Source organism: Flavobacterium xylosi, assembly GCF_042787345.1.
Lineage (GTDB): Bacteria > Bacteroidota > Bacteroidia > Flavobacteriales > Flavobacteriaceae > Flavobacterium > Flavobacterium xylosi.
Map to the genome: position 1 here is coordinate 1 of NZ_JBHZPZ010000005.1, position 57,671 is coordinate 57,671.

56 protein-coding genes and 3 tRNA genes (1 of these 59 running past the window's edge) are annotated in these 57,671 nt (G+C 33.9%); 21 read left to right on the forward strand and 38 right to left on the reverse strand.

Annotated elements, in window-relative coordinates:
- Positions 1 to 329: 329 nt before the first annotated feature.
- The 3 genes from ACFX5E_RS05220 (at position 330) to ACFX5E_RS05230 (ending at position 3,648) form a co-directional block, all read left to right on the forward strand.
- Complete coding sequence (locus ACFX5E_RS05220; protein ID WP_379854126.1) at positions 330 to 1,238, forward strand: pseudouridine synthase; 909 nt, start codon at positions 330 to 332, stop codon at positions 1,236 to 1,238.
- 85 nt (positions 1,239 to 1,323) lie between these two features.
- Positions 1,324 to 1,686, forward strand: a complete 363-nt coding sequence (locus ACFX5E_RS05225; protein ID WP_379854127.1) for a nuclear transport factor 2 family protein — start codon at positions 1,324 to 1,326, stop codon at positions 1,684 to 1,686.
- A gap of 198 nt (positions 1,687 to 1,884) precedes the next feature.
- Positions 1,885 to 3,648, forward strand: coding sequence for a DUF885 domain-containing protein (locus ACFX5E_RS05230; protein ID WP_379854128.1), 1,764 nt, complete (start codon positions 1,885 to 1,887; stop codon positions 3,646 to 3,648).
- A gap of 269 nt (positions 3,649 to 3,917) precedes the next feature.
- Here ACFX5E_RS05230 and ACFX5E_RS05235 read toward each other — a convergent pair whose 3' ends face one another.
- Positions 3,918 to 5,366: an amino acid permease gene (locus tag ACFX5E_RS05235; RefSeq protein ID WP_379854129.1), complete on the reverse strand. Its 1,449-nt coding sequence runs from the start codon at positions 5,364 to 5,366 to the stop codon at positions 3,918 to 3,920.
- A gap of 428 nt (positions 5,367 to 5,794) precedes the next feature.
- On the opposite strand from ACFX5E_RS05235, the gene ACFX5E_RS05240 reads away from it, so the two are divergent.
- Positions 5,795 to 6,313, forward strand: a complete 519-nt coding sequence (locus ACFX5E_RS05240) for a hypothetical protein (RefSeq protein ID WP_379854130.1) — start codon at positions 5,795 to 5,797, stop codon at positions 6,311 to 6,313.
- A gap of 59 nt (positions 6,314 to 6,372) precedes the next feature.
- Complete coding sequence (locus ACFX5E_RS05245; protein WP_379854131.1) at positions 6,373 to 6,801, forward strand: DUF1810 domain-containing protein; 429 nt, start codon at positions 6,373 to 6,375, stop codon at positions 6,799 to 6,801.
- Between the two features lie 315 nt (positions 6,802 to 7,116).
- Here the strand turns inward: ACFX5E_RS05245 and ACFX5E_RS05250 are convergent.
- Positions 7,117 to 7,198 (reverse strand) — tRNA-Leu (locus ACFX5E_RS05250).
- A 105-nt stretch (positions 7,199 to 7,303) separates the two neighbouring features.
- Between ACFX5E_RS05250 and ACFX5E_RS05255 the strand changes: the two genes are divergently transcribed.
- Together ACFX5E_RS05255 and ACFX5E_RS05260 are read left to right on the forward strand one after the other, a co-directional pair.
- The gene (locus tag ACFX5E_RS05255; RefSeq protein WP_379854132.1) at positions 7,304 to 8,692 is read left to right on the forward strand and encodes a dipeptidase; all 1,389 of its coding nucleotides are present in this window, start codon (positions 7,304 to 7,306) and stop codon (positions 8,690 to 8,692) included.
- A gap of 349 nt (positions 8,693 to 9,041) precedes the next feature.
- Entirely contained in the window at positions 9,042 to 9,470 is a 429-nt protein-coding gene (locus tag ACFX5E_RS05260; protein ID WP_379854133.1) for a hypothetical protein, read from the forward strand.
- Positions 9,471 to 9,718: 248 nt separating this feature from the next.
- Here ACFX5E_RS05260 and ACFX5E_RS05265 read toward each other — a convergent pair whose 3' ends face one another.
- From ACFX5E_RS05265 to ACFX5E_RS05305, 9 genes are all read right to left on the reverse strand, one after another.
- Positions 9,719 to 11,239 (reverse strand): amidohydrolase family protein, encoded by a 1,521-nt coding sequence (locus ACFX5E_RS05265; RefSeq protein WP_379854134.1) that lies wholly within the window; start codon positions 11,237 to 11,239, stop codon positions 9,719 to 9,721.
- A 104-nt stretch (positions 11,240 to 11,343) separates the two neighbouring features.
- On the reverse strand, positions 11,344 to 12,084 hold the full coding sequence (locus ACFX5E_RS05270) for a LytTR family transcriptional regulator DNA-binding domain-containing protein (protein WP_379854135.1): 741 nt from the start codon (positions 12,082 to 12,084) through the stop codon (positions 11,344 to 11,346).
- A 204-nt stretch (positions 12,085 to 12,288) separates the two neighbouring features.
- Positions 12,289 to 12,573: a hypothetical protein gene (locus ACFX5E_RS05275; protein WP_379854136.1), complete on the reverse strand. Its 285-nt coding sequence runs from the start codon at positions 12,571 to 12,573 to the stop codon at positions 12,289 to 12,291.
- 443 nt (positions 12,574 to 13,016) lie between these two features.
- Positions 13,017 to 13,901, reverse strand: coding sequence for a clan AA aspartic protease (locus ACFX5E_RS05280; RefSeq protein ID WP_379854137.1), 885 nt, complete (start codon positions 13,899 to 13,901; stop codon positions 13,017 to 13,019).
- A 37-nt stretch (positions 13,902 to 13,938) separates the two neighbouring features.
- Positions 13,939 to 14,793, reverse strand: coding sequence for a carboxypeptidase-like regulatory domain-containing protein (locus tag ACFX5E_RS05285; RefSeq protein WP_379854138.1), 855 nt, complete (start codon positions 14,791 to 14,793; stop codon positions 13,939 to 13,941).
- A 258-nt stretch (positions 14,794 to 15,051) separates the two neighbouring features.
- A complete protein-coding gene (locus ACFX5E_RS05290) occupies positions 15,052 to 15,774 on the reverse strand; it encodes a hypothetical protein (RefSeq protein WP_379854139.1) in 723 nt (240 codons plus the stop codon).
- Positions 15,775 to 15,982: 208 nt separating this feature from the next.
- On the reverse strand, positions 15,983 to 16,543 hold the full coding sequence (locus ACFX5E_RS05295) for a hypothetical protein (RefSeq protein WP_379854140.1): 561 nt from the start codon (positions 16,541 to 16,543) through the stop codon (positions 15,983 to 15,985).
- A 6-nt stretch (positions 16,544 to 16,549) separates the two neighbouring features.
- The gene (locus tag ACFX5E_RS05300) at positions 16,550 to 17,002 is read right to left on the reverse strand and encodes a hypothetical protein (RefSeq protein ID WP_379854141.1); all 453 of its coding nucleotides are present in this window, start codon (positions 17,000 to 17,002) and stop codon (positions 16,550 to 16,552) included.
- Between the two features lie 407 nt (positions 17,003 to 17,409).
- A complete protein-coding gene (locus ACFX5E_RS05305) occupies positions 17,410 to 18,777 on the reverse strand; it encodes a saccharopine dehydrogenase family protein (RefSeq protein WP_379854142.1) in 1,368 nt (455 codons plus the stop codon).
- A 205-nt stretch (positions 18,778 to 18,982) separates the two neighbouring features.
- On the opposite strand from ACFX5E_RS05305, the gene ACFX5E_RS05310 reads away from it, so the two are divergent.
- The 3 genes from ACFX5E_RS05310 to ACFX5E_RS05320 all read left to right on the forward strand — a co-directional run bounded on the left by ACFX5E_RS05310 (position 18,983) and on the right by ACFX5E_RS05320 (position 22,388).
- Entirely contained in the window at positions 18,983 to 19,384 is a 402-nt protein-coding gene (locus tag ACFX5E_RS05310) for a DUF423 domain-containing protein (RefSeq protein WP_379854143.1), read from the forward strand.
- Between the two features lie 65 nt (positions 19,385 to 19,449).
- Positions 19,450 to 21,051 (forward strand): phosphoenolpyruvate carboxykinase (ATP), encoded by a 1,602-nt coding sequence (gene pckA, locus ACFX5E_RS05315; protein ID WP_379854144.1) that lies wholly within the window; start codon positions 19,450 to 19,452, stop codon positions 21,049 to 21,051.
- A gap of 236 nt (positions 21,052 to 21,287) precedes the next feature.
- A complete protein-coding gene (locus tag ACFX5E_RS05320) occupies positions 21,288 to 22,388 on the forward strand; it encodes a DUF4407 domain-containing protein (RefSeq protein ID WP_379854145.1) in 1,101 nt (366 codons plus the stop codon).
- 111 nt (positions 22,389 to 22,499) lie between these two features.
- On the opposite strand, the gene ACFX5E_RS05325 is transcribed toward ACFX5E_RS05320, so the two are convergent.
- From ACFX5E_RS05325 to ruvC, 7 genes are all read right to left on the reverse strand, one after another.
- Positions 22,500 to 23,210 (reverse strand): PH domain-containing protein, encoded by a 711-nt coding sequence (locus ACFX5E_RS05325; RefSeq protein ID WP_379854146.1) that lies wholly within the window; start codon positions 23,208 to 23,210, stop codon positions 22,500 to 22,502.
- 68 nt (positions 23,211 to 23,278) lie between these two features.
- Positions 23,279 to 23,650, reverse strand: coding sequence for an MmcQ/YjbR family DNA-binding protein (locus ACFX5E_RS05330; RefSeq protein WP_379854147.1), 372 nt, complete (start codon positions 23,648 to 23,650; stop codon positions 23,279 to 23,281).
- 4 nt (positions 23,651 to 23,654) lie between these two features.
- Positions 23,655 to 24,008: a DUF4260 domain-containing protein gene (locus tag ACFX5E_RS05335; protein ID WP_379854148.1), complete on the reverse strand. Its 354-nt coding sequence runs from the start codon at positions 24,006 to 24,008 to the stop codon at positions 23,655 to 23,657.
- On the reverse strand, positions 24,005 to 24,436 hold the full coding sequence (locus ACFX5E_RS05340) for a GNAT family N-acetyltransferase (RefSeq protein WP_379854150.1): 432 nt from the start codon (positions 24,434 to 24,436) through the stop codon (positions 24,005 to 24,007). The genes ACFX5E_RS05335 and ACFX5E_RS05340 overlap by 4 nt, the downstream gene beginning before the upstream one ends.
- Positions 24,433 to 25,197: a cyclase family protein gene (locus tag ACFX5E_RS05345; RefSeq protein WP_379854152.1), complete on the reverse strand. Its 765-nt coding sequence runs from the start codon at positions 25,195 to 25,197 to the stop codon at positions 24,433 to 24,435. Before ACFX5E_RS05345 ends, ACFX5E_RS05340 begins: the two co-directional genes overlap by 4 nt.
- Positions 25,198 to 25,295: 98 nt before the next feature.
- Positions 25,296 to 26,429 carry a radical SAM family heme chaperone HemW gene (gene hemW / locus ACFX5E_RS05350; protein WP_379854153.1) on the reverse strand — a complete coding sequence of 378 codons (1,134 nt, stop codon included), beginning with the start codon at positions 26,427 to 26,429 and terminating at the stop codon, positions 25,296 to 25,298.
- Between the two features lie 50 nt (positions 26,430 to 26,479).
- On the reverse strand, positions 26,480 to 27,034 hold the full coding sequence (gene ruvC, locus ACFX5E_RS05355; RefSeq protein WP_379854154.1) for a crossover junction endodeoxyribonuclease RuvC: 555 nt from the start codon (positions 27,032 to 27,034) through the stop codon (positions 26,480 to 26,482).
- 23 nt (positions 27,035 to 27,057) lie between these two features.
- On the opposite strand from ruvC, the gene ACFX5E_RS05360 reads away from it, so the two are divergent.
- A complete protein-coding gene (locus tag ACFX5E_RS05360) occupies positions 27,058 to 28,029 on the forward strand; it encodes a hypothetical protein (RefSeq protein ID WP_379854156.1) in 972 nt (323 codons plus the stop codon).
- A 13-nt stretch (positions 28,030 to 28,042) separates the two neighbouring features.
- Complete coding sequence (locus ACFX5E_RS05365; RefSeq protein ID WP_379854349.1) at positions 28,043 to 29,140, forward strand: glycosyltransferase family 2 protein; 1,098 nt, start codon at positions 28,043 to 28,045, stop codon at positions 29,138 to 29,140.
- Positions 29,141 to 29,300: 160 nt separating this feature from the next.
- On the opposite strand, the gene ACFX5E_RS05370 is transcribed toward ACFX5E_RS05365, so the two are convergent.
- Entirely contained in the window at positions 29,301 to 29,777 is a 477-nt protein-coding gene (locus tag ACFX5E_RS05370; protein ID WP_379854157.1) for a hypothetical protein, read from the reverse strand.
- Positions 29,778 to 29,819: 42 nt separating this feature from the next.
- On the reverse strand, positions 29,820 to 30,203 hold the full coding sequence (locus ACFX5E_RS05375) for a hypothetical protein (protein WP_379854158.1): 384 nt from the start codon (positions 30,201 to 30,203) through the stop codon (positions 29,820 to 29,822).
- Positions 30,204 to 30,261: 58 nt separating this feature from the next.
- Here ACFX5E_RS05375 and ACFX5E_RS05380 point away from each other — a divergent pair, with 58 nt between their 5' ends.
- A complete protein-coding gene (locus ACFX5E_RS05380; RefSeq protein WP_379854159.1) occupies positions 30,262 to 30,762 on the forward strand; it encodes a DUF456 domain-containing protein in 501 nt (166 codons plus the stop codon).
- Positions 30,763 to 30,911: 149 nt separating this feature from the next.
- On the opposite strand, the gene ACFX5E_RS05385 is transcribed toward ACFX5E_RS05380, so the two are convergent.
- The 11 genes from ACFX5E_RS05385 to dnaE form a co-directional block, all read right to left on the reverse strand.
- Positions 30,912 to 31,154, reverse strand: a complete 243-nt coding sequence (locus ACFX5E_RS05385; protein ID WP_379854160.1) for a GIY-YIG nuclease family protein — start codon at positions 31,152 to 31,154, stop codon at positions 30,912 to 30,914.
- Between the two features lie 153 nt (positions 31,155 to 31,307).
- Positions 31,308 to 31,550, reverse strand: coding sequence for a GIY-YIG nuclease family protein (locus tag ACFX5E_RS05390; protein ID WP_379854162.1), 243 nt, complete (start codon positions 31,548 to 31,550; stop codon positions 31,308 to 31,310).
- Between the two features lie 153 nt (positions 31,551 to 31,703).
- Entirely contained in the window at positions 31,704 to 31,946 is a 243-nt protein-coding gene (locus ACFX5E_RS05395; RefSeq protein ID WP_379854163.1) for a GIY-YIG nuclease family protein, read from the reverse strand.
- A gap of 153 nt (positions 31,947 to 32,099) precedes the next feature.
- Positions 32,100 to 32,342 carry a GIY-YIG nuclease family protein gene (locus tag ACFX5E_RS05400; RefSeq protein ID WP_379854164.1) on the reverse strand — a complete coding sequence of 81 codons (243 nt, stop codon included), beginning with the start codon at positions 32,340 to 32,342 and terminating at the stop codon, positions 32,100 to 32,102.
- 153 nt (positions 32,343 to 32,495) lie between these two features.
- On the reverse strand, positions 32,496 to 32,738 hold the full coding sequence (locus ACFX5E_RS05405; protein ID WP_379854165.1) for a GIY-YIG nuclease family protein: 243 nt from the start codon (positions 32,736 to 32,738) through the stop codon (positions 32,496 to 32,498).
- Positions 32,739 to 32,797: 59 nt separating this feature from the next.
- Positions 32,798 to 32,871, reverse strand: a tRNA-Asp gene (locus ACFX5E_RS05410).
- 315 nt (positions 32,872 to 33,186) lie between these two features.
- Positions 33,187 to 33,260 (reverse strand) — tRNA-Asp (locus ACFX5E_RS05415).
- 87 nt (positions 33,261 to 33,347) lie between these two features.
- Positions 33,348 to 34,298: a DUF58 domain-containing protein gene (locus ACFX5E_RS05420; protein WP_379854166.1), complete on the reverse strand. Its 951-nt coding sequence runs from the start codon at positions 34,296 to 34,298 to the stop codon at positions 33,348 to 33,350.
- 421 nt (positions 34,299 to 34,719) lie between these two features.
- Complete coding sequence (gene trxA / locus ACFX5E_RS05425) at positions 34,720 to 35,037, reverse strand: thioredoxin (protein WP_072945763.1); 318 nt, start codon at positions 35,035 to 35,037, stop codon at positions 34,720 to 34,722.
- Between the two features lie 335 nt (positions 35,038 to 35,372).
- The gene (locus ACFX5E_RS05430; protein ID WP_379854167.1) at positions 35,373 to 36,329 is read right to left on the reverse strand and encodes an outer membrane beta-barrel protein; all 957 of its coding nucleotides are present in this window, start codon (positions 36,327 to 36,329) and stop codon (positions 35,373 to 35,375) included.
- Positions 36,330 to 36,509: 180 nt separating this feature from the next.
- The gene (dnaE, locus tag ACFX5E_RS05435; protein ID WP_379854168.1) at positions 36,510 to 41,054 is read right to left on the reverse strand and encodes a DNA polymerase III subunit alpha; all 4,545 of its coding nucleotides are present in this window, start codon (positions 41,052 to 41,054) and stop codon (positions 36,510 to 36,512) included.
- A 677-nt stretch (positions 41,055 to 41,731) separates the two neighbouring features.
- Here dnaE and leuC point away from each other — a divergent pair.
- From leuC to leuB, 4 genes are all read left to right on the forward strand, one after another.
- The gene (gene leuC, locus ACFX5E_RS05440) at positions 41,732 to 43,126 is read left to right on the forward strand and encodes a 3-isopropylmalate dehydratase large subunit (protein WP_379854169.1); all 1,395 of its coding nucleotides are present in this window, start codon (positions 41,732 to 41,734) and stop codon (positions 43,124 to 43,126) included.
- Between the two features lie 115 nt (positions 43,127 to 43,241).
- The gene (leuD, locus tag ACFX5E_RS05445; protein ID WP_379854170.1) at positions 43,242 to 43,838 is read left to right on the forward strand and encodes a 3-isopropylmalate dehydratase small subunit; all 597 of its coding nucleotides are present in this window, start codon (positions 43,242 to 43,244) and stop codon (positions 43,836 to 43,838) included.
- A gap of 88 nt (positions 43,839 to 43,926) precedes the next feature.
- Entirely contained in the window at positions 43,927 to 45,507 is a 1,581-nt protein-coding gene (locus ACFX5E_RS05450; RefSeq protein ID WP_379854171.1) for an alpha-isopropylmalate synthase regulatory domain-containing protein, read from the forward strand.
- A gap of 94 nt (positions 45,508 to 45,601) precedes the next feature.
- Positions 45,602 to 46,663, forward strand: a complete 1,062-nt coding sequence (gene leuB / locus ACFX5E_RS05455; protein WP_379854173.1) for a 3-isopropylmalate dehydrogenase — start codon at positions 45,602 to 45,604, stop codon at positions 46,661 to 46,663.
- 101 nt (positions 46,664 to 46,764) lie between these two features.
- Here the strand turns inward: leuB and ACFX5E_RS05460 are convergent, their stop codons facing one another.
- A complete protein-coding gene (locus ACFX5E_RS05460; protein WP_066079550.1) occupies positions 46,765 to 47,127 on the reverse strand; it encodes an RNA recognition motif domain-containing protein in 363 nt (120 codons plus the stop codon).
- A gap of 164 nt (positions 47,128 to 47,291) precedes the next feature.
- Entirely contained in the window at positions 47,292 to 47,789 is a 498-nt protein-coding gene (locus tag ACFX5E_RS05465) for a DUF6252 domain-containing protein (RefSeq protein WP_379854174.1), read from the reverse strand.
- Positions 47,790 to 47,988: 199 nt separating this feature from the next.
- Between ACFX5E_RS05465 and ACFX5E_RS05470 the strand changes: the two genes are divergently transcribed.
- The 3 genes from ACFX5E_RS05470 (at position 47,989) to ACFX5E_RS05480 (ending at position 49,948) form a co-directional block, all read left to right on the forward strand.
- The gene (locus tag ACFX5E_RS05470) at positions 47,989 to 48,549 is read left to right on the forward strand and encodes a 30S ribosomal protein S16 (RefSeq protein WP_379854175.1); all 561 of its coding nucleotides are present in this window, start codon (positions 47,989 to 47,991) and stop codon (positions 48,547 to 48,549) included.
- A gap of 14 nt (positions 48,550 to 48,563) precedes the next feature.
- Entirely contained in the window at positions 48,564 to 49,088 is a 525-nt protein-coding gene (gene rimM, locus ACFX5E_RS05475) for a ribosome maturation factor RimM (RefSeq protein ID WP_379854176.1), read from the forward strand.
- A gap of 146 nt (positions 49,089 to 49,234) precedes the next feature.
- Complete coding sequence (locus ACFX5E_RS05480) at positions 49,235 to 49,948, forward strand: tRNA1(Val) (adenine(37)-N6)-methyltransferase (protein ID WP_379854177.1); 714 nt, start codon at positions 49,235 to 49,237, stop codon at positions 49,946 to 49,948.
- On the opposite strand, the gene ACFX5E_RS05485 is transcribed toward ACFX5E_RS05480, so the two are convergent.
- From ACFX5E_RS05485 to ACFX5E_RS05500, 4 genes are all read right to left on the reverse strand, one after another.
- On the reverse strand, positions 49,945 to 51,240 hold the full coding sequence (locus ACFX5E_RS05485; RefSeq protein WP_379854178.1) for an HlyD family secretion protein: 1,296 nt from the start codon (positions 51,238 to 51,240) through the stop codon (positions 49,945 to 49,947). The genes ACFX5E_RS05480 and ACFX5E_RS05485 overlap by 4 nt on opposite strands.
- A gap of 4 nt (positions 51,241 to 51,244) precedes the next feature.
- On the reverse strand, positions 51,245 to 53,437 hold the full coding sequence (locus ACFX5E_RS05490; RefSeq protein WP_379854179.1) for a peptidase domain-containing ABC transporter: 2,193 nt from the start codon (positions 53,435 to 53,437) through the stop codon (positions 51,245 to 51,247).
- Positions 53,438 to 53,765: 328 nt separating this feature from the next.
- Positions 53,766 to 53,969 (reverse strand): hypothetical protein, encoded by a 204-nt coding sequence (locus ACFX5E_RS05495; RefSeq protein ID WP_379854180.1) that lies wholly within the window; start codon positions 53,967 to 53,969, stop codon positions 53,766 to 53,768.
- Between the two features lie 91 nt (positions 53,970 to 54,060).
- A complete protein-coding gene (locus ACFX5E_RS05500) occupies positions 54,061 to 55,629 on the reverse strand; it encodes a vitamin K epoxide reductase family protein (protein ID WP_379854181.1) in 1,569 nt (522 codons plus the stop codon).
- A 284-nt stretch (positions 55,630 to 55,913) separates the two neighbouring features.
- On the opposite strand from ACFX5E_RS05500, the gene ACFX5E_RS05505 reads away from it, so the two are divergent.
- Entirely contained in the window at positions 55,914 to 56,099 is a 186-nt protein-coding gene (locus ACFX5E_RS05505; RefSeq protein WP_379854182.1) for an rSAM-modified peptide, read from the forward strand.
- Between the two features lie 10 nt (positions 56,100 to 56,109).
- Here ACFX5E_RS05505 and ACFX5E_RS05510 read toward each other — a convergent pair whose 3' ends face one another.
- Positions 56,110 to 57,671, reverse strand: partial view of a helix-turn-helix domain-containing protein gene (locus tag ACFX5E_RS05510; protein ID WP_379854183.1) — the 3' portion only. 112 nt of this gene lie beyond the right edge of the window; 1,562 of the gene's 1,674 nt are visible here — the last part of the coding sequence; the start codon falls outside the window, past its right edge; its stop codon occupies positions 56,110 to 56,112.

A 57,671-nucleotide genomic window follows, 5' to 3' on the forward strand; every position in this document is an offset into this window, starting at 1 on the left:
CTAAGGATGTATTTCGCCCCGATAGAATTTGGCCATTTCGTTTTGTTTATTAATTGTTATATTTCAAAGATACATTTTCATATTATTTTAACCTATGTCAAAGATATGAGCCCCGATTAAAACGGCATCCTTTCTAGTCCTGAACTTGTTTCAGGATCCTGAAACAAGTTCAGGACTAGAAAGATACAGTGGAAAGCGGGAAATAGCTACAAAAAACCAAAACAACACTGCTTAATCAGCTTATTAATTAGATAGTTAGCGTTTTCTAATTGTCAAAAATCGTTTGTCAATTATATAAATACTATCTTTGCGCAAATTATTGGAATATTATGAATAACAAGGAGGGCAATAATAAGAAAAGTGGCGCTAGAGCAAATAGCTCAAGACCCAGTTCGAATAAGCCAAAACCTGCCATGCAGAAGCGAGCTCAAGGGCCAAAAAAAGTTAAAGTAACTACTAAAGTTGCCGAAGTTGCTACTGATAAAGTAGAGAAAAAACCAAATCAGGCACCAAAGAGACCAAAAGTAAAAGACGAAATTCGTTTGAACAAATATATTGCTAATTCTGGTGCGTGCTCGCGTCGTGATGCCGATATTTACATTCAGTCCGGTACTGTAAAAGTAAACGGTATTCCTGTTACCGAAATGGGATATATGGTAAAACCGGGAGATGTTGTTAATTTTGACGGTTCGACTTTGACACCGGAGAAAAAAGTTTACATCTTACTAAACAAACCAAAAAACTTTACGACCGCCATGGACGAAGGCCAGGAGTATCGTAATGTATTGGAATTAGTGAAAGGTTCTACTACTGCAAAAATTGGCGCAGTTGGGAGAATGGACAAGAATACAACTGGTTTGTTATTGTTCACAAACGATACGGATATGATTCGTAAGTTTACTTTACCAAGTCAAAAATCATCTAAAATTTATCAAGTTTCATTGGACAAAAACCTGAAATTTGAGGATTTAGAAAAAATAAATAAAGGGTTGACTCTTGACGGACACCGTGTTTTTGTGGAAGATGTGAGTTACATTGATGGAGAGGCAAAAAGCGAAATTGGGTTGCAATTAAGATCGTCTAATGTAAAAGTGGTGCGTAATATTTTTGAACACTTTAGTTATGACGTATTGCGTATTGACAGAGTTTCTTTTGCTGGCTTGACCAAGAAAAATTTGCCAAGAGGAAACTGGAGATTGCTTACAGATCAAGAAATCATCAATTTGAAGAACGTTTAATATTTCTTTGAAATTATATCATTAAATCCCCTTTCGCATAAAGTGAAATGGGATTTTTGTAATTAAAAACAGAAACCTAACTACCATGACACCAGAAAAATTACAGTCTATCGCTTTTAAATGGTTCGAAACTTTTAACAACAAAGAATTGGAAAAACTATTGTCATTGTATGATGATGAGGCCGTGCATTTTAGTCCGAAACTAAAAATCCATAAACCAGAAACCAATGGTTTCGTAACTGGAAAACAAGGCTTACGGGAATGGTGGCAAGATGCTTTTGAACGTTTGCCTAGTTTGAACTATAAAGTAAAATCGCTTACCGCAAATGGTGATCGCGTTTTTATGGAATATCTTAGAACAGTTGACGGAGAAGATGAAATGCTTGTTGCAGAAGTGCTCGACATTAAAGAAGATAAAATAATTGCTTCCCGCGTATATCATGGATAATCACTCTATTTCAATTCTGTTTTTACTATAAAATAGAACATCAAAATCCCATTCGCTTTAAGCTGAATGGGATTTTTTTTGCAGACAAGGATTGAAAACGGAAAAAGTTCTAATTAGAGCAATATAAGATCGGAATATATTAACCAATAATTCATTTTTTTTGGTAAATTAGCTACAATTATTTAACAATCAATCATTATGAGAAAAATAACCCTTGTTTTTATTACATCAATTATTTCATTAGTTCTGGTCAACTGTAAATCCAAAGACAAAAAAGAAGATTTTAGTGCCTTGACAAAAAATTATTTTGACGATAAAAATGTGTTGGATCCTTTGAGTGCAACACAAAATGGTCAAAACGAATACAATGATCAGTTGCAATTTGACATGACTGATGATTACAGAAAATCGCAAGCAGCATTTTTTGATAAATATGAAAAAGTGCTTCAAACTGTTGATGAAACTAAACTTTCTGAAGAAGAAAAAAACAGTTATGAAATCATTAAATGGGAAGTAGAGATAGGCAAAAATTTGCTGAAGCAACCTACTAATTTAATGCCAATTCATCAATTTTGGGGAACACACTTGACCATGGGACAATTTGCCGGCGGAACAAGTGCACAGCCGTTTAAAACAGAGAAAGACTACACCAATTTCTTGAAGAGAATGGACAAATATTCTGTTTGGATTGATTCGGCTATGGTTTATATGAAAAAAGGAATCAAACAGGGCATCGTTATACCAAAAGCGTTAACCGTAAAGTTAATTCCCCAATTTGCAGAAATGGCAACCCCAAAAATCGAAGATAATTTATTTTATTCGGCTATAAAATTAATGCCCGCTACTTTCTCTGATGCCGTAAAAAAAGAATTGACGACAAAATATACTGCGATAATCAATGACAAATTGATTCCGCAGCACAAAAAAATGGCTGAATTCTTAAAAAACGAATACCTCCCTTCGTCCAGAACAACAAGTGGAATAGGCAGTTTCCCTTTTGGAAAAGAATTATATTCAACCTATGTAAAACAATGGACCACTACCGAAATGACTCCATCAGCAATTCATGAATTGGGATTAAAAGAAGTAGCGCGAATACATGCCGAAATGGAAAAAGTAAAAACCCAAGTTGGGTTTAATGGCACTTTACTAGCGTTTTTTGAGGAAGTTCGAAACAAAAAGGAATTAAAACCTTTCAAAAAACCAGAAGAAGTGATTGTCAACTTCCAAAGCATTTATACCCGAATAAAACCGAATGTGGATAAATTATTTTCGTTGCAACCCAAAACAAAATTTGAAATCAGAAGAACGGAAGCTTTTAGAGAAAAAACCGCCAGTGCAGAATATATGCAAGGTACTGCCGATGGTTCGCGTCCCGGTATTTTTTATGTACCAATACCAGATGTAGTTAATTATAATCTTTATGGAGATGAAGATTTGTTTTTGCATGAAGCCATTCCTGGGCATCACTTTCAAATTTCCTTGCAACAAGAAAACAATAGTCTTCCAGATTTCAGGAAATTCAATTGGTTTGGTGCTTACGGCGAAGGCTGGGCTTTGTACACGGAAAGTTTAGGGAAAGAACTTGGATTATATCAAGATCCGTATCAATATTTTGGAATGTTAGGCAACGAAATGCATAGAGCGGTGCGATTAGTTGTTGACACCGGATTACACTCTAAAGGCTGGACCAGAGAACAAGCGATTAAGTATTCGTTAGAAAACGAAGCTGAAAGTGAAGCCAGCATTATTCCTGAAATAGAGCGTTATATGGCAATTCCTGGACAAGCTTTATCTTATAAAATTGGACAATTGAAAATCATGGAATTGCGTAAAAAAGCCCAAGATAAAATGGGAACCAAATTCGACATCAAAAAGTTCCACGAAAAAGTATTAGAATCTGGAGTAATGCCATTGGCTTTATTAGAAAAGAAAATTAATGCTTGGATAGAAGAGAAATAATTTTCAATTATACGTATAAAAAAAGCTTCTCGATTGAGAAGCTTTTTTTATGCGGATAATAACTGTATATCCAGTTTTCATTTATAAATTTATTCCTCATTTACAAACGATTACGCACTATGTAAAAACGCTTCCGCAGGAATATTAAAATAGTTTTTGAGTTTTTGAGTCCTTTTTAAAGATTAAACTCCATTTTAGAAAATTAATTATAATTAGACTTATGTAATTTTGCAAGAGACAGTAACAAGACATTCCAAAATAGCTTCAAATTACTTTTCTTCTTGTTCTCGCCTGAGCTTACTATTCTTTTTACCGTAAAAAAAGTAGATTACAAACCCTATAGCCAACCAAACAATCAATCGCAACCAAGTATCAAAAGGAAGAGAAACCATCATTAACACGCAAGTTAATATTCCCAAAATTGGAATTAAAGGAACAAATGGGGTTTTGAATGGTCGTTCAATATCCGGTTGTTGCTTGCGCAAAATAATAATTCCAAGGCAGACCATAACAAATGCTAGAAGCGTTCCTATACTGGTCATCTCTCCTACTATACTAATGGGAACTAAACCTGCAAAAAGACAAATAAAGATACATAAAACAATATTTGATTTGAAAGGTGTGTTGAATTTTGGATGCAAATCAGAGAATATTTTAGGCAACAATCCATCCTTACTCATAGAAAAAAACACACGAGATTGCCCTAATAAATCAACTAATATCACAGATGTATATCCAATTAAAATAGCCATAATAACGGCTACTGCTAACCATTTGTAAGGAGTATGCGCAATAGCAACTGCAACTGGCGCAGCACTATTTTTAAATTCAGTATAATTAGCCAGACCTGTCATAACATATCCAAATAATATAAACAAAACAGTACAAACTATTAACGAACCCAGAATTCCAATGGGCATATTTCGTTGCGGATTTTTAGTTTCTTGCGCCATTGTAGCAACAATGTCGAAACCAATAAAAACAAAGAAAACTACTCCGGCACCGCGCAACACTCCTGACCAACCAAACTCTCCAAAAACACCGGTATTCTCAGGAATAAACGGATGGTAATTAGCCACATCAATATATTGCCAGCCCAAACTTATAAAAACCAATACGACACCCACTTTTAAAGTAACAACGATCACGTTAAATATCGCTGACCCTTTAGTCCCGCGAATAATTATTGCCGTTATTAAAGCAATAATTAGAATCGAAGGCAAATTAAACCATCCGTTTACTATTGTGCCGTCTGCTAATGTGGCTTTTTCAAAAGGAGACATCACCAACTGAGGCGGCAGGAAAATATCAAATTTCTCGAGAAACTTAACTAAATATTGTGACCAACTAATCCCTACAGTAGCGGCCCCGACAGAGTATTCAAGTATCAAATCCCAACCAATAATCCAAGCAAAAAGCTCACCTAAAGTGGCGTAAGCATAGGTATAGGCACTTCCTGAAACGGGTACCATAGAAGCGAACTCGGCATAGCATAAAGCACTAAATGCACAGCCTACAGCGGCAATAATAAAGGACAAAATCACGGCAGGTCCCGAATTATTTGCAGCTGCGATTCCTGTTAAAGAAAATAAACCGGCGCCTATAATAACTCCAACACCAATTGCTACTAAATTAATGGCTCCTAAACTTCTTTTTAGAGTTCCTTTGCCGCTTTCGGCAGCTTCTAATTTTAAACGGTCAATAGATTTTTTAAGCATAATTTTTGTGTTTTAAATATAAAAAAAGCCTTTCAGTAAAAGAAAGGCTTCGTTGCTATTATGTTTAGATAGCATCAGAATTAAACCATTTCTGCAATAAATAATGCTCCGCAAAGCAGTATTGTATAGAGGTAATTCAGCATGCTATAACTTCGTTTTTTATTCATGGTGCAAATGTATTGCGTATTGCATTTGATTCCCAAATTATTTCAACATTTTTCCATTATTTGACATTCCTTTTTGCCATTTAAAATACGCAAAAGATTACTATGTCTTCAGCTAGGAGTTTTTAGTTTAAAATACAGCTACAATTAAGTCTGTCTTGCATTTTTTACAGGGGCTTTTATAACTATTTGGCCTCATTTAACACTAAAAGCTCTTAGACTTATGTAATTTTGTAGAACAAAATAAAAAGACATACTAAAGTCATGAATGAAGAATCAAAAATCATTAGTACTCACAATTTGGACTGCTCCAGTCTTGAAAATTTAGCAAAAGATGTCGCTAACCGTTTGGATTGTAACGTTGAATATGGTTATCACCAAATCCATAATGGTCAACATGAATTTGTACAATTTGGAACCGTTGAAATAAATTCAAATGGCAACATAACAACCATCTATGACATGACAAATGATGAAACTTCCGAGTGCAATTATATAGTAGAACAAGGTGAAGAAGCTAAACTAATCTACTACGACATCATTCAGGTACTTCCTCCGATGGAGACAGAATTTAACAAAGCATTCCGTAATTTCAACACAAATGGATTCAAAGAAGCGCCTTATTATCTTAACGTATTTAAGGAACTTAAAAAACTCGGAGCTGATAAAATATATTTCATCAAAGAAACTTTTGAACCTGAATTGGATATAGTAGAAAATACAACTTCAGCAGCGTATTTGCAGACAATCAAAGAAAAAGCAACTTATTTTGAAGTGGTCTGAATGCCACAATAAAAGAAATTATCGTAATCAAATTATAATTAATTTCTTAATTCTAAATCATGGAAACCGTCTATAACTTAAATCGTTTTTTAGAAGCCCAAGAAACAAAATTTAATGATGCCTTATCCGAAATAAAAAACGGAAAAAAGCGAACTCATTGGATGTGGTTTATTTTCCCTCAAATAGCAGGACTGGGATTCACTGACTTCAATATATATTATGCCATCCAAAATAAAGAGGAAGCCACACAATACCTAAACCACCCGATTCTAGGAAAAAGACTGATAGAAATTACAAAAGCAGTAGCTGAAATAAATGGCAAAACAGCTTTAGAAATATTTGGTAAACCGGATGAAAGAAAACTGAAGTCCTGCATGACCTTATTTAGCATTTTAACTAATCCAAATCCAATATTCCAACAAGTGCTAGATAAATATTACAAAGGATTGGAAGACGAAAATACACTGCAGCTTATTAAAACAAAATAGCATTCTTAATTTTTGTAACGATTGATCAATAGTCTTAGAGACTGCCCACGGCCCAAATATTTAAATTAAAATGTGCTTCCATACACCACAAACCAAATTTGCTTTAGAAAAGAATCCGGAGAAATAAAAAACACCTAAACCATACTTACTAAAGAAGCCAATCCGCTTTTGGCGGAAATCCACAATCATAGAAAAAGAATAACGGAAGTTTTAAAACGACTTTGATTTACGAATCACTTGAGGTGAAATACGGGGGAATTAGAAAATAAAAAACCCTTTAACCGTTGATTTATAACGATTAAAGGGCTCTTAAAGTGCGGATAATAGGACTCGAACCTACACGCCTTGCGGCACCAGATCCTAAGTCTGGCATGTCTACCAATTTCACCATATCCGCGCAATTGTGGGTGCAAATATAAACATATCTTCTAACTTTCAAAGCAATTTATCAAAAAAATATTAATTCTCTTTTTTGTACTTTTGAAATTATAAAAAAAAAGTAATGGATAATATAAAATCGTACGTTCAACAACATAAAGATCGTTTTATAAACGAATTAATTGAATTATTGAAAATCCCATCGGTAAGCGCTGACACCGCTTATTGCCAAGATGTTATCGATACCGCTGCTGCCGTAAAAATAAGTTTGGAAAAAGCAGGTTGCGACACTGTCGAAATTTGTGAGACGGCGGGATACCCAATCGTTTACGGTGAAAAAATAATTGATCCAAGTTTGCCAACGGTTCTTGTGTACGGTCATTATGACGTTCAACCGCCGGATCCTATCGAACTTTGGACTTCGCCTCCATTCGAACCAATAATCAAGAAAACTGAAATTCATCCCGACGGAGCAATTTTTGCCCGTGGCGCTTGCGATGATAAAGGCCAAATGTATATGCATGTCAAAGCTTTTGAATATATGATTCAAAGCAATACTTTGCCGTGTAATGTAAAGTTCATGATTGAAGGCGAAGAAGAAGTAGGAAGTGTGAACCTGAAAATTTTCGTTGAAAACAATGTGGAAAAGCTTAAAAATGATGTGATTTTAATTTCAGATACTGGAATGATCTCAAATCAGCAACCGTCCATCACAACAGGTCTTCGTGGATTGAGTTATGTGGAAGTAGAAGTTACTGGGCCAAACCGCGATTTACACTCGGGTTTGTATGGTGGAGCAGTTGCGAATCCAATCAATATTCTAGCCAAAATGATTGCCTCACTGCATGACGAAAACAATCAAATCACTATTCCAGGATTCTATGATAATGTCGAAGAATTATCGCTGGAAGAACGAGCTGAAATGGCAAAAGCGCCTTTCAATTTAAACAATTATAAAAAAGCATTGGACTTAAATGATGTTTATGGCGAAAGCGGCTATGTGACTAATGAGCGAAACTCAATTCGTCCTACGCTTGATGTAAACGGAATTTGGGGTGGCTATACTGGCGAAGGCGCAAAAACCGTCATTGCTAGCAAAGCTTTTGCAAAAATATCGATGCGTTTAGTGCCTAATCAAGAATGGGAACACATCACTGAATTGTTCACTAACCATTTTACAAGCATTGCTCCTGCTGGCGTTACCGTAAAAGTAAAACCGCATCATGGCGGACAAGGATACGTTACCCCAATTGACAGCATTGGCTACAAAGCGGCGAATATGGCTTATACAGAAACTTTTGGAGTACCCGCAATTCCTGTACGCTCTGGAGGAAGCATTCCTATCGTGGCGCTATTCGAAAAAGAACTAAAAAGCAAAACAATTTTAATGGGATTTGGCTTAGACAGTGACGCCATTCACTCGCCAAATGAGCATTTTGGAATATTCAATTACCTAAAGGGAATCGAAACCATTCCGTTGTTTTATAAATATTTTGTGGAATTGAGTAAATAAAAATTCTCAAACTCGCTTTAAAAGTCCGCTTGTTCTTCTTAGAATAAACGGACTTTTTTATTTGGGCGTTTCCTTGTTGCAGCAATTCTCATAAAAATTCATGATGCTGCAAGCAACAAGGTCAGGTTTTCCGCTGCAATCTTTTTATCCGCCAAACGGGCGCATAAAAAGGATTTCCGCTGCAACCCTTAACGCGGGCACTTTTTTATAAAGATCTTTTACAATTCTAAAGGAAGTTCAACCTTCTGGCGTTTGGGAGACAATTATTTTGAAATAAGTTTGGCTATTTGTAAAAAAACTTTTAATTAGTAGGATAATATCTTATTTTGCAGAATAAAATTGTCAAAAAATGAGAAAATTAGCGTTGCTTTTAAGTTTTATAATTTTGAGTTTATCCTCATGTAAAACGAGCTTAATAAATCAAAAAATAGATAAAAGAAAAGAGGGACTTTGGATAGAAAAATATTCGCAAGATAGCACACAATATAAATCCATTGGGAAATATAAAAATGATGATCCCATTAAAAAGTGGAGATATAACCAAAATTCTATACTAATTAAGAGGGAAAAGTACAAGCAAAAACACTGTTTTACCCGCATTTACCATCTAAATGGAAAAATTCAATCTAAAGGAAAAACAGCATTAGACAACAGCACACAATATGCCCACTGGTATTATAGCGGCAACTGGAACTTTTATAACGAGAAAGGAAAACTAGTACTAAAGCGTTTTTATGAAAAAGGCAATCTCGTTACGGAAACGATCGTAAAAAATTAAAAAATATCGCAACTCGCTAATTTACAACAACAAATAATGGATAGCAGTTCAAATAATTTTCAGTGAGACAAAAAAATCCGCTTCGAAAGAAGCGGATTTATAAAATTAGCATTTTATCGATTTAGGTGGTTTGTGATTAAATTTAGGCCTAATTTCGGATTCGACACATTTACATAATACAAACCAATTCTCAAATTAAGCCAATTGCCCAAATCACTAGTAGCAAGTATTGGCAGATAGTACATTTTTTACTTAATATATTCGTCAATTTTTATATTTCTATTTTCATTATTCGCTTCCTCTATTGCTTTCAGAATAGTTGAGATTTGAATCTTATCAATCATTGTTTTATCAAAAAACACATATTCTATAGTCTTTGTGTTTTTAATATCATCTAGTGGATTTTTTGCAAGTAGCACTAAATCTGAATTATATCCTATTTTAATTTTCCCTGTATTGCTTTTCATCCAGCTACTTGGTGCAACGGTTGCCGAATAAAGTGCTTGTGAGTTTGTCATTCCAGATTGTGATAATGATTGTAATTCATCATGAAGTGAAAATCCTGGAACAACAGTTGCTACATTAGCATCTGTTCCTGCCATAATTGTAACTTTATTATCAACCAATGCCTTTGTCATAATATGAATCGCTTCTGCATAAGTTTTCCAAAAAGTTAACGATATTTTTTTTGCTTCAGATTCTTCTTCTCCGTCATATTCATATCCGTTTTTACCAGGCAACCAGCCCAATTTGTAAAGTGGAGTTCCTTCAATAATTTTAGGATTGGCATATTTTAATTCTATTTCTTTAAGTTTAGATTTTAAGGCAAATCTTTGTTTTGGTAAACTTTCAATTAACGAAATAGTAGAAGTTACACAAATATTGTTCTCTTTTAGTTTTTTTGCAATTTGGTCTGAATGTGCCTTTAAATAATTGATGTATTCTTTTGGATTTTTAGAAATTGATTTTCCGAAATCATCCATATTTTTTTTGGTTATTTCTTCAATATGAGCAATCTCTTTTTGACCTGATTGATAAAAAGTTTTTAAATTAACTAAAGGGATATGACCAACAACAGGGATGTTGTACTTTTTGGCAAGCTCGATTGTTGTTTTAAACATTTCCGGATTAACAAAACCATACATTTTTACAGCATCATAACCTTGTTTTTTTATTTTCTTTATCTCCTTTTCAGCATCCTCATTTGTTGAATAATTGACGGACTGTCTTGTCCAACTATAATAATAACCTGATAATCCACTCTCACTATATATTGGAGGAGATGTGATAAACATTCGTGGCCCAATTCCGTTTTTTTGTATTGCTTTTTTCCATTCTAAAGCTATAGGCCTTCCAGCCATTTCTCTGACATAGGTAACACCATTAACTAAATATAAAAATAAATCGTTCTTACTTTCTTTTAAATGTACGTGAGAATCAATAAGACCAGGAATTAAATATTTGTTTGTTCCATCAATAATGGTTGAGGAGTTATCTAGAAGTTGATTTTTTCCTAAATTAAATATCTTTCCATTTTTAATAATTACATCTTGATTTTTAATAAAATAAGTACAATCTTCTGAAAGTACATTGGCATTTTTTATTTGAATTATTTCAGATGGTTTAACAATTGAAGAAATATCAATAACTTTTGTCGATTTACCCAAAACGGTATTTAATTCGTTATCCGACCACAAAAACACACAAAAAGAAATACCTAATAATGCCATAACGACGTACAGCAATTTCCTAAATCTCATTTTTTTCATAAATTTATTACTTTGATTTGAGAGGCAAAAATAATTGAAAAACCACTGCAGTATAGGCTGTAATGAGGGATTAGGTATGAAATATGTCGTTTTAGGTACAAAAATTATAAGGACAATAAAAGCTCCTTAAAATTTTTAGAAACAGGCAGTTCAATTTGAGTCAGAAATATGGTGTCTTGATTTTTCCAAGCTTTAAAATGACTTGGATTTATTAAATGGGAACGATGGATTTGAACTAAAAAATCGAAATCTTTATGGATTTTTTTAAGTGTACTTCGAATTAATTTTGTCTTTATTTGACTTTCAACTAGAAAGAAAATTTCTACATAATTTTGTGAATTAGAGACACAAACCAAGTCCTTTTTTCTTATTTTTAAAATGTCTAACTTGTTTTCTCCTCTAATAACAATATTTTCGTCTTGTATTGGAATTAACTTAACAGAATATATCCTTGCTAAAACTATAATTGGAGTTGAAATCAAAGCAGATTTAAGAATAATTACTTGTAAAAATTCCAAAAAACCGAATCCTCCATTTAGAATGCGACTTTTGTAATAGGAATAGGTTATTACTAAAAAAAGGAAATGGAAAAGTAGAAGGATAATTATCTCAAAACCAATATTCCATTTTAATACTTTTTGATAGACACTTTTTTGAATTATAGCTATTAGTCCATAGCATAGAAATGAAATAAGACTAAATCCAACACTTATAAGAATCCATTGTCTTGAATTTATTGTTCCATCATCGAAAGGTTTGATAAAATAAGCGAAAATGAAAAACCAAAAACTGATAAAAATTCCGATTAGTAACTGATGGTTTATCGAAGCATTTATTTTTTTCATTTTGTATAAAAAGAGATAATTAAATAATTGGTTGTTGTTAGTTTTTTGGTTGCATTTCTGCCAACGTCAGTTTGTCTAAAAACCTAAAACAAGTCTCTGACAATTCCATATTTGAGATTTTTCAAAGATAGGAGTCCGACAACAAAAACTCAAAATTGAGACTTTTAAACAGTTTGACGTTCTCAGCTGTTATGTTGCTTGCTTTCATTTATCGTTCAGAATCTTCAATATTTCTTCAGAAGGAGCATCACATTCTGCGTTCGTTAAGTGCAATTCAAAAGCTTGATTCAACACTTCTTTAACAATTTTAGACAACTGATTTTTGGTAACACTTTTTTCTGGAAAGTCATAATCTATTTCAAGACTAAAAATAATATCGTCAACTTCCGTTTCGTAGTCATTTAAATCGGGAATACTATGTTCAGCATTTCCCAGAGGATTCCAGTACTTTAATATGGACTTAATTTGTTCGATTTTTTGTTGATTCATTTTGTCTGTGGGTGTTTCTATTTAGCTTCGCAACATTACTTAATTCCTATTTCTAGTTGCTGTATTTAATATTTAGTTCGGTTGCACGATACCGTTTTGTCGCCTAGCGATAAGGCGGAGAAAAAAGCCTAAACTTCCGGTTATAAACTGACTATGCAAGTACAAAACCACCTATTCCGCAAAAGGTCAATAAACTTTATCTTTTCCATTTATAGTTACTATTTATTTTCAAAAATAATATTTTGGTACATAATAAACTATTTTATCAGTAGTCTTTTAAAAAGTTGTTGATTAGCTACTATTTTTTCAGCGATATCACACAACGTTTGGCTAGTAGGCGACGGTCGGGGCTAATAATCCTAATACTTCGGTTAATCGCTATATTCCCAAATACAAAACCATCTTTAAATTAAGCCCAATCCGGCAATATTTCCAAACGGCAGTTATATACCGTTTGTCTTTTGGTCAGTGTATTTGTCGTTAAATAAATGATTTGGTTTTAGATAAACAATATTTTTTTTAAAATCTAGAAATATGTTAAATCTTTTTAAAACTTCATTACCTAAAATATGAATGTTTTTATTTTTCAAAGGTTTACTTGTCGTTAATTGTTGAACAGGAACATTCTTTAGTTTATAATTTCCAATTTTCAGAACTTTTAAATTGGAAGTAATGACTGGAATTTCATTTCCTTGAGCGCCTTTCATTATTACTTTGTTTACGATTTCCATTTTCTCGGTTGGAAACTTCCCTTGTTTTAATAAATCCCTATCTAACATTGCGGTTCTTTGATAACCAATATCAAATAGAAAAAGATCTTTATTAGTGACGCCATTTTGTTTAATTTTACTTGAAATTAAAAACAAGTCTTTCCAGAATTCCATTTTAAGTATAGCGAATTTGCTGTCTAATGTTACATGTTTTGGTAATTCAGAGTGAATAATCATAGCGTTATTGTCATAATTTAGTTCAACAATTTTGTCTTTGAAAAAGTCCCAACCAAATCTTCCGTCTGTTCCGTGTCCTGATAATTCAGCGTCGTATACTTTAGTTTTGTAATTTGTTTTTCCAATTTTTAAATTATAAAATTTGCTGTAAAGTTCAGTTGTCGATTTAAGTTTATTCTTTAAGATATCATTTAATAAAACTAATTCGGTTGTTCCCGTATCAAAATTTAAATTTAAAGTGTCTTTTTCATTAAAAACAGCTTTCACAAAAATTGTGTTTTGTTCGTTTATTGTCATTGCAATTGTGTCTCTTATTTCTAATTTTTGAGCAGAACCGTTTATAGAAATAATTAAAAAAGCAAGTAAAAAGGTTATTTTCATTTTTTGTATAATTTTCATTCAATCCTTGTCAATAGTTCTAGTTGGAATACTCATTCACTTTTAAATGAATTCCAACTCCTACATTCATAATTAATTTTTTATTTTGCCATTCAAGATTAATGTTGTCTCTGGAAACATAAGGACCACTGAAAACAGTTGAAGAAAATTTAATTGTATTGTATTCATTTTTAATATTTCCGTTGTTTTCAAAATCAATCCATTCAATCGCTACCAAAAAGTCATTTTCAAATGATAAATACTGATTTGTTAGATCAAACTTTACCATACCGCTTTTGGTGATTTTAATAATATTATCCTTTCCATTTTCTTTTATAAAACTAATAGTGTCATTTTTAATTTCATAAAAATTGATTCTAAAAGTTACAGATTTGTATTCAAAGTCAGGAATATTAAACTGAACACTTTTTAAATCATAAACTTTATTCTTTTTTACCGTAATTATTTTGCCTATTTCTGTACCTAAATTATTTGAAGTAAAGCAAGTCACAACATTGTCAGTTTCTGTTTTAGTTCCAACAATTTTTTCTTTAAATTTTCTTTTTCTATTTGATACGACAACTTCTTTTAAACTCTCCATTTTAGTGACGAGTTGAATTTCGTTTGTTTTTATAGGGATTTCAATTGTCTTTTTTTCAAAATTCAAATGTGAAAAAATTATTGCATCATTTTCTTTTATAGATGAATTTTCAATAAAAAAGTCTCCATTCAAATTGCTTACTGTTCCAATAGATTTTTCTTTAATCGATATATTTACGTATGGAATTCCTTTTCCGTATTGGTCTACACATTTTCCTTTTATTTGAGCAAAAGTTGAAGAAGCTAAAAGTAAACAAGCAATAAATAGTAATTTAGAGGTAAAATATATTTTCATTTTTTTTATAAGTTTAAATTTAAGACGAATAAATTTTATTTTTGTTACATCAAGTTATTGAATTCTCCTAATTCATAAAATGGCATACAACGTTTTGCGTATTTGCGAAGTGGCAGGGGAATAAATCCCCATCTTTAAATTAAAAAACCATCATTCCTAAACAGGAACAATCTTTCAATTAAACAGCAATCCTGCCATTTTTGCAAACTGCTATTATACGTGCGGTTGTTTATTTATTATTCTTTCAAATTTAATTTTTCAGTTTTCGTTTCTCATATTTTTAATGAGATTTCTTATTGATGCTAAATGACAAAACATAATAATCGGAACTATAAATGTTGGCAACCAACTAAATGGAAAATTTAGCATTGCAATATTCGGTTGTTCAAATGCGAATTTTTGAAACGGAGATGGAGTCGATAAGAATGCGTTTATGACAATATTTAGCAAAAGTCCAAGACAAATAAAGTTCCAAATTAAGATTCCATTTCGACTTAGCTTTCCATTTTGGATTCCATAATATGCAATAAATGGAGCGGTAATTCCTGCGATTATGTCAAAATTTCTACCTTCAAAAGTCATAAGTTCTGGAATAACTTTACTCGTAAACAACCAAAATAAAACAATTTCGACTGGAATTCTTATGCTATTTATGTAGGTTAATTTAATCAAATCCAAACTGTCAATAAATTCTTTTCCTTTTTTTGTCGCAAAAAGTAAAATAATTGTCAAAATTGTTGGTGCAATTCCAAAGATTAAAATTTTAGGTGGAATAGAATTAGTTTCAGAATTATAAACGTTTTTCAAAGTTAAAATTGCTTGAATTATCAGCCAAATGGTTAGCCCAAACAAAATCAGTTTCGATTTATTTCGGATATTTTCAGAACTTGAGTTTTTTATTGTCCAATAAAAAAGTAACAATGTTGCAATTGTTGTAATTGCAAAAGTTATTGTGATGAAATTTAGTAAATTTTCTATCATATTAATTGCTTTTCTATTTCGTTTCTCGTCAACTGAAGCTTAACGTCCCGCCGCTTTGAGATGGTGGGGATAAAATAAGCCCAAACTTTCAGTTGATGACTGAATTTTACAAGTACAAAACAACGTTTCAGTTTATAACCGAAACCCCACTATATCAAAACGGCTGTTAACTGTAGTGTTTTTCTTTGATTTGTCTTTAAAAATTTATTTAAAATCTGTTTAGTATCGGATGTCCAAATTCAATTCTCCAGTTCATTTCTAACATATTAGCATATTCTTCGTAATAGTTTGTTATTTCTGTGGATTTTAAAAATTCAGAAAAAAGACCTTTATTTTCATCAAAATTAAAAAATGAAACACCCCAATTGGAAATATTGAAGTTTTTTCTATTTTCAATATTTAATGTTCCTGTCCTAAAGTCATTAGAGAAAAATTCTTGATTTATTCTACTTCTTAAATTATATGTTTGCCCTTTTTTTAATTCTAATCCTTTGTAACCTCCAATTCCATTATATACTATTCTGAAACTATTACTTTTTATTTCACAAATATTTTTTAATTCTTCTCTGTTTTCTACCAGTTTGCTAATTGGAACTTCGGCATTATGCGTACTTTCTATTTTTTTTAGCTCATCAAATATTAAATCAGTCCAAATCCAATACATTCCTCTGCCTTTTCCTATTTTTGAGTTAGTTCTAAATTCATATGCACTACAGAAATTTTGTAGCTGTATTTTATTAATTTCGGTTAATACTTTTTTTACGCTCATTTATATTTATTCATTTTCAGCTTTAAGATTTCTTGCTTTTATAGCTTCTATATTATCGACCAAAAATTTTGACAATATTTCACAGTTTTTTGCTCTTACGCCAAGTGTTAAAAAATTAATTTTCATAAACTCTTCTTCTCCATAAAAAAATAAAAAAATTCTATCTCTTAATTGTTCGTTATTTCTGGAATTCCTAAAAGCTTGTGCAGCATCTTTGTTTGTTTGACCCCATTTTAGGTTAAGTTTATATAATGCAAATGCGTTTAAATTATCATTTCCATTTTCACAGCTTATTGCACAAGTATTTAATAAATCATTAAGAGCATCGTTTGGAAGCCCTTTCACTATTACATTTGTGTATTTTTTACTTTTAGATAAATTTTGTTTTGTTTGTCCAAACAGAAAAAAAGGAAAAATAAACATTATAATAATTACATTTTTCAAAATATTATTTTTCATACTTTAATAGATTTTTTTTAGCGGATTTTTTTTTTAACATTACAGTTAACTAGTATATAAGCGACACAAACCTTCGTATATACACCTAAATCTGGGCAGATTGCGCAAGGTCTGTTTCGCTTTACGTTTTCCAAATATAATTAAATTTTCTTACAATTTATAAAAAAACGGCGCATCAATGGAATGCTTTGCGTGAGGGATAGCAGCGAAAATCCTTTATGTTTTTTCTTTAAAAACATAAAGATTGCAGCGAACAGCCCGACCCGAAGTTGTGAGGAGGAACGACGAAACAATCTGCAGGGTCACGCCCAAAAAAAGGTATTCAATAAGCGAAGTGTATAAAAAAATCCGCAACTCTAGACTTTTATCAAGAGAAGCGGATTCAAACTACAATCTAAAACTATTAACTAAAAAACTTTTAACGGATTATATCCTAAATAAGGCATGGCTTGTTCTTTGAAAACAACCCCATATTCTTCTAATTCTTTCAAAATAGGTAAATACACTTCTTTACGAATTGGAAGCTGTACTCCCGGCGTGGTAATCTTACCATTTAGGATTAGTAATGTTGCCATTGCAACTGGCAAACCTACCGTTTTTGCCATGGCGGTATAGGTTTGATCTTCTCCTATGCACACCATTTTGGAATCTATTTGCTTTTTTTCACCATATAACTCGTATCCGAATTTATGGTACATCACAATCATATCTTTATCTTCGGGCTGAAGCGTCCAACTATCGCTCAATATTTTTTCCAGGATTCGTGCTGGAGTGGCATTTTTAAGTCCAACAATTTTTTTGTGGCTGAATAAATCCAGCTCCACTAATTTATCCCACATAATATCATCTTGGTCAATTTTTAGAATCAGTCGAACTTTTATTTCAACAGAATCCGTTGGATGGTAAGGCAAAAAAGAATTAACAAATTTGCGGTAGCTCATGTTTTCAGAATCTTCCATAACGTAACTGTCATCCGTCATTCCCAATTGCACAAACATATTCCACGCTTTTGAAAACCCAACCCGACGGATTGTTCCTCTATATAAGGTAAGAACATCGTCTAAGCCATATACACTTCTGTATTTTAGCGAATCCCTATTCGAATACGCTTCAAATCTACCGTAGCCTTCCACGTCCAAAAATTCTGTTCTTCTAAACAAATTACAATACGGAATGTATTTATACGCTCCTTCCTGAATAAACTTGGCAGCACCGCCTTGACCGGCAAGAACCACGTTGCGGGGAGCCCATGTGAATTTATAATTCCAAAGATTCGTGTCTGATTCAGGCGCTACAAGTCCGCCACAAAAGGATTCAAACAAAAGCATTTTTCCTCCTTTATCACCAATTTCATCAATGACTTTCATGGCGCTCATGTGGTCAATTCCCGGATCTAAGCCAATCTCATTCATGAAAATAAGATTGTTTTCTTTTGCAGCAGCGTCTAATTCTTGCATGGCATCACTGACATAGGAAGCGGTAACCATACTTTTTTTATAAACAATACAATCTCTGGCAACCTCAATATGCAAGTGAGCCGGTAACATCGAAATAACGATATCCGCTTGTTGTATCGCTATTTGCCTTTGATCTTTATCATAAATATCAAGAGCTATTGCTGTAGCATTGGGGTGATTATTGGTTTTCTTTTGAGCCAATGCCAATGATAAATCGCCAATAACTAGATGCAAATTCTCTTTTTCTGATTTATCCAGAAGATAGTGTATCAGCGACGAAGCCGATCTTCCTGCACCAATGATAAGTATTGTTCTCATTTTTTTATAATTATAACACAAACATACAAAATTGTTGTATTTATAACAAATAGCTCGAATAAAATTTCAAAATAATAAAAAGCTAAAAATAAATAACCCTGAAAAATATAAATCTGTATAATGCCACTTTGTGCAAAGTATCTTCTGAATTCCTTTAATTTGAATAGAATATGAGATAAATTTGCATTGAAAAATAAATGACAAAATGGACAAAAAAATAATTTCGACTGGAGCAGTTTTTGGAATGTTAGCAATCATATTAGGTGCTTTTGGTGCACATGCCCTAAAAAAAGTACTGTCTCTGGAACAACTTTATACTTTTGAAACCGGAGTACGCTACCAAATGTACCAGGCACTCTTTTTATTATTCGTTGGCATCATGACAGACGTATCTCAAAAAGCAAAGAAAACAATCTATAATCTGGTACTTTTTGGTGTTATTTTATTCTCAGGCTCTATTTATTTATTGGCCACAAATACACTCACTCCTTTCGATTTTAAAGTGATTGGTTTTGTGACTCCCATCGGTGGACTCTTTTTAATACTGGCTTGGGGAGTATTACTTTTCCATATTATAAAGAAAAAACAACAAAACTTAGATAATTAAATCCTATCTAAAATATAAGTTCTACTTTTGCAGTCGATAAATTAAACTACACAATACATAATTTTATGAATAATAACACACCGTTTACGCAATCGATTTCGCTAGAAAACATAGGAATTGAAAACGCAAAGATTCATTACCAATTATCAGCCAACGAATTACATGAAAAGACAATTGCATTGGGTCAAGGAATTGAAATTTCGAATGGCGCTTTAGCTGTCAACACTGGCGAATACACAGGACGCTCTCCTCTGGATCGATTTATCGTGAAAGACAGCATTACTGAAAACCAAGTTTGGTGGGGAAAAGTAAATATTCCTTTTGAACCTAAAGCATTTGATGCTTTGTATAAAAAAGTCACGACTTATTTATCAAATAAGGAGGTTTACGTAAGAGATTCTTATGTATGTGCCGATCCTAATTACAGATTAAATGTTCGAGTGGTTACAGAAACTCCTTGGGCAAATTTATTTTGTTATAATATGTTTTTGAGACCTGAAACTAAAGAACTTGAAAACTTTACACCAGAATGGACTCTGTTATGTATTCCCAGTTTCTTAGCAGATCCAGCTGTAGATGGAACCCGTCAAAGCAATTTTGCTATTTTAGATTTTACCAAAAAAATTGTTTTAATAGGTGGAACAGGATATACAGGTGAAATGAAAAAAGGAATTTTTTCTGCTTTGAATTTCATTTTACCAGTTTTCAAAAACACTTTACCAATGCATTGCAGTGCCAATGTAGGAAAAGAGGGTGATACTGCCATTTTCTTTGGATTATCCGGAACAGGAAAAACAACTTTATCTGCGGATCCAGCCAGAAAATTGATTGGTGATGATGAGCACGGTTGGACAAATGAAAATACCGTTTTTAATTTTGAAGGAGGTTGCTATGCAAAAGTGATCAATCTTTCAGAAGAAAATGAACCGGATATTTTTAGAGCTATCAAAAGAGGCGCTATTTTAGAGAATGTAATCATTAACCAAGAAACGAATGAAGTTGATTTTGATGATGTTTCAATCACTCAAAATACTCGCGTAAGTTACCCTATTTACCATATTGATAACATTCAGCCCGGTTCTATTGGGGAAAATCCTAAAAATATATTTTTCTTAACTGCCGATTCTTTTGGTATTTTGCCTCCAATTTCAAAATTAACACCTGGCCAGGCTGCTTACCACTTTATTTCTGGATACACTGCAAAAGTTGCCGGAACAGAAGCCGGTATTACAGAGCCTCAGCCTAATTTCTCCGCTTGTTTCGGTGCTCCTTTTATGCCTTTGCACCCTACAAAATATGCTGAAATGTTAAGCAAAAAAATGAAAGATGCAAATGTGACGGTTTGGTTAATTAATACTGGATGGACTGGTGGTCCTTACGGAATTGGAAGTCGAATGAAACTGAAATACACACGTGCTATGATTACAGCCGCATTAAACGGAGAATTAGACGACGTAGCGTATGAGAATCACAAAGCATTTGGAATTGCAATACCACAATCTTGTCCAAATGTGCCTGTTGAAATATTAAACCCCAGAAACACATGGGAAGATGCTGAACTGTATGATCAAAAAGCAGTTGAATTAGCTCAAAAATTCAAAACTAATTTTGCTAAGTTTGAAGAATTTGCAAATCCCGAAATTATGGCGGGAGCACCCATCGTATAAGTTAATTATAATTCAAAAAAGAAAAAGAGCTGTTCCTTACGAATGGCTCTTTTTTATTTGGCCAAACTGCACACTTCGTCTTATGCAGACAAAAGAATTCTTTTCTTACAAGAACCAAGGCTAATCAAAAACATATCAACTATTCATACCAATATTAAATTATTGGCGTTAAATTTGTTATCATCAATCACCCGAGCTAGAATAGCGAACTGGCGAAGCAATCAAAATCATCAATCATGTTAAAAAATTTTTTTATTCTTTGTTCCGGAGCCGACAAAGAACTTCTTAAAGGCTGCTCCGAGGGCGAACAAACCAAATATGTTGGTATTGGCGCCACCGTTTTCTTTACTGCCGTTATGGCTTTTATTGCCAGCGCTTATGCCCTTTTTACCGTTTTCGACAATGTCTATCCCGCCTTACTTTTTGGATTGGTCTGGAGTTTACTTATCTTTAATCTGGATCGGTTTATTGTTTCTACTATTCGAAAAAGAGACAAATTTGGAAGTGAATTTCTACAGGCAACTCCACGAATTATCCTTGCGGTGATAATTGCCATTGTGATTTCGAAACCATTGGAAATTAAAATCTTCGAAAAAGAAATCAATACTGTTTTATTGAAAGAGAAAAATGCCATGGCTTTGAACAACAAAAAAGAAGTGGCTAATTATTTCAAATCGGATTTAGACAAAAATAAAACCGAAATCGATAAATTAAAATCAGAAATTACGAATAAAGAAAAAGAAGTCAATACACTTTATGAAACCTACATTACCGAAGCCGAAGGAACGGCAGGAACTAAAAAACTAGGCAGAGGTCCCGTTTTTAAAGAAAAAATAGCCAAACATGATTTGGTTAAAAAAGAACTCGACACTTTACAAAAAACCAACTTGGCTAAAATTGCTGAAATGGAGATAAAAACCAAAACACTTCAAGCCGATCTACACAAGAAAGTCACCGACACGCAACCTATAATTGATGGATTTGACGGTTTAATGGCGAGAATCAATGCACTGGATAAATTGCCTTGGCTGCCTTCATTTTTTATAATGCTTTTGTTTCTAGCCATTGAAACTTCTCCGATAATCGCCAAACTCTTATCTCCCAAAGGAGAATATGATTTTAAATTAGAGGATCTGGAAACGGCGTTAAAAGCCACTTTGGAACAAGATAAATACCAACGCGGTCTACTGGTAAAAACCAGTGCTTCCATGCATGATAAAGTCTATGAAGATATTGCACAGGATAAAAATCTATACGATTTACAGCGGAAGAAAGCGACTGAATTGCTCGAACTACAAGCACATAATTTTGTAGAGAAACAGAAAAAGACTTTATAACCGTTGTACTCCTGCAAGGTTTTGTAAACCTTGAAGAAAAAACAAACCCGACAAGCTTTAACGTGTCGGGTTTTGTATTTTAAAAAAAAACTTTAAATTGTGACTTCGTAACTACATGTGACTTAAAATTTCTTTTTTGAAAGCATCATATTCGCCTTGCAAAATTAGACCGTTATCAAGCAATTTTTTATAATTCTGCAATTTTTCAAAAAGCTGATCTTGTGACAAACCACTTAATCCGTTTTCTTTTGGAGTCTCCGCTAAAATATTAAATTGCTCTTTTTCCATGTTGAAAACTGGCGGCGTGGCTGGCATTATTTCAGCAAAACTAGTCACTTCCTCTGTTTCCATTTCTTCAATAATCTCAAATTCTTCGATTGGTTCCACTAAAACGTCCTCAATAATCGTTGCATTTAATACCGCTCCATTTTTTAAAATATCCAATTGCTCTTTTGCATACGTGAAAATCTTTCTGGCTTGAATTTTAGGAATATAATCAATAGAAACTTCCATATTAGTTCTGGTCGTAAAAGAAAACTCGGAACCCAGAATATTTTCTTTTACAAAAGTCCCTTCTATCTCGTCCCAAGTATAATCAATAAAATTCATAGATAGTCCAAGATTTTTTGGCTGACAAATAATGATTCTTTTGTTCGTCAAGACAATACTGTCCGGTAAAACGGTAATTGCTGGTTTTTTTTGAACAGCGATGTATCCTATTTCTTCATTCTTCATCAATAAATCACTCAATTTTGAAGCGATTTTTTCGATGGCTTTTGGATCTTGTTCCTCGTTTAAAAACTTTTTAAATTGTTCTTTCATATGATAGGCTGAATTTATTTCAGTTTATGTTTATAATTTTACTCGAAATTTATTCGCAAAAGTAATGCCTAATTTTCTAATTCCTGAATTTCGTTTTGCAATTTCTTTGTTAAACTTTTGAAAACCAATTCGTAGGAATGATCAATCAATTCTTTAATGAGCACCTCCGGCAAAGCTGCATTTATATTTATGGTGTTCCAATGAATTTTACTCATGTGAAACCCGGGCTTAATGTCATCATATTGCGCACGCAATTCCTCAGCACGCTCCGGATCAGATTTCAAATTAACTGAGGGCTCGCCTTTTTCCCATTGACTTAAAGAAGATAACGCAAACATTTTGCCTCCTACTTTAAACACCAATGTATCTTCATCAAAAGGAAAATGTTCCGTTACACCTTTTTTAGAAAGGCAGTGTTCGTAGTAAGTTTCTAAGTTCATTGTTTTATTTTTTTCCTATTACGCCTAAATGCGTATCCTTGAAACCTGTTTCATATTTCAATCCATAACCAAACATTCGATCCATCGAAGAATGCGTAAATAAAATCACTCCTGAAAGTTGAATCTCATTCTGATGAAAATAAACTCCAACAAGATATAATATAATGGCAATTCCTCTGTGATGAAACAAATTATAACTTAAAGCTCCTATTTTATTTCCAAAAACATATCCGATCATTGATAAATCCGGCATTAAAATCAAAACTAAAAACCACCACCAAGCATAATCCAATTGATTGAAAAGATAAATTCCAAACACAAATAACCCAAATTCTTCTAGTTTGATACTTGTTTTCATACTATTATTTTTTCCATCATTTTTTCTGGATGTGCCAAAGCTTTAAAGCCAAATTTCTCATATAAAAAATGCGCATCTGAAGTAGCCAATCTCCAAATTTTAACTTCTTTCAATTTAGGATCCGTCATCATACTGTTTATTAGAATAAAGGAATATCCTTTCCCTCGATGTTCTTCAGTGATAAAAACATCCATCAGATAAGCAAAAACAACATAATCCGTAACCACTCTGGCAAAACCTATTTGTTTGTCATTTAAATAAATTCCAAAACAAAATGAATTATCAATCGTGATTTGAACTTCTTCAATCGTTCGGCCTGCTGCCCAATAAATATCTTTTAGAAACTGCTGGATAAACGAAACGTCCAGCATATTTTTATCGGTTGAAACAGACACGAGCCCATAAGGCGAACTGGCGGAGCATATCATATTTTATAGAGTATTGGTTTACTGGGACTCGCGTCATTCTCGAAAGAGGCAATTTGTAAATTCAACAAATAGCTTCCGTCTTGTATTTCATTCGAAACAAAAATCATTTCGGTGATTGTCGATTCCAATCTTGCATCAGCATTTAAATCATTAACGTCTTTTACATTCCAAAACGCCTTGTGCGCCAATAATTTTCCATCGTCTTTTTCTTTATCGACACTCGGTAAATCAATCAGCAGATGCTGAATCCCGCTTTTGCGAATAAACAACGCCGCATCTTCGTTCAGATAAGGAGGATTCATATTGGAATATTTTAAATGTTTTTTGGCTTCTAAATTGGGTAAAGTTCGAATAACGATTGCTTCCGGGGTTTTTCCATTCAAAACTTTTTCAAGCTGACTTTTAGCAATCACCAAATCTTCTCCATGCAATTCCGGTTGAACCGAAACCAATTCAGCCAAAAAGAAAAATTGTTTTAACGATTGATTAATGCTGTAAAATTCTCGTGTAATATGACCCAGACATTCCGTATGAGTTCCGTGTCCGTGTGGATTGAAAAAAATATTATTAAAATTGGTAGATGATTTCCCTTCCGAAACTTTGCCAATCCAATCCCCAAAAACAACAGGTTCAATTACTGGTTTTTCGATATACCAAGCAATTGGATTTTCATCGGTATTCGTTAATGGAATCGAAATATCGATAGGTTTTGACAAATCGACTTCGAAGGATTGGTTGTTATGTTGAATTGTTGATAACACAAATTATTTTTTTATGCCGCTAAGGTGCTAAGGCGCAAAGTTTCGTGTCAAACTTTACTTATTTCTTTGTGCCTTTGTGTCTTTGTGGCGAATTTTAACTATTCCAAATTTAAGTAAAACAAATCACTTGCAATTCCGTCTGTCAAAAACTTTCCTTTTTTGGTGGGTTTTAAAATATCATTTTCAATGTAAACTAAATCATCATCAAGGAACTTCTGAACTTGCTTATGGAGATATTGCAGATATTTGCTTCCAAATTCTTTCCCAATTCTAACAAAAGAAACGCCCCAAATCGTTCGCAAACCCGTCATGATATATTCGTTGTAACGATCCGTAATCGAAAGGATTTCTATTTCGTTTGGCAACTTATCTTCTTGAATGGATTTTAAATAAAGAGAATTATTCGAAATATTCCAGCTTCGGGAAATGCCATCATAACTGTGCGCAGATGGACCAATTCCTATGTATTTTTTCCCTAACCAATATGCCGAATTGTTCTTGGAAAAATAATTTTCCTTTCCAAAATTCGATAATTCGTAATGAATAAAATCTTTCGCCTCGAGTGTTTCCACCAAAATAGCAAAATGTTCTTGGGCGACTTCATCTTTAGGCGCTGCAATTTTCCCTGTTTGTATCAGTTTATTCAAAGCCGTTTTGGGTTCCACTGTCAAGGCATAACTCGAAATGTGCGGAATCCCAAAACTCAAAGCCGTTTCTATATTTTGTTTCCATTTTTCGTTGCTCATTCCAGGAACTCCATAAATCAAATCAAGGGAAATGTTATCAAAATACTTAGTAGCTTCTTCTAAGCATTTTTTGGCTTCCGCCGAATTATGCGCCCGATTCATCATTTGCAAGTCATCTTCAAAAAAAGACTGAATTCCTATGCTTAAACGGTTAATTTTACTTTTAGACAATTCGATTATTCGCTCTTCAGACAAATCATCAGGATTTGCTTCAAGTGTGATTTCGGGATTTTCTGAAACAGAATAATTTTTACACACTTCACCAATCAGGAAATTAATCTCTTCGGAAGTTAAAACACTTGGCGTTCCTCCACCGAAATAAATGGTTTCCACCGTTTGGTTTTCAAACTCACTTTTGCGCATTTGAATTTCTTTGGCAATAGCCAAAACCATTTCTTCTTTCTTCTTCATCGAAGTCGAAAAATGAAAGTCACAGTAATGACAAGCCTGCTTGCAAAAAGGGATATGTATGTAGATTCCGCTCATTAATTTAGTGTTCAGTCGCAGTCGCAGTTTCCAGTTACTGCGACTAAAAACTATTTTTTAACTCTATTTTCATTATTCTTAACAAAAGCATCCCAACCGGTATAACTTTTCTCGCCAACCACTTTCCCCGAATTGAAAAAATGACAAACCGCTGCTGCTAATCCATCGGTGGAATCTAGGTTTTTGGGTAATTCTTTCAGTCCTAATAATTGTTGGAGCATTTTAGCAACTTGTTCTTTGCTGGCGTTTCCGTTTCCGGTAATTGCCATTTTTATTTTCTTAGGTTCGTATTCCGTAATGGGAATATCTCTAGAAAGCCCCGCTGCCATTGCCACGCCTTGTGCGCGTCCTAGCTTCAGCATCGATTGTACATTTTTACCAAAGAAAGGTGCTTCAATAGCAATTTCATCTGGATTGTGGGTGTCGATTAACTCGATGGTCCGTTCAAAAATAATTTTCAGTTTTTGATAATGATTGTCATATTTGGACAATTGCAATTCGTTCAGTTGCAAAAATTCCATTTTTTTGTTGACAATTTTTATCAATCCAAAACCCATAATCGTTGTTCCTGGGTCAATTCCTAATATGATACGCTCGTTTGCCAATTTTAATTTGTTATTTTGCACTAATGATTACAATTCCAGACAAAACTAAACAATTCCTCGTACTTCTAATCAAACTTTTGATTGTAGGTGGCGCCTTTTATTTTATTTACGATCAATTGACCAATAACGACAAACTCGATTGGCAAAAATTCATTGTTTTATTCCAAAAAAACCAGTCGGTTAGCGGAATTGCCTTCATTTTATTTCTCAGTGTTTTGAATCGTTTTTTTGAAATCTTGAAATGGCAAAATTTAGTTGGGTTTATCCACAAAATATCCCTTAGCGAAGCTACTAAACAAGTTCTTGCGGCGCTTACTGCCGGACTCTTTACACCAAACGGCGTAGGCGAATATGCCGGAAAAGCATTGTTTTTCGAGAAAAGTGAAACCAAAAAAGTCATTTTTTTAAACCTGATTTGCAACGGAATCCAAATGATTTTAACCGTTATTTTTGGGGTTTTCGGTTTACTGTATTTCAACGCACAATACAATGTGATTACTACAAAAACCGTTCTGATTCTGTTTGGCATTTGTTTTTTGGCATTTGGAATCTTGTTTTCTTTAAAAAAAATAAACATCAAGGGCTATTCCATAGAAAAGCTGATTTATAAGATTAACGAAATCCCAAAACCCATTCATCAAAAAAACATCTTTTTGGCGATTTGTCGTTTTCTGGTTTTTTCGCATCAATATTACTTTTTGTTCCTTGCTTTTGATGTTGACTTGCCATATTTAACAGCTATTGCCACTATTACAAGTGTTTATTTTCTGGCTTCCTCCTTGCCTACTTTTCAGTTTTTGGACTTCGCCGTAAAAGGAAGTGTGGCTGTATATTTCTTTGGAATTCTTGGCGTAAACGAATGGATTGTTATTTTTATAACCACGCTGATGTGGTTTCTGAATGTGGTTTTACCAGTGATAATTGGTACTTATTATGTGTTGAATTTTAAAGTCCTCTCCCCAACCCTCTCCAAAGGAGAGGGAGACGAAACTTAATAGAAAGATGATGATGACAATTGTTTTATACATCGTAATCCTCTTTTATTGCTCGGCGATAATTGTCCTGTTTTATGGCTTCACCAAAGTAAATACTATTGATTACACAGGCTTAACGCCAAAAACAAAATTCTCGATTATAGTTCCTTTTCGGAATGAAGCTAAAAATCTGCCTGTTTTATTAGACAGTTTATCCAAGTTGAATTATCCGATGGAATTGTTCGAAGTGATTTTAGTCGATGATGAATCTGAGAAAGTGTTCAGTGTTCAGTGTTCAGTGTTCAGTGTTCAGATAATAAATAACGTGCGGGTTTCGAATTCGCCCAAGAAAGATGCGATAGTGACTGCAATGCAAATCGTGAATACCGATTGGATCATCACCACTGATGCTGATTGTGTGGTGAATAAAAACTGGTTATTGACATTGGATAATTACATTCAGCTACACGATGTTACGATGATTGCCGGCGCTGTAACTTATGATTGCAAAAATTCATTTCTCCATCATTTTCAACAATTGGATTTAGCGAGTTTACAAGGTGCCACGATTGGGAGTTTTGGGATTAACAAAGGATTTATGTGTAATGGCGCCAACTTTGCCTACACCAAATCATTTTTCCAAGAATTGAATGGCTTTAATGGAAATGATGGAATCGCCAGTGGTGAGGATGTTTTCCTGTTACAAAAAGCGGTTGCCCAATTTCCTGAAAAAGTCTATTATTTGAAATCTGAAAATAACATTGTCATCACAAAACCATTGAACGACTGGAAATCATTATTTTATCAAAGAGTGCGCTGGGCTTCAAAAACAAGTTCGTATCAAAGTCGGTTTGGGAAAGGATTGGGACTAGTAGTTTTTATGGGGAATTTAAGTTTAGTCCTAGGTTTTATACTTTCGGTTTTGGGTTTATTTTCATTCTTGAATATGGTTTTGTTATTCGCATTTAAGTTTGCCCTTGATACCATTTTGATTTACAAGACAAATCATTTTTTGACCAAAACTAAAATGAGTTATTTAATTCCGAGCAGCTTGTTGTATCCTTTTTTTAGTGTAAGTGTGGCTTTGTATTCGTTGTTTGGAAAATACGAATGGAAAGGAAGAAAGTTCTAGATTTTAGATTGAAGATTAACGATTGTTGATTTTAGATTTTTTTACAACAACGCCTCTTGTTTTTCACAAAAGCCCTAGCCCAGATGGAAACGGCATCCTTTTTCTTTTTGTTTAAAAAGAAAAAGATATAGTGTACAGCTGGAAATAGCTCCTAGAAAAACTATTCCACTTTAAGAATCACGGGAAGTATAAACTGCGTTTTTACTGGAATCCCGCGTTTAATGGCTGGATTTACTTTTGGAAAATCGACTAAACGGGCTTGCAGTATGCTGTCGATTTTTACTTTGTCGTAAGCCACTGAATCTTTAGGGAATTGCGGTTCGAATTTGATAGTAGAATTAGGAAATACAGTAACCTTAACCTCAATCGTGTCCAATTCCGGATAGAGAACCGAAAGTGTATCTGCACTCAATTTCTGCTGAATAAGCTGGGTTAAAACTTCAAAAAAACATTGTTGACGCTGGGTTTTATTCTCGATTTTTTCACAATCTGCCACCGATGGGTATTCATCAACTTCTTTCCAATTGATGGTTTTTAATTCTTTTTGCAGCAATTCTTTTTCTGAAGGCACTTGCTTGTCGAAGTATTGACAGGAATTAAAAAGTAGGATTACTAATAAAAGGTAATATTGCTTCAAGGTTTTGTTTTTGAATGGGACTAATATTTTATAAAAATACAATTATTTTTTTGGAGATGCCTTAGACAACAAATAATCTTCATAAGATTCCGCAAACCATTTCTTTTTATTTTCAGCAGCAATCTGTTTTTGATCCGGATACAAAGCGGCCAATCGATCTGAAAAAATACCGATTTGAATCGTATAATTACAGAATTGTGATTTGGTTAGCAGCATTTTTGAATCTGATTTCTTTTCAAAAAATTCAAAAAAGAGTTGATCAAATTGTTTTAGAGAATAATTCAATACTTTTACTTTATTGACAACATAAAGGGAGTCTTTTAAAAGATTGTCGCTACTGCTTTCCTTTTTTCCCTGCGCTATTAAAGTACCGAAATACATAGCGAAATAGAGCGAAATGGAACGGATCAAAATTATTTTTCTCATACTCATTTACAAAATAAATGTTGCTTCTTTGTTCTTCAAAAATACTAAAAAATAGCTTATGGACATATTGTTTTTGATTCTCGGTTTTATTTGCATGATAGTAGGCATTTTCGGGAGTTTTCTGCCAGTTTTACCTGGACCGAGTATTAGTTGGGTTGGTTTATTGTTGCTTTATTTCACAAATGCGCTTCCTGCAAATTATTGGATACTTGGAATTGCTTTATTGATTACTGTAATTATATCTGTTTTGGATTATGTGATTCCGTCTAAAGGAACCAAAAAATTTGGCGGAAGTTCTTATGGTATTTGGGGAACAAACATTGGTTTGGTTATTGGGATTCTTGCTCCTATTCCTTTGGGATTTATTATCGGGCCTTTTGTCGGCGCCTTTCTGGGAGAACTCCTTTATGACTCTAAAAACCATAAGCGAGCTTTAAAGGCTGCCACCGGATCATTGTTGGGCTTTCTGGCTTCAAGTTTCATGAAGTTTTTAGTTTGCATGATGTACCTGGGATTGTTTCTGGCAATTGTCTGGCAACATAAATCAGAGTTGTTTTGATTGTCCTATAAACAAAAAAAGCTTTTCAGTTACGAAAGGATTTCCCCAATATTAGTCTCGTTTTTGGAACGAGAGGACTCGAACCCGTCTCGCCCCAAAAGACGAGATGATAGGCACATATCCTAACCAATTCTATGATAGCAACAGCGTCATTGACTTTGAATCAATGATTCTATTGATTTTCTATTCAGTTTTTTTAATCGTAACTCTTCTACTAAAGTTTCTTTCTTTGTTCCAAATGCTTTTGAATATACTAATTCCCAAATCCCTTTATTGGAAGTATATTTACTCCTATTTTCATTATGATACAATAGTCGTTGGGCAACATTTTCACTAAAGCCTTTGTAATAAATATCGAAATTTTTAGAATAGATGATATAAACGTAATACATATAACTAATCTTTAAACAAAAAAAGCCTTTCAATTACGAAAGGCTTTTCCCAATATTAGTCTCGTTTTTGGAACGAGAGGACTCGAACCCGTTTCGTCCCAAAAGACGAGATGATAGGCATATATCCTAACCAATTCTATGATAGCAACAGCGTTATTGACTTTGAATCAATGATTCTATTGATTTTCTATTCAGTTTTTTTAATCGTAACTCTTCTACTAAAGCTTCTTTCTTTGTTCCAAATGCTTTTGAATATACTAATTCCCAAATCCCTTTATTGGAAGTATATTTACTCCTATTTTCATTATGATACAATAGTCGTTGGGCAACATTTTCACTAAAGCCTTTGTAATAAATATCGAAATTTTTAGAATAGATGATATAAACGTAATACATATAACTAATCTTTAAACAAAAAAAGCCTTTCAATTACGAAAGGCTTTCCCCAATATTAGTCTCGTTTTTGGAACGAGAGGACTCGAACCCGTTTCGTCCCAAAAGACGAGATGATAGGCATATATCCTAACCAATTCTATGATAGCAACAGCGTTATTGACTTTGAATCAATGATTCTATTGATTTTCTATTCAGTTTTTTTAATCGTAACTCTTCTACTAAAGCTTCTTTCTTTGTTCCAAATGCTTTTGAATATACTAATTCCCAAATCCCTTTATTGGAAGTATATTTACTCCTATTTTCATTATGATACAATAGTCGTTGGGCAACATTTTCACTAAAGCCTTTGTAATAAACATCGAAATTTTTAGAAAAGATGATATAAACGTAATACATATAACTAATCTTTAAACAAAAAAAGCCTTTCAGTTACGAAAGGCTTTCCCCGATATTAGTCTCGTTTTTGGAACGAGAGGACTCGAACCCGTCTCGTCCCAAAAGACGAGATGACAGGCATATATTCTAGCCAATTCTATGATATCAGCAGCGTTATTGACTTTGAATCAATGATTCTATTGATTTTCTATTCAGTTTTTTTAATCGTAACTCTTCTACTAAAGTTTCTTTCTTTGTTCCAAATGCTTTTGAATATACTAATTCCCAAATCCCTTTATTGGAAGTATATTTACTCCTATTTTCATTATGATACAATAATCGTTGGGTAACATTTTCACTAAAGCCTTTGTAATAAACATCGAAATTTTTAGAAAAGATGATATAAACGTAATACACATAACTAATCTTTAAATAAAAAAAGCCTTTCAGTTACGAAAGGCTTTCCCCAATATTAGTCTCGTTTTTGGAACGAGAGGACTCGAACCCGTTTCGTCCCAAAAGACGAGATGACAGGCATATATCCTAACCAATTCTATGATAGCAACAGCGTTATTGACTTTGAATCAATGATTCTATTGATTTTCTATTCAGTTTTTTTAATCGTAACTCTTCTACTAAAGCTTCTTTCTTTGTTCCAAATGCTTTTGAATATACTAATTCCCAAATCCCTTTATTGGAAGTATATTTACTCCTGTTTTCATTATGATACAATAATCGTTGGGTAACATTTTCACTAAAGCCTTTGTAATAAATATCGAAATTTTTAGAAAAGATGATATAACCGTAATACATATAACTAATCTTTAAACAAAAAAAGCCTTTCAGTTACGAAAGGCTTTCCCCAATATTAGCGGTCTGGACGGGACTCGAACCCGCGACCCCATGCGTGACAGGCATGTATTCTAACCAACTGAACTACCAAACCTGCTGCTTTATTACTTCACTATGCCCTTATTTTCATAGGAGTTCAGTGAACTTGTTTGCGGTGGCAAAGATACAATAGATTTCCATTTATACACTGGAAACTTAAAAAATATTCTTCACAAATTTTATATAATAAAGTACGATACCGAACTTCCTTAAAATCAAAAAAGCTATCCACAAAAGTGGAAAGCTTTTCATTGGTCTAACTACTAAACCCGCTACGAGTTACAAATTCGTAGCAAACAACACAACTAACGTTAAAAACCTTATGGGGCAAAAAAGCCTTTCTGTTACGAAAGGCTTTCCCCAATATTAGCGGTCTGGACGGGACTCGAACCCGCGACCCCATGCGTGACAGGCATGTATTCTAACCAACTGAACTACCAAACCTGCTGCTTTATTGCGGTGGCAAAGATACAATAGATTTCCGTTTACGCAAGTGTTTTTATGAGAAATATTCAATAAAATTTCACCCCATTATCCAAAGTTTTGTTTTTCAACTAAGTATGTCGTCAAAATATTTTCAAAACTTTCGCCAACACTCACCGGAACGTACTTTATTCTGTTTTGCGCACAGGTCAACGCAAGCTTTTTGAAGTATCTTTCTGTTTGTTTTTCGTATTCTTGTTTCACATTATCTGCAAAAATGGCCACTTCTTCACCCGTTTCTACATCGATAAACTTCCTTGGAGCATTATCAAAGTCAAAATTTAGCTCCGTTTTGCTATCAACCACATGAAATAAAACTACTTTATGCTTATTATGTTTCAAATGCTGCAAGGCATTAAACAGCGCTTCTTCTCCCGTCCCGAGACTTCGGGATTCGGGACCGGATTGAAACATATCGGTAAACAAAATAATCATGGAACGGCGATGAATCTTCTCGGCTATTTGATGTAAAAAGGTAATTGTGTCCGTACTTTTTTTAACTGTTGGTTTTTCCAACAGGTTTTCAAGAGCATTTAAAATCATTCGATGATGACGATCACTGCCTTTTTCAGGCGCGTAGTACTCATACGTGTCCGAAAACACACTTAGACCTATAGCATCGCGTTGTTTCTTTAATAGATTCATTAGAACCGCCGAGGCCAGAACAGAAAATCCGATTTTATTTTCATAGAAAGCTTGTTTGTCTTTTAATTTCGGATAATACATTGACGAGGAATTGTCGATAATAATATGACACCGCAAATTCGTCTCTTCTTCGAAACGTTTCGTGTACAAACGATCTGTTTTTGCAAATAATTTCCAATCAATATGCTTGGTGCTTTCCCCTAGATTATAGACTTTATGCTCTGCAAATTCAGCCGAAAATCCATGAAACGGACTTTTATGCATTCCCGAAATAAAACCTTCCACCACTTGATTGGCGAGCAGTTCCAGATGTTGGAAACTGGAAATTTTCTCTATTTGCGATTCAATTTTCATATTTCAAATATAGTAAAAGATGAAATGATTTAAAAATTAAACGATTGAAAAGAAAATAGTACAGCCTCTGATTCACTTATTTTAAAATCATTTTTTTTAAATTCGTGAATCTGCAGTAATTTTATATGCCTGATGGAAACGCCGCAAGTTCAACCTTAAAGTCGAAAGTTCATATCCTAAATGGTTTCATTGGTTTCTAAGATATTTAACTAATTGAAGAATATTTCATAATATTTGCTCTAAATCTCATTGTTGATAAGCAAACAGATTTTTTTAAACAAAGAGATATAGAGATAAGACTTTAAAACATTACGCCTTTATGTCTTGCTGCTTTAGAGTTTAAACCGAAAAAAAAGGCTTGACTTTCGCCAAACCTTTTATTTGAATCCTTTCAGATTCTATATAAATCATAATCTACCGATTACAACAAAGCGTCTAAGCTATCAGCATAAGTCTGTTTCGGAGCAACTCCTACTTGCTTTCCTACTACTTCTCCGTTGTGAAAAACCAACACTGTTGGAATATTTCTCACTCCGTATTTGGCAGCAAATTCTTGGTTTGCATCCACATCAACTTTCCCTATCACTACTTTTCCTTCGTATTCCGTGCTAAGTTCGTCAATGATTGGCCCAACCATTCTACATGGTCCACACCATGCGGCCCAAAAATCTACCATTACCGGTTTGTCTGATTTCAAAACTACTTCTTCAAAAGTAGCGTCTGTTATTGCTAATGCCATATTATATTTTGTTTAAAGTTTAGTTTAAGGTTCCATGATCCTTAAATACAATGCAAATTTAGAGATTAAAAACAAACCAATCACTATTCTGAAATTAGTTTTGATTATAAATGTATTGTCAATAGTTATTTAAAGCTAATTACTGCTGTACACAGTATATTTTATGCCGCCCGGAGGTGTCTTGACCAGCGCAAAAGGATGCCTGCCGAAACTTCGAGGCAATTAGGGATAAAAAATCAGCATCCATACCAACCATTTATTTCAAAAAAAACTAATCACAAAAAAAGGTTGCCTTTTTCAGACAACCTTTCAGTGTATAACCTAAATCTATTTTACTACAAACTATATTTCAATCCAAGAGTCAAACCTAAACCACTGATTCCTACATAAGAACTTAATTCATCCATTGGTTTAGTTGAATCATAACCAGCGGAATTATAATCTTTATTGTTAGATTTAACATCTAAACGATCTACATAATTAGTATGAATAGCAGCATAAGAAGCTTCCCTGAATGAAGTTGTCTGATTTAATTTATCGACACCATTTTCAGTATAAATTTCAGTTTCCTTAGTTTTTCCGTGTACGGTAAAATTACGGTATTCTAATTCAGCATATGCCGAAATATGTTTCCCTAATTTATAAGATGTTCCTAAAGTCGCCATGAATCCAATTGTTGGGTTTGGCTTTACAACATCTTTTGAATAAACTTTAGTTTCAGCCACTTGGTTAGCTCCTACAAAAGTCTTAAAATCTCTATTTGTTTCAATGTCTAATGTACCGTGAACTGGAACAATAAATCCTACTTTAGTATAAGGTTCAAAACCATGAGACTCTCCTAAAAATAAAACCAAAGCAGGTGCTAAATCAAAAGCTTTAATTTCTCCATCAGCAGTAAAACTTAAATATGTTGCAGCTCCATTAGTTTGGTTTACTGAAATAAGTCTATTTGTTGTTTGGGCCATTGTTTTTGTATTACTACTGTAATAGTTCACACCCATTTCAACACCAATACGCGTATTAAATCTATAACCTCCTGTTAATCCAGCTCTAAAACCTTCACCAAAAGAACCAGTTACACTTTCTCTTGAAGCTAATTTATTATTTCCTAAAGTACCTTCATACACATCTCTATTTGGTAATTGACCACCAACGACTGGAAATTCAGTTGAAGCAGTTTGCAAGAAGTACGATCCTCCCAATTTAAAATACCAACTTTCTTTCTTTTCAGTTTGAGCGACCATAGACATAGCACAAACCATTAATCCTAATACAAAAAAGTTCTTTTTCATAATTTTATTCTTAATTAATTTACCCCAAATTTAAATAATTTAATACATTTTTTACCAATAGTTTGGCGTCAAAAAAGAACAACCCTTACAATATTCGGGGTTTTAGCTAAAAGTAAGCTTGCCTAATAAATATTTAACTAAAAAGTAAAATTTACAATCAACATTTAACTATTAAAAAACTCAATTTAACTTGAAATTAATTTGCATTTTCTCTAACTCTACCAACAATTCGTTCGAAATTTTGATTTTCAATTTTCTGCTTGGCATAGTCAACTTTGTTACCACCTTAATTTCTTCGACTTCCTCTACTTTTGTTACAGCGTTAGTTTCCAGAATTTCGAGAGTTTCCATTTCAGAGTCTTCATTTTCGTCGACAAAAGCTACCTCTTCATTTTCTATTTCAACAGGAGCAACGGCAACGAGTCGTTTCGTTTTCTCTAATTCCATGATTTCAAAAGACACGGTGTTATCCCCTTTATTTTCCTGAAAAAGATGGCTTAATTTATGTATAAAATCAGTCTCTACATCCTTAATATTTAATAGTACAATTAATTTCTTAGCGAAAGTTTCCAACACATCCTGCAATTGTTTTACCTCGACAAACTGCAGTCTTGGCTCCCCTTTTTTTCCCGTATCTCGGTCGGTCCAGCCTTCTTTTACCAACACTTTCATGAACGTAAAATTATTCTGTATAAAGAAATGGCGGAACTTTAAATACTCCTCCCCAAAGATCCTAAACTCATAACTTTCATCATATCCTTCTAAAGTGAACATCCCCCAACCTTTTCCGTTTTTGGCCACACGATGTTGCACGTTATTGATAATCCCTCCAAATGCCAGGTTTTTACTTACATACAATTCCATGTTTTTCAACGCTTCCAGCTTGGCATTACAAAAATATTTCATTTCGAATTTATAATCGTCCAGCGGATGGCCTGAAATATAAATTCCAACAACTTCTTTTTCCTTAGCGAGTTTTTCCATTGTACTCCAGTCTTCACAGGGAGGCACGACAGGTTCTGCAATTTGCACATCACTGCTTTCGCCAAACAAACTCACTTGCGCTGAATTTTCATTCTCCTGATACTTTGAACCATACCGAATCGCTTTTTCGTAAAAGGTAATTCCATCGCCATCATCGTGAAAATATTGCGCTCTCGTTGTTCCTAAAAACGAATCAAAACCCCCAGCCAACACCAGATTCTCCAACGCTTTTTTATTCGCTGCACGCAAATCAATACGTTTGGTCAAATCAAAAATCGACTTGTATCTTCCATCTTTTCTATTCTCCACAATTGTTGCAACAGCTCCGGACCCCACACCCTTTACTGCTCCCATTCCAAAACGCACCGCATAATCATCATTTACGGTAAATTTATAAAACGATTCATTCACATCAGGCCCTAAAACCTGTAATCCCATGCGTTTACATTCCTCCATAAAGAACGAAACCTGCTTGATATCACTCATATTATTCGAAAGAACCGCCGCCATATATTCAGCCGGATAATTCGCTTTTAAAAATGCCGTTTGGTAGGCTATCCAAGCATAACAAGTGGAGTGTGATTTATTAAAGGCATATTCCGCAAAAGCTTCCCAGTCTTTCCATATTTTTTCTAATTTATCTTCAGCATGCCCTTTGGCGGCCGCCTGACTAATAAATTTAGGTTTCATTTTATCTAAAACATCCTTTTGCTTTTTTCCCATCGCTTTACGCAAAACGTCGGCATCACCTTTGGAGAAATCCGCTAATTTTTGGGACAAAAGCATTACTTGTTCCTGGTAAACGGTAATTCCGTACGTATCTTTTAGTAATTCTTCGCAGGCATCAAGATCATAAATAATTTCTTCTTCACCATTTTTTCGCTTGACAAAACTCGGAATATAGGCAATTGGTCCCGGACGATACAGTGCATTCATTGCAATCAAATCAGGAAAAACCGTTGGTTTCAATTCCTTCATGTATTTCTGCATTCCCGCACTCTCATACTGGAAAATCCCTACCGTTTCACCACGTTGAAAAAGCTCATACGTCTTTAAATCATCAATTGGAAATTCATCCGGATTCAGGTCAATTCCGGTTCTGTATTTTACTAGTTTGACAGTGTCTTTTATCAGAGTCAGGGTTTTCAAACCCAAGAAGTCCATCTTCAATAAACCGGCACTTTCGACCACCGAGTTGTCAAATTGGGTCACATACAAATCCGAATCTTTCGCCGTAGCCACAGGAACAAAATCAGTAATGTCACTTGGGGTAATAATCACTCCACAAGCGTGAATCCCAGTATTTCTCAGATTTCCCTCTAAAACCTTGGCTTGCTGAATGGTTTCTCCACCCAAATCATCTTCATTCGCAAGTCCTATTAATTCTTTTATTTTATCGTATTCTTCCGGACGAACCGCTTTTTTAATGACATCTTCTTTTTCATTTAAAAAACGAGCCAAATTCCACTTAGACGGCATCATTCCTGGAATCAATTTGGCAATTTTATCTGCTTCAAACAAAGGCAAATCCAACACACGAGCGGTATCACGAATCGCCGATTTAGTTGCCATTTTACCATACGTGATAATTTGCGCCACTTGTTTCGAGCCGTATTTTCGAATCACATAATCCATCACACTGCTGCGGCCTTCGTCATCAAAATCGATATCAATATCGGGTAGTGATACACGATCCGGATTCAGGAAACGCTCAAAAAGCAGGTTATACATCAATGGGTCGATGTTGGTAATTTTCAAACAATACGCCACCACCGATCCCGCCGCAGAACCCCTTCCAGGTCCTACCGAAACCCCCATACTTCTAGCCTCGGCAATTAAATCCTGTACAATCAGGAAATATCCCGGATAACCCGAATTAGATATCGTCAACAATTCAAAATCCAATCGCTCCTGAATCTCTGGGGTAATTACGGGATAGCGTCGATTGGCTCCTTCAAAAGTAAGATGCCTTAAGTACGCATTTTCACCTCGAACTCCGCCATCAACTGCATCTTCAGGATTATTAAATTCAATCGGAATTTCAAATTTTGGAAGTAAAACTTCACGGGCCAAATCGAAAATTTCAATCTTATCCACAATCTCCGAAATATTTGAAATCGCTTCGGGTAAATTTGCAAAAAGCTGCTTCATCTCGTCTCCCGACTTGAAATAGTATTCCTGATTCGGCAATCCGTAACGATAGCCACGACCACGACCTATAGGCGTAGTTTGCTTTTCGCCATCACGCACACAAAGCAAAATATCGTGTGCATTCGAATTTTCCTTGTCTATATAAAAGGTATTGTTTGTTGCAATAATTTTCACATCATGTTTCCTTGCCAATGTAATCAAAGACGCATTCACCCGATTCTCATCTTCCTGATTGTGACGCATCACCTCAATGTAAAAATCTTTATTGAATTCGTTTTTCCACCAAATCAAGGCTTCTTCAGCTTGGTTTTCACCTATATTTAAAATCTTATTTGGGATTTCACCATAAAGGTTTCCAGACAAAACAATAATATCTTCTTTGAATTCCTGAATGACTTTCCTGTCTATTCTAGGGACGTAATAAAAACCTTCTGTATAAGCAATCGAAGACATTTTAGCCAAATTATGATAGCCTTTTTTGGTCTTCGCCAACAGTACTATTTGGTATCCATTGTCCTTAACCGCCTTGTTTTTATGGTCTTCGCACACGAAAAATTCACAACCGACAATCGGTTTCATCGGAACTTCAGTAGGTTCCTCACCATTTTCTATAGCTGCTTTGTTTTTGGCTTCAGCCGCTTTATTGTGATATAAAATATCACGGACAAAATGAAAAGCACCCATCAAATTCGCATGATCTGTCATGGCAACAGCAGGCATTTTTTGTTGCGCAGCCGCTTTCACCAATGCTGCAATACTAATCGTAGATTGCAACACCGAGAATTGGGTATGATTATGCAAATGCACAAAAGGCGCATCAATAAGTACTTTTTTATTCTCAGAAAGTTCCTCTCTTGAAACTGCCGGAGCTTGTTTTTCTCCAAATTGCTGGCGAATTTTATCAGAAGCTTCCTTGAGATTAATATGTTTTAAACCAATGAGTTTAATCTCACTTGGATTCTTATTTTGAAAATCTTTAAAATAACCAACTTCAACATCGAGCTCTTCTTTAGTGAAAATATCACGACGAATTAACTCCAAGAAACAACGCGTAGTTGCCTCCACATCGGCAGTTGCGTTGTGGGCCTCACCAAAAGGTTTATTAAAAAGGTAACTATGTAATTCCGTTAAAGTAGGCAATTTGAATTTTCCTCCTCGCCCACCCGGCAATCGCAGTAAGGAAGCGGTAACTTCGGTACAAGTATCCAGAATAGGCATCGAACTCATCTGGCTTTCAACGCCCATTCTATAAAATTCGCAGCCCATAATATTGATATCAAAACCTAGATTCTGACCCACAATGAATTTGGCTTTGCCTAAAGCAATATTGAATTTTTCTAAAACTTCTGCCAACGAAATACCATCAGCTTCCGCTAATTCTGTAGAAATCCCGTGAATTCGTTCCGCATCATACGGAATATTAAATCCTTCGGGCTTCAACAAATAATCCTGGTGCTCGATGAGTTTTCCCATATCATCGTGCAACTGCCAAGCGATCTGAATACAGCGTGGCCAGTTGTCTGTATCAGAAATGGGTGCGCCCCAACGCTTTGGTAATCCTGTAGTTTCAGTATCGAATATTAAGTACATAGCTGGAAGTGAAGTGTTTGTAATTCTTTAAAATTACAAAAATTGAATTTCAAATTTAGGTTTTTTTTAGATAAAAAAGGAACTGAGTTAACCAAAAAAGAGAATAAAAATTTCTACTCTTTTTATAACGCATTCTCTTATATTTTTCATTTCTGAATCCGTATAATTATCTTCATATTGCGGAATTAAAAAGACAAATTTAGCGGTTATCCTTTTTTTGGATGTCGTAGTATTTTATCAAAGTAAATTAGAATAATAAGACTCAAAATAATTCTAAAACTTTGCGGTTAAAAGACTAAAAAAGTCTTATTCCAAAAAGCAATTTATATTCACAACACTGACAATTATTCAAAGAAGAATCTGATTTATCTATTTATTACAAACAAAATTACTTTTTTAAACAAAAACTTAATGAATTCATAATTTTAAAGAAAACGGTACAATTATAAAAAAAGAGAATCAAAAAGAAAATAAATCCAAATTAAAATTAGACAATTAAGCTCGAGATACTTAATCGGAAACCGTAAACTGTTTAAATCGCACTTTGGGCATCGTATATAATGAAATACTGAAATTGACGACCTTATTTCTTTTTCTAAATTTGTTTCCATTGTTACAACCTTAGACAATTATTCTTGTTACAAAAAGAAGAAATACAATTAAAAAAATAGTTAAAAATGAGTACTACATTATTCGACAAAGTATGGGATTCGCACGTAGTGCGTAAAATTGAGGATGGACCAGACGTATTTTTTATTGACCGTCATTTCATCCATGAAGTTACTAGTCCTGTAGCTTTTTTAGGTTTAAAAGAAAGAGGAATTTCGGTTTTATACCCAGAACGCACTTTTGCAACTGCCGATCACAATACCCCAACAATAAATCAACATTTACCTGTTGAAGATGCATTATCTGCCAATCAGCTAAAAGCTTTGGAAGACAACGCAGCAGAATATGGCATTTCTCACTGGGGATTAGGTCATAAAAAAAATGGAATTGTACACGTAGTAGGTCCTGAAAACGGAATTACATTACCGGGCGCCACCATTGTTTGCGGTGATTCACACACTTCTACACATGGTGCTTTTGGAGCTATTGCTTTTGGTATCGGAACTTCTGAGGTAGAAATGGTTATGGCCACACAATGTATTATGCAACCGAAACCAAAGAAAATGCGTATCAACGTAAATGGTGAATTGAGCAAAGGTGTGGGTCCAAAAGACGTGGCACTTTATATTATTTCTCAATTAACTACTTCTGGAGGTACAGGATATTTCGCAGAGTATGCTGGAAATGTTTTTGAAGATATGTCGATGGAAGGTCGTATGACCGTTTGCAACTTGAGTATCGAAATGGGTGCTCGTGGCGGTATGATTGCACCCGACCAAAAAACATTTGATTTCCTACAAGGAAGATTATACGCTCCAAAAGGTGAAGCTTGGGATAAAGCGGTAGCCTATTGGAAAACATTGAAAACAGATGCTGATGCTATTTTTGACAAAGAATTAAACATCAATGCAGCTGATATTGAACCAATGATAACTTACGGTACGAATCCTGGAATGGGAATTGGTATCTCCAAAAATATTCCAAACGCTAACCAATTAGAAGGCGGTGCCGAAACGTATAAAAAATCTTTAGCCTATATGGGCTTTGAAGAAAATGATGTGATGATTGGTAAACCAATTGATTTTGTTTTTCTTGGAAGTTGTACTAATGGTAGAATTGAAGATTTCAGAGCTTTTACAGAAATTGTAAAAGGGCGTAAAAAAGCAGATAATGTTACGGCTTGGTTAGTCCCGGGTTCTCACGTAGTGGAAGCCCAGATTAAAGAAGAAGGGCTTTTGGATATTCTTACTGAAGCTGGTTTTGTTTTGCGTCAACCTGGCTGTTCGGCTTGTTTAGCAATGAATGACGATAAAGTTCCTGCGGGAAAATATGCCGTAAGTACCTCAAACAGAAACTTCGAAGGTCGTCAGGGTCCGGGTTCAAGAACATTATTGGCAAGTCCAATTATGGCTGCCGCTGCTGCAGTAAGAGGAGTGTTGACAGATCCAAGAGATTTGATGTAATTCAATCGCAATAACAATTTCAAATAGAAAAATAAAAAGTTTAGTGTTTCAAGATTCATTTTCCTTTAACAGAAAATCTGAAATCATAAATCACTGATCATAAATCATAAATCAAATGGCATACGATAAATTTAATATCCTTACCAGTAGTGCAGTGCCACTACCAATAGAAAATGTGGATACCGATCAAATCATTCCTGCTCGTTTCCTGAAAGCAACTGAACGTGTTGGTTTTGGCGATAATCTTTTCCGTGACTGGAGATACAACGGAGATGATACTCCAAAAGCAGATTTTGTACTGAATAATACAACTTACAGCGGAAAAATATTAGTGGGCGGAAAAAACTTTGGTTCGGGTTCTTCTAGAGAACATGCAGCTTGGGCAGTCTACGATTACGGCTTTCGCGCAGTTGTTTCTAGTTTTTTTGCAGATATTTTTAAAGGAAATTGCTTAAATATTGGTGTTTTACCGGTGCAAGTAAGTCCTGAATTTGCGGAAATTATTTTCAATGCGATTGAAGCAGATCCAAAAACAGAATTAGAAATAAATCTTCCAGAACAAACCATTACATTAAAAACAACGGCACAAAAAGAATCTTTTGACATTTCAGGATACAAAAAAGACAATATGATTAATGGTTTTGATGATATTGATTATTTACAAAACATAAAAGAAGAAATTGTTGGGTTTGCCAATGCGCTTCCTTACTAAAATCATCCTTAAAACCGCACCGTTATTGAAGCATCCCTTTTGAGGCATTCTAAAATAACTGTTTTATCGTTTTAGCATCAAAATTACAATGAAAAAAAGAAAGATTGAAATAATGGATACGACGCTTCGTGATGGTGAACAAACCTCAGGAGTATCATTTTCTGCTGCAGAAAAACTAACCATTGCCCAATTACTGTTGGAGGAATTAAATATTGATAGAATCGAAATCGCTTCAGCAAGAGTGAGTGAAGGTGAGTTTCAGGGCGTAAAAGGAATTATGTCATGGGCATCAGAAAAAGGATATAGTAACCGAATTGAAGTTCTAACTTTTGTTGACGGCGGACTTTCTATCGAATGGATGAAAAATACGGGTGCAAAAGTTCAGAATTTGTTAACCAAAGGTTCTTTGAATCATTTGACGCATCAGTTAAAAAAAACACCCGAACAACATTTCACTGAAATTGCAAAAACAATAGCATTAGCTAAAGAAAATAACATAGAGACCAATGTCTATTTAGAAGACTGGAGTAACGGAATGCGTAATTCACCTGAATATGTGTTTCAATATCTGGATTTTTTGACCAAACAGCCTGTAAAAAGAATATTATTACCCGATACTTTAGGTGTTCTTATTCCAACAGAAACTTTTGCATTTATATCAGCAATCACAACTAAATATCCTAATATTCATTTTGATTTTCACGCACACAATGATTACGATTTAAGCATTGCCAATGTGATGGAAGCTGTAAAGGCTGGTATCCATGGACTTCATGTTACCGTAAATGGAATGGGGGAGCGAGCTGGAAATGCACCCTTAGAAAGTACCGTTGCAGTAATTAATGATTTCTTACCGGAAATAGAAATCAGCGTAAAAGAATCTTCATTGTACTCTGTAAGTAAGTTGGTAGAAACGTTCACAGGCTATAGAATTCCTGCTAATAAACCTATTGTAGGAGACAACGTATTTACACAAACGGCCGGTATTCATGCAGATGGTGACAACAAGAATAATTTATATTTTAATGATTTGCTTCCGGAGCGTTTTGGCAGAAAAAGAAAATATGCTCTTGGAAAAACATCTGGAAAAGCCAATATTGAAAAAAACCTTCAAGAATTAGGTCTTAAATTAAACCCTGAGGATTTAAAGTTAGTTACCCAAAGAATTATCGAATTAGGAGACAAAAAGGAAACTGTTACCAAAGAAGATTTGCCGTATATTATCTCTGATGTTTTGGACAGCCAAACCTATCAGGAAAAAATTGTCGTTGAGTCCTATATATTATCTCATGCAAAAGGCATGCGTCCATCAACTACTTTATCTTTAAAAATAGATGGTGAAATCATTGAAGAGCACGCACAAGGTGACGGGCAATTTGACGCCTTTATGAATGCACTGGCAAAAATATACAAAAGCAAAAATTTAGAATTACCTAAATTGATTGATTACGCTGTCCGAATCCCTCCAGGAAGCAGTTCGGACGCCTTATGCGAAACCATAATTACTTGGATTAACAAAGGAAAAGAATTCAAAACAAGAGGGTTAGACTCGGATCAAACAGTAGCTGCGATTATCGCAACGCAAAAAATGTTGAATGTAATCCCCTCCCCAGCCCTCCCCGAAGGGAAGGGAGCCAATCCGAAATTGGAGCTTGAAAATTTGGAATAAAATTAAAGAGATTTAAAACATACATAAACCCAATCCTATTCCACCTAGTCCCCCCCTCCTTCGGAGGGGGCTGGGGGAGGAAAACACAATTAACATGAAATTTAATATCGCCCTTTTAGCCGGAGACGGAATCGGACCAGAAGTAATTAATGAAGCTGTAAAAGTTTCTGATGCTATTGCAAAAAAGTTTAATCATGAAATCAATTGGATGCCTGCATTAACTGGTGCTTGTGCTATTGATGCTGTTGGCGTCCCTTACCCTGACGAAACACATGAAATTTGCATGAAAGCCGATGCCGTTTTGTTTGGAGCTATCGGACATCCAAAATATGACAATGATCCTAAAGCTACCGTAAGACCAGAGCAAGGTTTATTGTTAATGCGTAAAAAATTAGGCCTGTTTGCCAACGTACGACCTACGTTTACTTTCCCATCTTTGATTGACAATTCCCCTTTAAAAAAAGAACGTATCGAAGGGACCGACTTAATATTCCTAAGAGAACTTACCGGAGGAATTTATTTTGGAGAAAAAGGAAGAAAAGACGATGGCGAAACAGCTTATGATACTTGTACTTACACCAGAGCTGAAGTACAACGCTTGGCTAAAAAAGGATTTGAATTAGCGATGACCCGAACTAAAAAACTATGTTGTGTGGACAAAGCAAACGTAATGGAAACTTCCCGATTGTGGAGAGAAACAGTACAAGCAATGGAAAGGGATTATCCTGAAGTAACAGTAAGTTATGAATTTGTAGATGCAGTTGCTATGCGTTTAGTACAATGGCCAAATTCGTATGACGTCTTGATTACAGAGAATCTATTTGGTGACATTTTAACGGATGAAGCTTCCGTAATATCAGGTTCCATGGGACTGATGCCATCTGCATCTGTAGGAGAACACACTTCATTATACGAACCTATTCACGGATCGTATCCACAAGCTACGGGTTTAAATATTGCCAATCCATTGGCGACAGTATTATCTGCAGCTATGATGTTTGAAGATGCTTTTGGATTAAAAGCCGAAGCAGCAGCTATTAGAGCAGTAGTTAATAAATCATTGGAACAAGGAATTGTAACGGAAGATTTAGCCGCTAAAGACTCTAAAACTTACAAAACCAGCGAAGTTGGTGATTGGTTGGTTGCAAATTTATAAAATTTGTAGAGATGCACTGCAGTGCATCTCTACAGAATAGGTATAAAAGAAAAAAGGTGTCAATAAATTGACACCTTTTTTTATAGTTGTAGAGAAAAATATTAATATCCACCTCTGTTTCCACCACCACGGTTTTCTCCACCACGGCTGTTTCCACCACCATAACCACCGCGTGAATCTCCACCACGACTGTTATTGTTAAAACTTCTTCTTTCGCCTTCTGGTTTTGGCTCAGATTTGTTTACTACGATTGCACGTCCTTGAACAGTTGCACCGTTCAATTCGTCAATTGCTTTTTGAGCTTCATCATCATTTGGCATCTCAACAAAACCAAATCCTTTACTTCTTCCAGTAAATTTATCAGTAATAATTTTAACTGAATCAACTGCTCCGTAAGCCTCGAAAGACTCTCTTAAATCTGCTTCCTCAATACTGAATGGAAGACTTCCAACAAAAATATTCATATGTACTTATTTAAATAATAAAACAAATGTACGGCTATTTTATTCTAATACACTATATATTAGCTTATTTATGTTTTTTATTTTTTAAAAAGAATAAAAAAATACTTCAAAGCAAATTCCAGAACATTTTCAAGATTCTACTTTACCTTAATTCACTGAAAAAATTACCTTATAGGGACTTTATAAAAAACACCTTGCTGAAAATTCACAACCGCCCCCGCCAATGGATTATTGTAGGTGTTTTCAACGTTAAATTTAAATGTTCCGCTAACCGTTTTATTCACAGCGTCATATTCCGTGATCACAATTTGACCGTCTCCAATACCAAAACCCGTAGAGAACGTTATCAACCCAGTAGGATCGGCTAAGACATACGTTGCAGTTCTGGTGGTAGTGGTTCCTAAAAAATAGGTGACATAACTACTTTTGATATTTGGATCAATCGCAGTAGTGGGTACCGGCATTTTCAAAGTTAATGTTTCGTTGTTTGTGTAAGCATCAATAGATAAAACACCGCCGGAACTTTTTGTCGCTTTAGATTCAACCGCCCTCCAAAACACATTGTCTTTCATCCCCTGCAAAGAAGGATTATTAAACCGACCATCTTCCTGACACGAAATGAATTCGAATAGAACAGTAATAATTAAAAAAAGTTTTTTCATAATAATGGTTATTCATCTACACAAAAGTAAATCATTTTAGACAGAAAATTTAAAACAAAAACAAAAAGCACCTCTCTTTTCCTCATAACCTATTATGACTCATTAAAACACCATTCGAATTAGTATTTATCAATAAAAAATGTATCTTTGCACCCTTAATTAATAGAGGTCGAGTACCTCAAAATTTAATCACAAGATTATGTCAGTAAAAATTAGATTACAAAGACACGGTAAAAAAGGAAAACCTTTTTACTGGGTTGTAGCAGCAGATGCTCGCTCAAAAAGAGATGGTAAATACTTAGAAAAAATCGGTACTTACAATCCAAACACAAACCCAGCAACTATCGATTTAAATATTGATAGCGCAGTGAAATGGTTGCACAATGGTGCTCAACCAACTGATACTGCCAGAGCAATTCTTTCTTACAAAGGAGCTTTATTGAAACATCACCTTGATGGTGGTATTCGTAAAGGAGCTTTAACTCAAGAACAAGCTGATGCAAAATTAGCAACTTGGTTAGAAGAAAAAACAGGAACAGTTGATGCTAAAAAAGAAGGTTTAACAAAAGCGCAAGCAGATGTTAAAGCTAAAGCTTTCAAAGCAGAACAAGATGTAAACGCAAAACGTTTAGCTGCAGCTGCACAAGCTGAAGCAGACGCTATCGCTGCTGCAACTCCTGCTGTAGAAGAAGAAGTTACTGAGGCTGAAGCTGAAGAAACTCCTGCTGCAGAAGAAAATAACGAAACAACTGAAGCATAATTTACAAAGCGAAGATGCGTAAAGAAGATTGTTTCTATTTAGGTAAAATCGCTAAAAAATTTAGTTTCAAAGGGGAAGTTCTTGCCTATTTAGACACGGACGAACCTGAGTTATACGAAAACTTGGAATCAGTGTTTGTTGAATGCAACAAACACTTGGTTCCTTTTTTTATTGAAAGCAGCTCGCTGCACAAAAACGATTTTCTTAGAATTCGTTTTGAAGATATGAACACCGAAGAAGATGCAGATGCCATTATAGGTAATGCCATTTATCTTCCGCTGAAAATGTTACCAAAACTTAGCGGTAACAAATTCTACTTTCACGAAGTAATTGGTTTTGAGGTAGAAGACAAACGTCTCGGAGTTGTTGGTGTAATTCAATCCATAAATGACACTACTGCCCAACCTCTTTTTGAAGTTTTAAATGGTGATGTAGAAATCTTAATTCCAATGATTGATCATTTCCTTGTGAAAATCGATCGTGAAAACAAAAAAGTCATCATGGATTTACCTGAGGGATTAATCGAGATGTATCTTTAGAAAAGTTTAATCGGTTATTTGTTTATTCGGTTAATCGAAAAAATCGTTAATCGAAAATCAAAGTTTTCAGTTGCTAAAATCTGCAATGCTTCGCCAGTTCGCTATCGCTCGGGTCAAAAATCGTTAATCTACAATCTGAAATCTCTATGTCTAAATTCCAATTCAAACAATTCTCTCTTGAACAAGATCGTTGCGCCATGAAAATTGGAACAGATGGCGTTTTGCTTGGTGCTTGGGCGCCAATAGAAAATCATTCTTATAGTATTTTGGATATTGGTGCAGGAACCGGTATTATTGCTTTGATGTTGGCACAACGAAGTAACGCCGAACAAATTGATGCTTTGGAAATTGATGAAGAAGCCTATGAACAATCCGTAGATAATTTTGAAAATTCCCCTTGGAGCGACCGCTTATTTTGTTTTCATGCCGGTTTAGATGAATTTATGGAAGAACCTGAAGATGAATACGATCTAATTGTTTCGAATCCACCTTTTTATACTGATGACTTTAAATCCGCAACGGAACAAAGAGATTTAGCCCGTTTTGCTGACGCAATGCCTTTTGAAGATTTAATTGAAGCTGCCGACTTGTTACTTTCGGAAAACGGAATATTCGCTGTAATTATTCCTTTCAAAGAAGAAGAAAGTTTTTTGGCTATTGCCAAAGAATATGAATTATACCCATTAAAAATCACTAGGGTAAAAGGAACTCCAACCACCGAAATCAAACGAAGTCTTTTGGCTTTTTGCCGAATTGAAAAAATTGACTTTCCTATTGATGAATTAATCATCGAAACCGCGAGACATATTTATACTCCCGAATACATGGAATTGACAAAAGATTTTTATTTAAAATTCTAGTTCATTTTTAAAATACTTCTAAATTGATATAAAATTCTTTCCAACAATCGTAAATCTTCTGTAACAATCTCAGCAGAACCTATCATTTCTTGTTGAAAAGGAATCTTCTTTTTATAATTTGTTTCCAAATTTTCGGGAAGCGAAACATCTAATAATAAATTCCCTTCTTTATCCGGAACCAATGAAATGTTTTTTACTTTACCTTTCAACACGCCAAACTCTCTATCCGGAAAATTTGCCAGACGAATATTAACGCGTTGCCCAATCTTAATTTTTCCGGAATTTTGAGCTGCCGCCTTGACTTTACCTACATATCCTTTTTCCATCGTGGGAATTATGGTGAATACATTATCCCCCGCTATTATGGTCTGACTCTCTGTCCAAATTTGCAAAAAAGAAATTTTCCCTTCAATAGAAGATTTTAGCACATATGCTAATTCCCAATCTTTTATGATTTTTTTCAATTGATAAAAAGATTGTATCTTTTTACTTTCCAAATTAACTTCCTCTTTAGTTCCGTTAATTCTTGTGCCTTCACTATTCCGGTCATTACTAATTAAAGATGATTTTAATTGCGAAATACTACTCAACAGACTTTTATAATTTTTCTCAGCTTGAAGATATCCTAATTTCTTATTTTCAAAATCTTGCGCAGAGACTACCCCTTTATTAAATAAAATTTCAAATCGATTCACATCATTCTTCTGTAGCTGCAATTCAGATTCATTTATGTTTTTTTGCTGTTTTAAAAGATCTAAACGCTCTCTTATCTGAATACTTTCTGAATTATTAGCCTTGTTTTCAATTTGGAAAGGATGCAAATCCGAATTAAGCTCATCTGCAATGTAAGCTGCATGAAAGATTGAAAAAGCGTTCTCAATATCTCCCAATTGAGCATTTCTTAATAATCCAAAAGGAAAATTACTTTTCTTTGAATTAATATTTATTGTGTCAACGATATTTTTCAATACATAAACATCTTTATAATTAGCAGGATTTTCAATTATCGCCAAAGGCGTATTTACTGTAACTTTACTCTTGTCAGTTATTAAAATTGCTTCAATTCTCCCTGAAGTTTTTGCCACCAACTTTTCAGGTGGAATATTTGTGGTTACAGTAACTTGTGTCGTTATAACGTCCGGATATTTGACAAACCAGGAAACAAAAAAAAGCATTAGGATAATTCCAAAAATCAAAACTGTCCCCCAACGGATCATCCAATGCGGAACACGTGTAAGAATATCTTGAACCTCTTCGCTTCTCAATTCGAATGTCATATTATTTTCAGTCATATTATTAATTTCCTAATTGCAATTGATTTCTAACCAATTCAAAATAATTTCCTTTTTGCTCCACCAGAGCAGAATGACTTCCCATTTCAATAATCTTTCCTTTATCCAAAACAACAATTTGATCTGCATTCATTACTGTACTTAATCGGTGCGCAATCACTACTACAGTTTTATTTTTAAAGAAAATATCTAATTTCCCCATAATTTCTTTTTCATTATTGGCATCCAATGCGGAAGTGGCTTCATCAAAAAACAACATTTCAGGGTTCTTATACACCGCTCTGGCAATCAACAACCTTTGTTTCTGCCCCGTACTCATCCCTACACCTTCGGAACCAATTTTTGTATTATAGCCTAATGGCAAACCCGAAATATATTCTTTTATATTAGCAACATCGGCAGCATAAACCAATCGCTCTTTATTGATACTATCAACTCCAACAGCAATATTATTAGCAATAGTATCATTAAAAATAAACCCTTCTTGCATAACCGCACCAATGTTAGCGCGCCAAGCCTTTTGTGCAATGTTTCTTAGCTGTGTATTCCCAATGTTAACTTCCCCATGATCTGGCTCGTAAAATTTAAGCAAAAGTTTCATCAAGGTAGTTTTTCCGCTACCACTCACTCCTACAATTGCAGTTACTTTATGAGCAGGAATCGTCAAGTTCAAATGTTCCAGAACCGGAATATCTGACCCCAAATAACGATAGGAAAGATTTTTAATCTCTATATCACTGTCTTTTGGAATATCATGGGTTTGATACACTTCTTGCTGTGCTTCATCTTCTTTTTCATGAATCTCAGATAGTCTAGCTAATGATATTTTAGCATCTTGCACCTCCCGAACAAACTCGATAAGTTGTGTAATCGGACCGTTCAAACTACCGACAATTGAACTTATCGCCATCATCATCCCCAGGGTAATTTGACCATCGATAACCAATTTTGCTGAAAGGAAAATAATGAAAATGTTTTTTAGTTCGTTAATTACAGAAGAGCCAATGGTTTGTGTCTGTTCAAGAACTAATCCCTTTATAGAAACCCGAAACAATCTCGCTTGGACATATTCCCATCCCCAACGTTTTTGTTTCTCGGCATTATGTAGTTTAATTTCCTGCATCCCGTTGATAAGTTCTATTACTTTACTTTGTTCTTGGGAAACTTCTGAAAAACGTTTATAATCCAGTGCTTCTCTTCGTTTTAAAAACAAGGTAATCCAACCGAAATACAATAAGCTTCCAGCAAAAAAAACGAAGAATATCTGAATATTATAATAGGCTAAAACCCCTCCCATAATAAACATATTGATCACCGAGAACAATACGTTTAATGATGAAGTGGTAAGTATGCGTTCTATACGATGATGGTCGTTGATTCGTTGCATGATATCGCCTGTCATTCGAACATCGAAGAACGAGATCGGCAAGTTCATTAATTTAATAAAGAAATCTGAAATCAAGGAGATGTTGATTCTTGTAGAAAGATGGAGTAATATCCAACTTCGGATGAGTTCCAATCCTGTTCTTCCGGCAAAAAGAAATAATTGCGCAAACAGAATTAAATAAATAAAATGAATATTCTGATTTTGAATCCCAACATCTACAATACTCTGTGTAAGAAAAGGAAAGATAAGCTGTAACAAACTACTAGCGAGCAAACCAATACTTAACTGCATTAAAAATGACTTATATCTTAATACATATTGGGATAGCAAACCAAAACCTAAACCTTTTTTATCTTCTTTATCAAATTCCGATTGAAAAAATTTTGGAGTAGCCTCAAGTAATAAAACAATCCCCTCTTTTGTGGTATTATCTGCATTATTCCCTATCCATAATTTCACAAAATCTTTCTGGTTGTATTCTATTAATCCAAATCCTGGATCTGAAATAAAATAACGGCCCTTTTTTATTTTATACAAAACCACGTAATGTTCTTTATTCCAGTGCAAAACACATGGCAATGGCGCTTCTTCTAATGTCTTAAGATTGAGTTTCACCCCTAAGGTTCTGAAACCGATCTTCTCAGCGGCATCGCTTAGAAATAATAAATTACTCCCTTCACGTGTAGTCTCGCTAAAATCACGTAACTCTTGAATGTTGATTGTTTTCCCGTAATGTTTCGCAATGATTTTTAAGCAAGTTGGGCCGCAGTCTTTGTTGTCGGCTTGTATATAATTTGGGAATTTCTTCAATTTTTTATTTTGTTTTCAAAAGTAATTTAAAAAAACTGTCAAAAATTATTTTTTTGACAGTTTAATTTTACTATTATGATTAACTGCAACAAGAGGGATCAAATACAGTACCATTGCACTTTCTTCTGTAACAAGTTGCCAAACCATAACTTATAACACAACCCTCATCTTGACATATTAAGCCACCATTGATGGTTTTTTGCTCATTTTTACTTAATTTATGAGCACCTTCTAAATTCAAAATGTTTTTTAACATAATTTAAAATTTAAAATTTGATTAATCTCCCGAATTATTTAAAAGGGAATTATTTCTATTTAAGATTACTAACTAACAATTTGTTAATACAGCACCTGCAACACAAGACGTCCCTCCCTCAACACCAGTACTGCAATTAGTGGTTCCCGCCCAACAGCATTTTTTACAAGCCCCTCCATCATCGATGGCCATTTCTTGTAATCCACCTTTAATTAATTTTTGCTCATTTTTAGTTAATCTTTGAGCACCTTCTAAGTTTAAAATGTTTTTTAACATGATATAAAATTTAATAATTGATTAATAACCCAATCGTTTTAAGACACTTGGATCTTGTGTCTATTCTTGCGCAAGAAATATTTTTATATTTTTAAGCCTGAACTAAATTGTTATTTTCTAAAGCTTCCTTTTCTTCTGAAAAATCATTGAGAAAATATTTCAATTCACTTATTTCATATTCGTTTGGGAATAACTTGTCGTTCACAATCTTTACCGGCGTATAATTGAATTCGTTTTCTAAACACCAAGTGTATTGTTGATACATTTGATTGTTCACTTTCATGTCAATAGTATCAACTGCCCATTTTTCTTTCCAGGCATCTAATCCCATTTTTTTGATATGCCAATCTGAGATTGCTTCCTCCATCTTCCCTAGGTTAGAATTATTAATTGCCAATAAACTCTCCACGACAACTTTGTATGGATTGTTGTTATTCTCTGGGTTAATATTGAACAAGACATTTAAAAAAACTTTCTGTGGAAATTTAGAAACCAACTCAAATGCATCTTGAAATGCTTTATGACAATGACCACAACTTGGACTAAGTATTAAAGTAAGACTTACTTCGGAATTTCTATTCCCAAATTTCAAGCCTTCCAATAAATCAAACCCTTTAACAACAGGAATTTCCTTTAACAAGAAATTAAAAACATCATAATTCCTTTTGAATTTTTTTAATTCATTTATAGATTTCTCTGCTTTTATTTTATTTTCCAAGATTGGCTTAATAACCAACCAAAACGAAGTGATCAATATTATAGAAAATCCATAGGAAAAAAGTTTGGGATACGTAATGGTTAATAAGGACTGCCCAATAAAAACCCAAATCATGCTTTGAATCATTATAATAAAAGATATTACTAAGCACAGTATACACCATTTTTTTAATTGCCATTTTTGAATCCAAATTGAATAGATAATTACCGGAAGGGAAAGTAAACTAAGAAATCCAATTATAACGCTTGAACTGGTCGGCTGAAGTACTATTGACACTAAATTAACACCAAAAAAAAGTATTGGTAAATCTGAGAAACTTACCCATTTATTAATTTCACCTTTATCCGATTTGATAACTGAATCACAGGAAGTATTGGGATTGATGTTACAGAATTTTGAAACTATTTGATTAGATAAACCCAGTTTCTCCTGAATAATAAAAACACTAAAAACCAAGCCTATTATTGAGGTCAATAGAAGAAGAAAATCATTTAATGCATATCTAATGGAAATTGTTGATAATGTCACTAAAGCAAAAACGGGTAAACAATATAAAAACCATTTAGAATTAATTTGTAACCTCTCGTTTACTATGTTTTTATTTGGCTCTATAGCAATGATTATACCATTCCAATTCAAAATAAATTTATCAAAAGACAAATCCTGCTTATCTCCTTTTTCAGTAACTATAGTTATTAACGTACTTGTTTTAGAAACTAGAACTAGTCTCTGATTAAAAATAGCTAAAAAAGAATTTGGTAATTCAATCAATTGTTCTTTAGGAACTTTTATAGCCACATTTTCTATGGACAGCAATTCTAAGGTATCCGTTATTGCAAATATGCTTGGGTAATTTGGATGAGATTCAAACAAGTCTTTAAATGCGATTTTGTGGCTTGAAAAAGAATTACTGTCTAAATATTTTTGAACTAGATCTATCATAAGATTTCCTTTAAATCAATTAGTGCTTTGAAATAAATTTCCTTACAAATATTAAGTTTTTACACAAGCAAAAATACTTTAGCTTATTCAATTTTAAAATTATAGCGTATATAATTCATAAATTGTTGAAGCTAAACTCATTTATATTTAACTGTCAAACAATACGTTAAAAAATTTTTAATCAAATTTACATTGTCAAAATTGCAAATAAAATTAGAACTGGTTAAATAGTCTATTTTTGGTTAGAACAAAATAATCTATTTAACAATCTAATAACAATAACCATGAAAAGGAAAGTCTTAAGTTTTGAAAATTTTAAAAACAATACAGTTTCAAAGAGTCAACTGCAAACCGTTTTTGGAGGAAATGGAGGCCCTGAGAGGCCAGCATTAGATACTTCTTCAAGTTCCGGCGCAGGAGCAACGGTAGTAAAATCTACTCAAGACGCACCGATCCTGGGTAAACCCTAATTAAGTTAAATTAATTATTTTTTTCTAATCCTTTAATAAATTGTACGGGAGTAACTCCAGTTCTTTTATTAAAGGATTTTGTAAATGAAACTGCGTTTTTAAAACCCGCACTCTCCGCAATGGCTTGTGTCGAATATTTCCTGTAAGTTGAGTTAGAAATCATTTCTTTTATTACATAATTAATTCTAAGCTCATTTAGATACTCACTAAATGTTTTGTCATAGTGATTATTAACAATGATGGAAAGATACGAAGTATTCGTTTTTATTTTTCTTGCCGCATATTGCTGCGTGAAGTCAGGTTTCAAGTAGTGAAATTTGTTTTCTAAAATTTTTAATTTATCCAAAATTTCTTTTTCTTTTTCCAAACTTATCGTAACAACACTATTTTTTAATGCTATACCTTTTGAACTATAATTTTCTGAAATAACAGCTAAGTCATTTAATTCATTTGATTTATACTTCTCAATTAACTCGGCTACCTTTTGTTCTGCGATCCTTTTCTTTTTTATATTACTAAAGACTAATAACACCAGCAAGAAAACTAAAATCAGAAAAAAGGAAATGGTTACTCTATTAAATATGCTTTTATATCTATACCCTTTTTGAATTTTATACATTTCATTTTTCACACCTCCTTCACTCAGTTTAAAATTCACTTCCGTAATCTCTTTATTAAATTTAAATCCGTTTTTTTCATAATTACTTAAATATATTTCTGAATGTTTTGCAGCCTCTTCTAAATTATTAATAGAACTATAAATTTTAGCCTGATAATAATTCGACTTTAAAAACTCTATTGGATTAGTTTTTTTTGAATAATAAACAGAGTCGACCCTCTTAAGAAAAAGTAATGCTTTTCTATAATCTTTATTGAAATAATAAAGATTTCCTAAATTGTAGATTATTTTGGAGTATTCATTTTCAAAATTATTCTCCTTTGCAATAATCAAAACACTTTGATAGTTTTTTTCCGCTTCAATAAAATTATTTTTCAAATAATAAACATTAGCTAAATTCATAATGGCTCTAATTTTATTATAGGATATTTCTTCCGAATAAATTACAGCTTTATTGTAAAAAAATTGAGCCGAATCTAATAACTCTGTCCTCTTGTTATTTTTCTTATAATAATCTTCATAAAATTTACCTAAATTTAGATTCACATTACTTTTATTGATACTAAATTGTTCTTTTGAAAACAAATAGCCAATTTTATCTAAAATTTTATTTATTTGCTTTGCAGTTGAGATTGCAGATTTATAATTCCCAACATCCGCTTTAATCAAAGCAATATTACTTTTGAATTTAAAAACTTGAATCTGATCTCCTACACTTTCGGAGAGTTCCTCCCCTTGCTGATATTTATCTAAAGCCTTGCTAAAACTTCCTCGTTTCCAATCTGCTAGTCCCCCATAATTCAACAAATAAGCATTTAATTTTATTTTTTCTTTAGATTTCGGAATTTTATTTAAATGAATAAAAGCTTCCCTATAAATTTGTTTGGAGGTAATACTATCGCCTTTAATTTGAAACAAATACGATTTAGCACCAATAGCGAAAGCCTTGTGAA

Excerpts from the sequence above, each read along its gene's own strand:
- ACFX5E_RS05480 (WP_379854177.1), top strand. The coding sequence starts at position 49,235 with ATGTCTAAATTCCAATTCAAACAATTCTCTCTTGAACAAGATCGTTGC.
- ACFX5E_RS05450 (WP_379854171.1), top strand. The coding sequence starts at position 43,927 with ATGAAAAAAAGAAAGATTGAAATAATGGATACGACGCTTCGTGATGGT.
- leuD (WP_379854170.1), top strand. The coding sequence starts at position 43,242 with ATGGCATACGATAAATTTAATATCCTTACCAGTAGTGCAGTGCCACTA.
- pckA (WP_379854144.1), top strand. The coding sequence starts at position 19,450 with ATGAATAATAACACACCGTTTACGCAATCGATTTCGCTAGAAAACATA.
- ACFX5E_RS05275 (WP_379854136.1), bottom strand. The coding sequence starts at position 12,573 with ATGAATCAACAAAAAATCGAACAAATTAAGTCCATATTAAAGTACTGG.
- ACFX5E_RS05230 (WP_379854128.1), top strand. The coding sequence starts at position 1,885 with ATGAGAAAAATAACCCTTGTTTTTATTACATCAATTATTTCATTAGTT.
- ACFX5E_RS05395 (WP_379854163.1), bottom strand. The coding sequence starts at position 31,946 with ATGTATTACGTTTATATCATCTTTTCTAAAAATTTCGATGTTTATTAC.
- leuC (WP_379854169.1), top strand. The coding sequence starts at position 41,732 with ATGAGTACTACATTATTCGACAAAGTATGGGATTCGCACGTAGTGCGT.
- ACFX5E_RS05235 (WP_379854129.1), bottom strand. The coding sequence starts at position 5,366 with ATGCTTAAAAAATCTATTGACCGTTTAAAATTAGAAGCTGCCGAAAGC.
- ACFX5E_RS05225 (WP_379854127.1), top strand. The coding sequence starts at position 1,324 with ATGACACCAGAAAAATTACAGTCTATCGCTTTTAAATGGTTCGAAACT.
- ACFX5E_RS05340 (WP_379854150.1), bottom strand. The coding sequence starts at position 24,436 with ATGATATGCTCCGCCAGTTCGCCTTATGGGCTCGTGTCTGTTTCAACC.
- ACFX5E_RS05335 (WP_379854148.1), bottom strand. The coding sequence starts at position 24,008 with ATGAAAACAAGTATCAAACTAGAAGAATTTGGGTTATTTGTGTTTGGA.
- ACFX5E_RS05280 (WP_379854137.1), bottom strand. The coding sequence starts at position 13,901 with ATGAAAATAACCTTTTTACTTGCTTTTTTAATTATTTCTATAAACGGT.
- ACFX5E_RS05380 (WP_379854159.1), top strand. The coding sequence starts at position 30,262 with ATGGACATATTGTTTTTGATTCTCGGTTTTATTTGCATGATAGTAGGC.
- ACFX5E_RS05305 (WP_379854142.1), bottom strand. The coding sequence starts at position 18,777 with ATGAGAACAATACTTATCATTGGTGCAGGAAGATCGGCTTCGTCGCTG.
- ACFX5E_RS05325 (WP_379854146.1), bottom strand. The coding sequence starts at position 23,210 with ATGAAAGAACAATTTAAAAAGTTTTTAAACGAGGAACAAGATCCAAAA.
- ACFX5E_RS05485 (WP_379854178.1), bottom strand. The coding sequence starts at position 51,240 with ATGACTGAAAATAATATGACATTCGAATTGAGAAGCGAAGAGGTTCAA.
- ACFX5E_RS05240 (WP_379854130.1), top strand. The coding sequence starts at position 5,795 with ATGAATGAAGAATCAAAAATCATTAGTACTCACAATTTGGACTGCTCC.
- ACFX5E_RS05300 (WP_379854141.1), bottom strand. The coding sequence starts at position 17,002 with ATGAAAAATAATATTTTGAAAAATGTAATTATTATAATGTTTATTTTT.
- ACFX5E_RS05265 (WP_379854134.1), bottom strand. The coding sequence starts at position 11,239 with ATGAAAAAAATGAGATTTAGGAAATTGCTGTACGTCGTTATGGCATTA.
- trxA (WP_072945763.1), bottom strand. The coding sequence starts at position 35,037 with ATGGCATTAGCAATAACAGACGCTACTTTTGAAGAAGTAGTTTTGAAA.
- ACFX5E_RS05295 (WP_379854140.1), bottom strand. The coding sequence starts at position 16,543 with ATGAGCGTAAAAAAAGTATTAACCGAAATTAATAAAATACAGCTACAA.
- ACFX5E_RS05465 (WP_379854174.1), bottom strand. The coding sequence starts at position 47,789 with ATGAAAAAACTTTTTTTAATTATTACTGTTCTATTCGAATTCATTTCG.
- ACFX5E_RS05220 (WP_379854126.1), top strand. The coding sequence starts at position 330 with ATGAATAACAAGGAGGGCAATAATAAGAAAAGTGGCGCTAGAGCAAAT.
- ACFX5E_RS05375 (WP_379854158.1), bottom strand. The coding sequence starts at position 30,203 with ATGAGAAAAATAATTTTGATCCGTTCCATTTCGCTCTATTTCGCTATG.
- ACFX5E_RS05405 (WP_379854165.1), bottom strand. The coding sequence starts at position 32,738 with ATGTATTACGGTTATATCATCTTTTCTAAAAATTTCGATATTTATTAC.
- ACFX5E_RS05255 (WP_379854132.1), top strand. The coding sequence starts at position 7,304 with ATGGATAATATAAAATCGTACGTTCAACAACATAAAGATCGTTTTATA.
- ACFX5E_RS05285 (WP_379854138.1), bottom strand. The coding sequence starts at position 14,793 with ATGAAAATATATTTTACCTCTAAATTACTATTTATTGCTTGTTTACTT.
- hemW (WP_379854153.1), bottom strand. The coding sequence starts at position 26,429 with ATGAGCGGAATCTACATACATATCCCTTTTTGCAAGCAGGCTTGTCAT.
- ACFX5E_RS05470 (WP_379854175.1), top strand. The coding sequence starts at position 47,989 with ATGTCAGTAAAAATTAGATTACAAAGACACGGTAAAAAAGGAAAACCT.
- leuB (WP_379854173.1), top strand. The coding sequence starts at position 45,602 with ATGAAATTTAATATCGCCCTTTTAGCCGGAGACGGAATCGGACCAGAA.
- ACFX5E_RS05290 (WP_379854139.1), bottom strand. The coding sequence starts at position 15,774 with ATGATAGAAAATTTACTAAATTTCATCACAATAACTTTTGCAATTACA.
- ACFX5E_RS05270 (WP_379854135.1), bottom strand. The coding sequence starts at position 12,084 with ATGAAAAAAATAAATGCTTCGATAAACCATCAGTTACTAATCGGAATT.
- ACFX5E_RS05330 (WP_379854147.1), bottom strand. The coding sequence starts at position 23,650 with ATGAACTTAGAAACTTACTACGAACACTGCCTTTCTAAAAAAGGTGTA.
- rimM (WP_379854176.1), top strand. The coding sequence starts at position 48,564 with ATGCGTAAAGAAGATTGTTTCTATTTAGGTAAAATCGCTAAAAAATTT.
- ACFX5E_RS05460 (WP_066079550.1), bottom strand. The coding sequence starts at position 47,127 with ATGAATATTTTTGTTGGAAGTCTTCCATTCAGTATTGAGGAAGCAGAT.
- ACFX5E_RS05430 (WP_379854167.1), bottom strand. The coding sequence starts at position 36,329 with ATGAAAAAGAACTTTTTTGTATTAGGATTAATGGTTTGTGCTATGTCT.
- ACFX5E_RS05385 (WP_379854160.1), bottom strand. The coding sequence starts at position 31,154 with ATGTATTACGTTTATATCATCTATTCTAAAAATTTCGATATTTATTAC.
- ACFX5E_RS05260 (WP_379854133.1), top strand. The coding sequence starts at position 9,042 with ATGAGAAAATTAGCGTTGCTTTTAAGTTTTATAATTTTGAGTTTATCC.
- ACFX5E_RS05320 (WP_379854145.1), top strand. The coding sequence starts at position 21,288 with ATGTTAAAAAATTTTTTTATTCTTTGTTCCGGAGCCGACAAAGAACTT.
- ACFX5E_RS05495 (WP_379854180.1), bottom strand. The coding sequence starts at position 53,969 with ATGTTAAAAAACATTTTAAACTTAGAAGGTGCTCAAAGATTAACTAAA.
- ACFX5E_RS05420 (WP_379854166.1), bottom strand. The coding sequence starts at position 34,298 with ATGAAAATTGAATCGCAAATAGAGAAAATTTCCAGTTTCCAACATCTG.
- ACFX5E_RS05505 (WP_379854182.1), top strand. The coding sequence starts at position 55,914 with ATGAAAAGGAAAGTCTTAAGTTTTGAAAATTTTAAAAACAATACAGTT.
- ACFX5E_RS05310 (WP_379854143.1), top strand. The coding sequence starts at position 18,983 with ATGGACAAAAAAATAATTTCGACTGGAGCAGTTTTTGGAATGTTAGCA.
- ACFX5E_RS05365 (WP_379854349.1), top strand. The coding sequence starts at position 28,043 with ATGACAATTGTTTTATACATCGTAATCCTCTTTTATTGCTCGGCGATA.
- ACFX5E_RS05390 (WP_379854162.1), bottom strand. The coding sequence starts at position 31,550 with ATGTATTACGTTTATATCATCTATTCTAAAAATTTCGATATTTATTAC.
- ACFX5E_RS05360 (WP_379854156.1), top strand. The coding sequence starts at position 27,058 with ATGATTACAATTCCAGACAAAACTAAACAATTCCTCGTACTTCTAATC.
- ACFX5E_RS05245 (WP_379854131.1), top strand. The coding sequence starts at position 6,373 with ATGGAAACCGTCTATAACTTAAATCGTTTTTTAGAAGCCCAAGAAACA.
- dnaE (WP_379854168.1), bottom strand. The coding sequence starts at position 41,054 with ATGTACTTAATATTCGATACTGAAACTACAGGATTACCAAAGCGTTGG.
- ACFX5E_RS05500 (WP_379854181.1), bottom strand. The coding sequence starts at position 55,629 with ATGATAGATCTAGTTCAAAAATATTTAGACAGTAATTCTTTTTCAAGC.